This is a genomic window from Leptothrix toolikensis (SeqCode) (assembly GCF_057922285.1).
Window position 1 is genome coordinate 1 of the sequence record NZ_JBYSVC010000012.1, and the last position, 45,787, is coordinate 45,787.

46 protein-coding genes and 4 pseudogenes are annotated in these 45,787 nt (G+C 61.9%); 26 read left to right on the forward strand and 24 right to left on the reverse strand.

From position 1 onward, the window contains the following. A partial coding sequence (gene smc / locus AC3VI7_RS03360) for a chromosome segregation protein SMC (RefSeq protein ID WP_489671392.1) occupies positions 1 to 2,861 on the reverse strand: 2,861 nt, incomplete at its 3' end. A 110-nt stretch (positions 2,862 to 2,971) separates the two neighbouring features. Here smc and AC3VI7_RS03365 point away from each other — a divergent pair. The 7 genes and pseudogenes from AC3VI7_RS03365 to prmB (AC3VI7_RS03395) all read left to right on the forward strand — a co-directional run bounded on the left by AC3VI7_RS03365 (position 2,972) and on the right by prmB (AC3VI7_RS03395) (position 10,524). Further along, positions 2,972 to 3,952, forward strand: a complete 981-nt coding sequence (locus tag AC3VI7_RS03365) for a universal stress protein (protein ID WP_489668852.1) — start codon at positions 2,972 to 2,974, stop codon at positions 3,950 to 3,952. Positions 3,953 to 3,971: 19 nt separating this feature from the next. After that, on the forward strand, positions 3,972 to 5,198 hold the full coding sequence (dapC, locus tag AC3VI7_RS03370; RefSeq protein WP_489668853.1) for a succinyldiaminopimelate transaminase: 1,227 nt from the start codon (positions 3,972 to 3,974) through the stop codon (positions 5,196 to 5,198). 39 nt (positions 5,199 to 5,237) lie between these two features. Beyond that, complete coding sequence (gene dapD, locus AC3VI7_RS03375; RefSeq protein WP_489668854.1) at positions 5,238 to 6,065, forward strand: 2,3,4,5-tetrahydropyridine-2,6-dicarboxylate N-succinyltransferase; 828 nt, start codon at positions 5,238 to 5,240, stop codon at positions 6,063 to 6,065. A 168-nt stretch (positions 6,066 to 6,233) separates the two neighbouring features. Further along, a complete protein-coding gene (locus AC3VI7_RS03380; protein WP_489668889.1) occupies positions 6,234 to 7,418 on the forward strand; it encodes a PilT/PilU family type 4a pilus ATPase in 1,185 nt (394 codons plus the stop codon). A 23-nt stretch (positions 7,419 to 7,441) separates the two neighbouring features. Further along, positions 7,442 to 8,605 (forward strand): succinyl-diaminopimelate desuccinylase, encoded by a 1,164-nt coding sequence (gene dapE / locus AC3VI7_RS03385; protein ID WP_489668855.1) that lies wholly within the window; start codon positions 7,442 to 7,444, stop codon positions 8,603 to 8,605. 71 nt (positions 8,606 to 8,676) lie between these two features. Next, positions 8,677 to 9,504: pseudogene (gene prmB, locus AC3VI7_RS03390) on the forward strand (50S ribosomal protein L3 N(5)-glutamine methyltransferase); the annotation flags it as partial. 90 nt (positions 9,505 to 9,594) lie between these two features. Then, positions 9,595 to 10,524 (forward strand): 50S ribosomal protein L3 N(5)-glutamine methyltransferase, encoded by a 930-nt coding sequence (prmB, locus tag AC3VI7_RS03395; RefSeq protein ID WP_489668890.1) that lies wholly within the window; start codon positions 9,595 to 9,597, stop codon positions 10,522 to 10,524. On the opposite strand, the gene AC3VI7_RS03400 is transcribed toward prmB (AC3VI7_RS03395), so the two are convergent. From AC3VI7_RS03400 to AC3VI7_RS03425, 6 genes are read right to left on the reverse strand one after another with little or no spacing between them, the layout of a single operon-like run. After that, entirely contained in the window at positions 10,518 to 10,946 is a 429-nt protein-coding gene (locus AC3VI7_RS03400) for a response regulator (protein WP_489668856.1), read from the reverse strand. The genes prmB (AC3VI7_RS03395) and AC3VI7_RS03400 overlap by 7 nt on opposite strands. After that, positions 10,943 to 12,706, reverse strand: coding sequence for a cache domain-containing sensor histidine kinase (locus tag AC3VI7_RS03405; RefSeq protein ID WP_489668857.1), 1,764 nt, complete (start codon positions 12,704 to 12,706; stop codon positions 10,943 to 10,945). The genes AC3VI7_RS03400 and AC3VI7_RS03405 overlap by 4 nt, the downstream gene beginning before the upstream one ends. After that, positions 12,691 to 13,653 (reverse strand): tRNA dihydrouridine synthase, encoded by a 963-nt coding sequence (locus AC3VI7_RS03410; protein WP_489668858.1) that lies wholly within the window; start codon positions 13,651 to 13,653, stop codon positions 12,691 to 12,693. Before AC3VI7_RS03410 ends, AC3VI7_RS03405 begins: the two co-directional genes overlap by 16 nt. 24 nt (positions 13,654 to 13,677) lie before the next feature. Continuing rightward, complete coding sequence (gene asd, locus AC3VI7_RS03415; RefSeq protein ID WP_489668891.1) at positions 13,678 to 14,523, reverse strand: archaetidylserine decarboxylase; 846 nt, start codon at positions 14,521 to 14,523, stop codon at positions 13,678 to 13,680. Between the two features lie 23 nt (positions 14,524 to 14,546). Next, positions 14,547 to 15,017 carry an acyl-CoA thioesterase gene (locus tag AC3VI7_RS03420; RefSeq protein WP_489668859.1) on the reverse strand — a complete coding sequence of 157 codons (471 nt, stop codon included), beginning with the start codon at positions 15,015 to 15,017 and terminating at the stop codon, positions 14,547 to 14,549. Continuing rightward, on the reverse strand, positions 15,007 to 15,789 hold the full coding sequence (locus AC3VI7_RS03425; RefSeq protein WP_489668860.1) for an SDR family oxidoreductase: 783 nt from the start codon (positions 15,787 to 15,789) through the stop codon (positions 15,007 to 15,009). The genes AC3VI7_RS03420 and AC3VI7_RS03425 overlap by 11 nt, the downstream gene beginning before the upstream one ends. Positions 15,790 to 15,915: 126 nt before the next feature. On the opposite strand from AC3VI7_RS03425, the gene AC3VI7_RS03430 reads away from it, so the two are divergent. Beyond that, positions 15,916 to 17,616 (forward strand): electron transfer flavoprotein-ubiquinone oxidoreductase, encoded by a 1,701-nt coding sequence (locus tag AC3VI7_RS03430; protein ID WP_489668861.1) that lies wholly within the window; start codon positions 15,916 to 15,918, stop codon positions 17,614 to 17,616. 32 nt (positions 17,617 to 17,648) lie between these two features. Here AC3VI7_RS03430 and hepT read toward each other — a convergent pair whose 3' ends face one another. Genes hepT through ispD form a run of 3 tightly spaced genes read right to left on the reverse strand, consistent with a single transcriptional unit; the run spans position 17,649 to position 19,175 of the window. Continuing rightward, positions 17,649 to 18,059 (reverse strand): type VII toxin-antitoxin system HepT family RNase toxin, encoded by a 411-nt coding sequence (hepT, locus tag AC3VI7_RS03435; protein WP_369416550.1) that lies wholly within the window; start codon positions 18,057 to 18,059, stop codon positions 17,649 to 17,651. Continuing rightward, positions 18,049 to 18,444: a type VII toxin-antitoxin system MntA family adenylyltransferase antitoxin gene (gene mntA, locus AC3VI7_RS03440; protein WP_489668862.1), complete on the reverse strand. Its 396-nt coding sequence runs from the start codon at positions 18,442 to 18,444 to the stop codon at positions 18,049 to 18,051. Before mntA ends, hepT begins: the two co-directional genes overlap by 11 nt. Then, complete coding sequence (ispD, locus tag AC3VI7_RS03445; protein ID WP_489668863.1) at positions 18,441 to 19,175, reverse strand: 2-C-methyl-D-erythritol 4-phosphate cytidylyltransferase; 735 nt, start codon at positions 19,173 to 19,175, stop codon at positions 18,441 to 18,443. Before ispD ends, mntA begins: the two co-directional genes overlap by 4 nt. 31 nt (positions 19,176 to 19,206) lie before the next feature. On the opposite strand from ispD, the gene AC3VI7_RS03450 reads away from it, so the two are divergent. Continuing rightward, positions 19,207 to 19,839, forward strand: coding sequence for an FABP family protein (locus AC3VI7_RS03450; RefSeq protein WP_489668864.1), 633 nt, complete (start codon positions 19,207 to 19,209; stop codon positions 19,837 to 19,839). Positions 19,840 to 19,859: 20 nt separating this feature from the next. Here the strand turns inward: AC3VI7_RS03450 and AC3VI7_RS03455 are convergent, their stop codons facing one another. From AC3VI7_RS03455 to AC3VI7_RS03490, 8 genes are all read right to left on the reverse strand, one after another. Continuing rightward, entirely contained in the window at positions 19,860 to 20,378 is a 519-nt protein-coding gene (locus AC3VI7_RS03455) for a cytochrome c (RefSeq protein ID WP_489668865.1), read from the reverse strand. Further along, on the reverse strand, positions 20,375 to 21,079 hold the full coding sequence (locus tag AC3VI7_RS03460) for an ABC transporter ATP-binding protein (protein ID WP_369420807.1): 705 nt from the start codon (positions 21,077 to 21,079) through the stop codon (positions 20,375 to 20,377). Before AC3VI7_RS03460 ends, AC3VI7_RS03455 begins: the two co-directional genes overlap by 4 nt. Next, positions 21,072 to 22,295: an ABC transporter permease gene (locus tag AC3VI7_RS03465; protein WP_369420808.1), complete on the reverse strand. Its 1,224-nt coding sequence runs from the start codon at positions 22,293 to 22,295 to the stop codon at positions 21,072 to 21,074. Before AC3VI7_RS03465 ends, AC3VI7_RS03460 begins: the two co-directional genes overlap by 8 nt. Further along, positions 22,292 to 23,494, reverse strand: coding sequence for an efflux RND transporter periplasmic adaptor subunit (locus AC3VI7_RS03470; protein ID WP_489668866.1), 1,203 nt, complete (start codon positions 23,492 to 23,494; stop codon positions 22,292 to 22,294). Before AC3VI7_RS03470 ends, AC3VI7_RS03465 begins: the two co-directional genes overlap by 4 nt. Continuing rightward, on the reverse strand, positions 23,491 to 24,102 hold the full coding sequence (locus tag AC3VI7_RS03475) for a TetR/AcrR family transcriptional regulator (RefSeq protein WP_489668867.1): 612 nt from the start codon (positions 24,100 to 24,102) through the stop codon (positions 23,491 to 23,493). Before AC3VI7_RS03475 ends, AC3VI7_RS03470 begins: the two co-directional genes overlap by 4 nt. Before the next feature lie 78 nt (positions 24,103 to 24,180). Further along, positions 24,181 to 25,527: a carbohydrate porin gene (locus AC3VI7_RS03480; protein WP_489668868.1), complete on the reverse strand. Its 1,347-nt coding sequence runs from the start codon at positions 25,525 to 25,527 to the stop codon at positions 24,181 to 24,183. Between the two features lie 72 nt (positions 25,528 to 25,599). After that, positions 25,600 to 26,010: a VOC family protein gene (locus AC3VI7_RS03485; RefSeq protein WP_489668869.1), complete on the reverse strand. Its 411-nt coding sequence runs from the start codon at positions 26,008 to 26,010 to the stop codon at positions 25,600 to 25,602. 3 nt (positions 26,011 to 26,013) lie between these two features. Next, positions 26,014 to 27,348 (reverse strand): DNA recombination protein RmuC, encoded by a 1,335-nt coding sequence (locus AC3VI7_RS03490; RefSeq protein ID WP_489668892.1) that lies wholly within the window; start codon positions 27,346 to 27,348, stop codon positions 26,014 to 26,016. A gap of 231 nt (positions 27,349 to 27,579) precedes the next feature. On the opposite strand from AC3VI7_RS03490, the pseudogene AC3VI7_RS03495 reads away from it, so the two are divergent. From AC3VI7_RS03495 to AC3VI7_RS03505, 3 genes and pseudogenes are all read left to right on the forward strand, one after another. Further along, positions 27,580 to 28,089: pseudogene (locus AC3VI7_RS03495) on the forward strand (restriction endonuclease); the annotation flags it as partial. Positions 28,090 to 28,194: 105 nt separating this feature from the next. Further along, positions 28,195 to 28,638, forward strand: a complete 444-nt coding sequence (locus AC3VI7_RS03500; protein WP_489668893.1) for a YeeE/YedE family protein — start codon at positions 28,195 to 28,197, stop codon at positions 28,636 to 28,638. An 18-nt stretch (positions 28,639 to 28,656) separates the two neighbouring features. Beyond that, on the forward strand, positions 28,657 to 29,067 hold the full coding sequence (locus AC3VI7_RS03505; RefSeq protein ID WP_489668870.1) for a DUF6691 family protein: 411 nt from the start codon (positions 28,657 to 28,659) through the stop codon (positions 29,065 to 29,067). 126 nt (positions 29,068 to 29,193) lie between these two features. Here AC3VI7_RS03505 and AC3VI7_RS03510 read toward each other — a convergent pair. Next, positions 29,194 to 29,562 (reverse strand): annotated as a pseudogene (locus AC3VI7_RS03510) (cyclic nucleotide-binding domain-containing protein); the annotation flags it as partial. A 36-nt stretch (positions 29,563 to 29,598) separates the two neighbouring features. Beyond that, positions 29,599 to 30,801 (reverse strand): ammonium transporter, encoded by a 1,203-nt coding sequence (locus tag AC3VI7_RS03515; RefSeq protein WP_489668871.1) that lies wholly within the window; start codon positions 30,799 to 30,801, stop codon positions 29,599 to 29,601. A 348-nt stretch (positions 30,802 to 31,149) separates the two neighbouring features. Here AC3VI7_RS03515 and AC3VI7_RS03520 point away from each other — a divergent pair, with 348 nt between their 5' ends. After that, entirely contained in the window at positions 31,150 to 32,601 is a 1,452-nt protein-coding gene (locus AC3VI7_RS03520) for a DEAD/DEAH box helicase (RefSeq protein ID WP_489668872.1), read from the forward strand. On the opposite strand, the pseudogene AC3VI7_RS03525 reads toward AC3VI7_RS03520, so the two are convergent. Together AC3VI7_RS03525 and AC3VI7_RS03530 are read right to left on the reverse strand one after the other, a co-directional pair. After that, positions 32,540 to 33,540 (reverse strand): annotated as a pseudogene (locus tag AC3VI7_RS03525) (2-hydroxyacid dehydrogenase). The gene AC3VI7_RS03520 and the pseudogene AC3VI7_RS03525 overlap by 62 nt on opposite strands. Then, on the reverse strand, positions 33,530 to 34,240 hold the full coding sequence (locus AC3VI7_RS03530) for a nitroreductase (RefSeq protein WP_489668873.1): 711 nt from the start codon (positions 34,238 to 34,240) through the stop codon (positions 33,530 to 33,532). The pseudogene AC3VI7_RS03525 and the gene AC3VI7_RS03530 overlap by 11 nt, the downstream one beginning before the upstream one ends. 132 nt (positions 34,241 to 34,372) lie before the next feature. Here AC3VI7_RS03530 and AC3VI7_RS03535 point away from each other — a divergent pair, with 132 nt between their 5' ends. The 9 genes from AC3VI7_RS03535 to AC3VI7_RS03575 all read left to right on the forward strand — a co-directional run bounded on the left by AC3VI7_RS03535 (position 34,373) and on the right by AC3VI7_RS03575 (position 41,335). Further along, a complete protein-coding gene (locus AC3VI7_RS03535) occupies positions 34,373 to 34,945 on the forward strand; it encodes a phasin family protein (protein ID WP_489668874.1) in 573 nt (190 codons plus the stop codon). 248 nt (positions 34,946 to 35,193) lie between these two features. Next, positions 35,194 to 35,568 carry a DUF2946 family protein gene (locus AC3VI7_RS03540; protein WP_489668875.1) on the forward strand — a complete coding sequence of 125 codons (375 nt, stop codon included), beginning with the start codon at positions 35,194 to 35,196 and terminating at the stop codon, positions 35,566 to 35,568. 133 nt (positions 35,569 to 35,701) lie between these two features. Then, positions 35,702 to 36,004 (forward strand): hypothetical protein, encoded by a 303-nt coding sequence (locus AC3VI7_RS03545; protein ID WP_489668876.1) that lies wholly within the window; start codon positions 35,702 to 35,704, stop codon positions 36,002 to 36,004. A gap of 107 nt (positions 36,005 to 36,111) precedes the next feature. Beyond that, positions 36,112 to 37,149, forward strand: a complete 1,038-nt coding sequence (locus AC3VI7_RS03550) for an MbnP family copper-binding protein (protein WP_489668877.1) — start codon at positions 36,112 to 36,114, stop codon at positions 37,147 to 37,149. Between the two features lie 36 nt (positions 37,150 to 37,185). Next, positions 37,186 to 38,388 (forward strand): MbnH family di-heme enzyme, encoded by a 1,203-nt coding sequence (locus AC3VI7_RS03555; RefSeq protein ID WP_489668878.1) that lies wholly within the window; start codon positions 37,186 to 37,188, stop codon positions 38,386 to 38,388. Continuing rightward, positions 38,385 to 39,623 carry a hypothetical protein gene (locus AC3VI7_RS03560; RefSeq protein ID WP_489671393.1) on the forward strand — a complete coding sequence of 413 codons (1,239 nt, stop codon included), beginning with the start codon at positions 38,385 to 38,387 and terminating at the stop codon, positions 39,621 to 39,623. The genes AC3VI7_RS03555 and AC3VI7_RS03560 overlap by 4 nt, the downstream gene beginning before the upstream one ends. Before the next feature lie 37 nt (positions 39,624 to 39,660). Beyond that, positions 39,661 to 40,164, forward strand: a complete 504-nt coding sequence (locus tag AC3VI7_RS03565) for a copper chaperone PCu(A)C (RefSeq protein ID WP_489668880.1) — start codon at positions 39,661 to 39,663, stop codon at positions 40,162 to 40,164. Next, entirely contained in the window at positions 40,154 to 40,825 is a 672-nt protein-coding gene (locus AC3VI7_RS03570; RefSeq protein ID WP_489668881.1) for an SCO family protein, read from the forward strand. Before AC3VI7_RS03565 ends, AC3VI7_RS03570 begins: the two co-directional genes overlap by 11 nt. Before the next feature lie 12 nt (positions 40,826 to 40,837). After that, positions 40,838 to 41,335, forward strand: a complete 498-nt coding sequence (locus AC3VI7_RS03575) for a copper chaperone PCu(A)C (RefSeq protein ID WP_489668882.1) — start codon at positions 40,838 to 40,840, stop codon at positions 41,333 to 41,335. An 11-nt stretch (positions 41,336 to 41,346) separates the two neighbouring features. On the opposite strand, the gene AC3VI7_RS03580 is transcribed toward AC3VI7_RS03575, so the two are convergent. Continuing rightward, positions 41,347 to 42,027, reverse strand: a complete 681-nt coding sequence (locus AC3VI7_RS03580; protein ID WP_489668883.1) for a helix-turn-helix domain-containing protein — start codon at positions 42,025 to 42,027, stop codon at positions 41,347 to 41,349. A 10-nt stretch (positions 42,028 to 42,037) separates the two neighbouring features. Here AC3VI7_RS03580 and AC3VI7_RS03585 point away from each other — a divergent pair, with 10 nt between their 5' ends. Then, positions 42,038 to 42,880 carry a ChaN family lipoprotein gene (locus AC3VI7_RS03585; RefSeq protein WP_489668884.1) on the forward strand — a complete coding sequence of 281 codons (843 nt, stop codon included), beginning with the start codon at positions 42,038 to 42,040 and terminating at the stop codon, positions 42,878 to 42,880. 22 nt (positions 42,881 to 42,902) lie between these two features. Here the strand turns inward: AC3VI7_RS03585 and AC3VI7_RS03590 are convergent, their stop codons facing one another. Then, entirely contained in the window at positions 42,903 to 43,436 is a 534-nt protein-coding gene (locus tag AC3VI7_RS03590; protein ID WP_489668885.1) for a DUF1993 domain-containing protein, read from the reverse strand. 155 nt (positions 43,437 to 43,591) lie between these two features. On the opposite strand from AC3VI7_RS03590, the gene AC3VI7_RS03595 reads away from it, so the two are divergent. From AC3VI7_RS03595 to AC3VI7_RS03605, 3 genes are all read left to right on the forward strand, one after another. Next, positions 43,592 to 44,173, forward strand: coding sequence for a phasin family protein (locus tag AC3VI7_RS03595; protein ID WP_489668886.1), 582 nt, complete (start codon positions 43,592 to 43,594; stop codon positions 44,171 to 44,173). 73 nt (positions 44,174 to 44,246) lie between these two features. Then, positions 44,247 to 45,248 carry an MBL fold metallo-hydrolase gene (locus AC3VI7_RS03600; protein WP_489668887.1) on the forward strand — a complete coding sequence of 334 codons (1,002 nt, stop codon included), beginning with the start codon at positions 44,247 to 44,249 and terminating at the stop codon, positions 45,246 to 45,248. Positions 45,249 to 45,260: 12 nt separating this feature from the next. Then, a partial coding sequence (locus AC3VI7_RS03605) for a response regulator (RefSeq protein ID WP_489668888.1) occupies positions 45,261 to 45,787 on the forward strand: 527 nt, incomplete at its 3' end.

Genomic DNA, 45,787 nt, shown 5'->3' on the forward strand with positions numbered 1-45,787 from the left:
GCACCCGTTTCAACGCTCTGCGCCAGCCCGTTCAAGTCCACCTCGGCTTGGGTGAGCTGCTCTAGGAATTGGACGCAACTGAGCTGCGCGGCTTGGGCTTCGAGCTGTAGGGCCGAGATGCGGTCGCGCTGCGGCTGCAAGCTGTGCTCGCAGCGCAGACGCTCTTCGTCCAACTGCCGCAACTGCTGCGCCAAGGCTTCGTGCGCTTGGCGCAGCAACTCCAGCGCCTCTTGGGCATCGACGCGCAGCACCAGCGCTTCTTGAAGCTGCGCATCGGTACTGCTGTCGTCGAGCTGAGCCAGCTCAGAGGCTTGTTCGGTGCGCACTTGGGCGTGATGTTGCAGCTGCTGCTCCGCCATGGCGATCACGCGCTGCTGCTCGCGCAGGCGCTCGTTCAAGGAGCGCACCGTGAAATGCACCTCTTGGGCCGCGCGCTCGGTGCGCGCTAGGCCCGCTCGCACTTCGCTCAATTGGCGCTGGCGGTGCTGCAAGGCGGCGTCGAGCGTGCCTTCTTGGGCTTGCGCATCCATCAGCGCTTCGGCCAAGCCGTCAAGCTGTGCTTGGGCATCTCGGCGGCGTTGGCCCAGCAGCTCAAAACGCTGCGTCAAGGCCACCAATTCACCGTCAAGCTGATGACGACGACGGGTCGATTGCTCCAAGCGCTGTGACAGTCGCGTCACATCGATCTGCAAGGCGTGCGCCTGACTCTGCGCCGCGACCGCTTCGCGCCGTGCTTGGGCCAGCTGCTGGCTGGCTTGCTGCATGGCTTCTTCGGTACGGACCAGTCGATGGCGTGCCTCGTCGCTGATCAAGGTTTGAGCTTGGAGCTCCAGCTCAAGGTGATGGATATCTTGGGCACGTTGCAGCAAGCCGCTTTGCTCAGAGTCCGGCGCAAAAAAGCGCACCGTGCGCTGGCCCACGCAGTGCCCCGCTGGCGTCACGATTTGCTCGCCCGGACCCAATTGCCCGCGCCACGCCAAAGCTTGTTCCAGCGTTTTGGCCGTGAACCAGCCACTCAACCAGTCGTCCAGCAGCGCATCTATCGCCTCATCGCTGCTGCTGCGGACTTGATCGCGCAGCCGCTCCCAGCCCGGATGCAGCGCCGCCAACGGCGCGCTGGGACTCACGCCATTCAAGGCCGGGCCATGCAGGGCCAAGCGGGCGGGGGGAGCATCTTGATCAAGGTGAGCCAAAGGCTCCAGTGCGTCCACTTCAAGCGCATGCAGCCGGTCGTGCAGCACGGCTTCAAGCGCTTGTTCCCAACCCGCCACCACGTTCAAGCGTTGCCACAGCCCCGCCCGGTTCTGCCAACCCCGGCGCTGCAACCACGGCTGCAAACGGCCACTGCGCTGCACATTCTCCTGCAAAGCGCGCAAAGCGCTCAACTTGGCCCCAAGCTCGGCGTGCCGGCGGCTCTCTTGCAGGCTGAGTTGCTGTTGCTGCTGATGGGTTTGGGTGCTGGTATGGGTGGCCTCGGTCGCTTGCTCCACCCGCGCTTGGGCCTCGGCCAACAACGCTTCGGCCCCGGCCAAAGCGATCTGGCTTTCTTCCAAGCGCTCCAGCTCGGCGTCGTCGTGCTGCTGGCGCTCAGCTTGGACCCGGTCGTGCTGGAGTTGCAGATCCTGTTCCCGCTCCACCAAGCTGCGCTGCTCGGCGGCCAAGACTTGGCGTTGCTGCTGCAAGCTGTTGAGTTGAGCGCGCTGGGCATCACGCACCGCTTGCGCCGTCATCAGCCGCGCCTCTTGATCGGGCAAGTCAAGGTGCTGCTGCTCGATCTGTGCGTCGAGCACGGCCACCTCTTCCTCGGCCTGCGCCAGTTGGATCTGCAAAGCATCGAGATCCAGCCGTGCCGCTTGGGCTTTGTCCTGCCACTGCTGATCAAGGCGCGCCAACTCGGCCAAGCGCTGCGTGATGCGTTCATGGCTGGTTTGGGCAAAACGCACCCGCTCTTCTAGGCGGCTCACCTGCAACGAAACTTCGGCCAGATGGCGCTGGGCCTGCATCAAGGTATCGCTGGAGGCGTAATGGGCTTGGCGCGTCTCGTCCAACTGCGCCTCGGTGTGGCGCAAAGACGCCATGCGCTCCTCAAGGGCCGTGGCGGCATCGTTCAGGGCCTGACCAACCCGCTCGGCCTCTTTGGCCGCTTCGCGGTGTTTGAGGAACCAAAGCTGATGCAACTTGAGCGTGCCGCTGTCTTGCAAGGTCTTGAAACGTGTGGCGACCTCGGCTTGGCGCTCCAACTTCTCTAGCGAGAGCCCCAACTCACGCAAGATATCCTCGACCCGGGTCAGGTTGTCGCGGGTATCGCGCAGGCGCAGCTCGGTTTCGCGGCGACGCTCTTTGTACTTCGACACCCCAGCGGCTTCTTCCAAAAACAAGCGCAACTCTTCGGGGCGCGATTCGATGATGCGATTGATGGTGCCTTGGCCAATGATGGCGTACGCCCGAGGCCCCAAGCCCGTGCCCAAAAACACGTCATGCACATCGCGCCGACGCACCGCTTGGTTGTTGATGTAGTAGGTCGAGGTGCCGTCGCGGGTGAGCGTGCGCCGCACCGCGATCTCGGCAAAGGCATTCCACTGCCCGCCGGCGCGCGCCAAGGTGTTGTCGAACACCAACTCCACACTCGCCCGACTGGCCGGTTTGCGCTGGGCCGAACCATTGAAGATCACATCCTGCATCGACTCGCCGCGTAGCTCGGAGGCTTTGGATTCGCCCAAAACCCAACGCACCGCATCAATGATGTTGGACTTACCACAGCCATTGGGCCCCACCACCCCCACCCGTTGACCGGGTAGTTGGAACTGCGTTGGTTCGGCAAAAGACTTGAAACCCGATAGTTTTAGAGAGGTCAGTCGCATGCGTAAGTCATTGATATAAAAGAAAAAACCCGCCTTGACGCGGGCTTTTTAGGGGGTACACATGATACCATTGCACACATCTAAACGTGTGGCCTGCGCCCTACTTTGCCATGTATCGTCATCTGCTCGTTCCGCTGGACAGCACCGAGCTATCGGCCTTCAACACCGGCGAGGCCATTCGCTTGGCAGCGGCGTTGTACGCCAAGATCACGTTCCTGCATGCAGTGGCCACAGACACTCTGCATGCGCCCGAAAGCTCAGTCCACAACGCGGGCACCGCCATCCTGAGCAAAGCAAGCACCGCTGCCGCAGGGGTGGGCGTGCCATGTACGGTGGAACTGGTCGCCAGCGACCACCCCGCCGAAGCGATTTTGGCTGCTGCGCAGAAACACCACTGCGACTTGATCATGATGGCCTCGCATGGCCCAAGCGGCGTGCTCTCGGGCTCCAACACCGCCCAAGTGCTGCGCCAAGCCAAGATCGCGCTGCTGATCACCCGGGTCGAGGCCAATGATCCGCGTGCCGCCACCAGCAAGGTGCTGGCGATCATCCAAGACGAGCATCGGGCCATCAGCACCGTGCTCCGAGCCGCCCAAAAGCAAGTCAACTCCGGCGCAGCGAACCTGAATTTGGTCGCTTTGGCACGCATGGTGCATTACTTGCGCGACTTCCCGAGTCAATGGCATCACCGCCGTGAAGAAGAAGCCTTGCATCAGATCTTGCGACAACGCTCGCCTGAGCATCATGCTTTGCTGGATCGTCTTGAGCTGGAGCACAAACGTGAGCATGACTTGGTGCGCAGCGTGTCAGCAGCGGTTGATGCCTGCGTAAGCTCCGGCCGGATCGACGATTTGCTGCTGCACACGCTGCAACTCCACCTTGAGATTTTTTCGCGGGCCATGGCCGCTCATATCCAAGTCGAAGAAAACACCTTGCTGCCCATCGCTCGGGATGTCCTTACCCCCCAAGAGTGGCTCCACGCCGAACACTTGTTTGAGGGCTCTTTCGACACCACAGCACGCCTATCCGACCACAGTGATCCGGCTTTTCGGGGGCTCTTCGCTGAAATCAGCCGCGATATCAAGCTTTGAATCCGTATCATCCGCGCCCATGAATCCCTTGCTCTCGCGCTTGCAGCCCTACCCGTTCGAACGGTGGCGCACCCTCATCCAAGACATTCGACCCAATCCGGCGTTCTCTGCCATCAGTCTGGGCATTGGCGAGCCCAGGCACGCCACCCCAGCGCTGATCAAAGAGCGGCTCTGTGCCTCGCTGGACGGTTTGGCCAGCTACCCCGCCACAGCGGGCGACTTGAGCCTGCGCCGCGCCTGCACCGACTGGCTGCAACGCCGCTACAGCGTCAGCCTCGACCCGGCCACTCAAGTGCTGCCCGTCAACGGCTCGCGCGAAGCACTCTTCAGTCTGGCCCAAACGGTGATCGACCCCCGTCAGCACCAAGATGTGGACGGCCCGGTGGTGCTGTGCCCGAACCCGTTCTATCAAATCTACGAAGGTGCTGCCCTGTTGGCCGGAGCCACGCCGGTGTTTGCCAACAGCGACCCCAAGCGCAATTTCGCCGCCGATGGGTCGCAGATCGACGCGGCCACGTGGGCGCGCACCCAATTGCTCTTTGTGTGCTCACCCGGCAACCCCACTGGGGCAGTGATGCCCTTGGACGAATGGGCCCGGCTGTTTGAGTTAAGCGACCGCTACGGCTTTGTCATCGCCTCTGACGAGTGCTACTCAGAGATCTATTTCCGCGAAGGCCCGGACGCGGCTCCACTGGGTGGCCTAGAAGCCGCGCTCAAACTCGGGCGCACTGATTTCAAGCGTTTGGTGCTCTTGACCAGCTTATCCAAGCGTTCGAACGTACCAGGCCTGCGCTCGGGCTTCGTGGCGGGTGACGCCGAGATCATGAAAGCCTTCTTGCTCTATCGCACCTACCACGGCAGCGCCATGAGCCCAACCGTGCAGCAAGCCAGCATCGCCGCGTGGAACGATGAAGCCCACGTTGTCGAAAACCGGGCGCTGTATCGGCAGAAATTCGCTCAAGTCACGCCGATCTTGGCCGAAGTCATGTCGGTTGCGCTCCCGGATGCTGGCTTCTACCTCTGGGCCGAAGTGCCCAAGCACATCTGTGGCGGATCGGACACCGCTTTCGCCAGCGCCTTGCTGGCTCAATACAATGTGACCGTGCTCCCCGGCAGCTATTTGGCGCGTGAGGCCCATGGGCTCAACCCCGGTGCCGGACGGGTGCGCATGGCCTTGGTGGCCAGCGTCGATGAATGCTTGGAGGCGGCGCAACGCATCCGCACCTTTATCCATGCGCAAAACTGATTCTTAAAACACCTTTCTTTTTGACGAGACAACCCATCCATGTCCACCAACCAACTACAACAAGTCATCGACGCTGCGTGGGACGACCGCGCCAACCTCTCCATCGCTTCAGCCCCGGCCGAAGTGCGCGACGCCGTCAATCACGTCATCAGCGAACTCGATGCGGGTCGAATCCGGGTGGCTGAGCGCCAAAGCGTGGGTCAGTGGCAGGTGAACCAGTGGATCAAGAAGGCCGTGCTGCTGAGCTTTCGCCTCAACGACAACGTGGTCCAAGGTGGTGGTGATCTGAACTTCTTCGACAAAGTGCCCACCAAGTTCGCCGGCATGAGCGAAGCTGAACTGCGCGCCACCGGCGTGCGCGTGGTCCCCCCCGCCGTGGCGCGGCGCGGCAGCTTCATCGCCAAGGGTGCGATCCTGATGCCGAGCTACGTCAACATTGGTGCCTACGTCGATGAAGGCACGATGGTCGATACATGGGCCGCTGTGGGCAGCTGCGCGCAGATTGGCAAGAACGTGCATCTTTCCGGCGGTGTTGGCATCGGTGGCGTGTTGGAGCCGATGCAGGCCAACCCGACCATCATCGAAGACAACTGCTTCATCGGTGCGCGCTCCGAAGTGGTCGAAGGCGTGATCGTCGAAGAAAACTCGGTGTTGTCGATGGGCGTCTATATCGGCCAAAGCACCAAGATTTATGACCGCGCCACCGGCACAGTCACCTACGGTCGTATCCCCGCCGGCTCGGTGGTCGTCAGTGGCAACATGCCTTCCAGCGATGGCAAGTACAGCCTTTACTGCGCCGTGATCGTCAAAAAGGTCGATGCCCAAACCCGGGCCAAGACCAGCATCAACGATTTGCTGCGCGACTAAGTCCCAAGTCCCCAGTCTCCGCCACCACCTCTACCCATGAGCTCTTCTGACCCCTCTGGATTGCCGATGAACAAGGACAAACGCAGCCCCGCTGCCGGCAACACCGGCCATACCGGCAATCCAAGCCCGGGGGGACAGCCGCCCAATGCCAACCTCAACAAGGGCAGCATGGAGCGCGTGCTCAAGCTGATGGCTGAGCGCAAAGGCTCGGATGTGATCTTGTCGGCCAACGTGCCGATCTTGATCAAAGTCAACGGCCAGATGGTGCCGTTGACGCACGAGCGGCTGTCGCCATCCCAACCGCGCCAGCTTTTGGCTGAGTTGCTCACCCCGCAACAGCTCGAAGAGCTGGATGACACCCATGAGCTCAATGTCGGCCTGCCGATGCCAGGCTTGGGGTTGTTCCGACTCTCTGCCTTCAAGCAACGGGGCTCAATTGCGGCGGTCTTTCGCTGGATCCCCCCCGAAATTCCCCCGCTGGAGAGCCTGCGGCTGCCCGAGTCACTGGGCAATTTGGCCTTGGAAGCGCGTGGTCTGATTCTGCTGGTGGGGGCCACCGGCAACGGCAAGAGCACCACTTTGGCGGCGATGATCAACCATCGCAACCACAACACCACCAGCCACATCCTGACCATTGAGGATCCGATCGAGTTCATGTTCACCAACAGCAAGTCGGTGATCAATCAACGCGAAGTCGGACGCGACGTGGATTCGCTCCAAATCGGTCTGCGCAACGCCATGCGCCAAGCGCCGGACTGCATCATGATCGGCGAGATTCGGGACCGCGAAACCATGACCGCTGCGCTGTCCTATGCCTTGTCCGGTCACTTGGTGATGGCCACCTTGCATGGCAACAACAGCTACCACGCGCTGGGCCGTATCCTGAGCTTCTATACCCCCGAGTCGCGCCCGGCCATGCTGGCTGACTTGTCCGCCGGGCTCAAAGCGGTGGTTTCGCAGCGACTCATGCGCTCGTTTTTTGGCACCCGCATTCCCACCGTGGAAGTGCTGCTCAACACCAAACTGGTGTCAGAGTTGATCGAACAAGGCAATTTCCCCGGGGTCAAAGAGGCGATGGAACGCTCCATCGCTGAGGGCTCCCAAACGTTCGAGCAAGACATCGCCCGACTCATCACCCAAGGGGTGGTGAATCGCGAGGAAGGTCTGCACCACGCTGATTCACCCACCAATTTGCTCTGGCGCTTGCAAAACGACAACGCCCAGAGCAAACGTGCCCCGGTCAAAGAAGAGGAAGCCGAGATCGGCCCCTCCTTCACCGAAATCACCTTGGATGTGGTGGCCCCCGATCAACCCCCCCCCCTGCGTCGCCCGCCCACGTTCCCTCCGCGCTGAGACTGACCTTTTACCCTTTACCCGTGCCCATATCTGCCGATGCCACCCTGAGCTTGCTCGAAGAGCTCATCGCCCGCCCCTCCATCACCCCCAAGGATGCTGGCTGCTTGCCCCTGATTGCCGAGCGTCTGAACGCCTTGGGCTTCACATGCCACACCCTGTCGTGGGGTCCGGGTCCAGAAGAGGCCCAAGTCGATAACCTGTGGGCGGTGCGTGAGGGTGCGCAGCCTGGGCCCACCTTGGTCTTTGCGGGCCACACCGATGTCGTGCCCACCGGCCCCTTGGCCCAGTGGCTCAGTGACCCCTTCGTGCCCACCTACCGCGACGGTCAGCTCTTTGGCCGGGGCGCAGCGGATATGAAAAGCTCCCTCGCTGCGATGGTGGTGGCCACGGAACGCTTTGTGGCCGAGCACCCTGATCACAAGGGCCGATTGGCTTTTTTGCTCACCAGCGACGAAGAAGGCCCGTCCATCGACGGCACGGTCAAGGTCTGCGGCTGGCTGCAAGAACGGGGTGAGCGCCTCGACGCCTGCATCGTTGGCGAGCCGACCTCCGTCCACCAGCTCGGTGACATGATCAAAAACGGCCGCCGGGGCTCGCTCTCGGGCCGCTTAAGCGTCCAAGGTATCCAAGGCCACATCGCCTACCCGCATTTGGCCCGCAATCCCGTGCATCAAGCTGCCCCAGCCTTGGCTGAGCTGGCGGCCGAAGTTTGGGACGCCGGCAACGATCATTTCCCGCCCACGTCATGGCAGATCTCGAATCTGCATGCGGGCACCGGAGCGACCAATGTCATTCCGGGTGAGCTGGTGGTGGACTTCAATTTCCGCTTCTCGACCGAATCGAGTCCCGAGCAGCTCAAGGCGCGCGTCCACGCCCTTTTGGACCGGCATGGGCTGAGCTACACCCTGGACTGGACCTTGAGCGGCCGGCCCTTCTTGACCCGTCCGGGCGCATTGATCGGTGCTTTGCAGGGTGCCATTCGCAGCGTGACGGGGCTGGAGACTGAGCTGTCCACCACCGGCGGCACCTCGGATGGTCGTTTCATCGCGCAGATTTGCCCCGAAGTGGTGGAGTTTGGCCCGATCAACGCCACCATCCACAAAATCAACGAGTGCTGCGCCGTGGCAGATCTGGGCCCCTTGGCTTCGATCTACCGTACAACCCTGGAGAACTTGCTGACATGAGCCGTGACGCCAAGACGGCGCAACCCATCAAGACCGTCCCCGCATTGACCATTGCGGCACTCATCGACGACATGGCGGCGCACTTGGCGCGCGCCAACATCTGGATCGACCCAAGCAGCAGCGCTTTTGATGAAGCCTGCTTGCTGGTGCTGTGGACACTGGACATGCCCTATGAAACGCTCGACAACGTCGCCCAAGCCCCGGTCGATCCCGAGCAAGCCGTGCATGTCCACCGTTTGGTTTCTGAGCGCATCCACCGGCAAATACCGGCGGCCTACTTGATCCGCGAGTGCTGGTTTCAGGGTGTGCCGTTCTACATCGATGAGCGCACTTGCGTGCCGCGCTCACTGATCGGTGAGCTGATCGTCTCGGGCGCACTCGACACTTGGTTGCATGAACGCAGCCAGCGCGTGCTGGATCTGGGCACCGGCAATGGCAGTTTGGCCGTGCTGGCCGCCTTGATGTGGCACCACGTACAGATTGACGCGGCCGACATCTCGCACGACGCCTTGGAAGTGGCGCGCATGAATGTGCAGCGCCATGGTCAATCCGACCGCATCACCTTGATCAAAAGCGATGTCCTCGCCCATGTGCGTGGCCCCTACGATCTGATCCTGTGCAACCCGCCGCACTTCAGCAGCGCCGAGTACAGCGAACTGCCCAACGAGTTGCGCGTCGAGCCCCCCCAAGCCTTGCACGGCGGTGCAGACGGGATGGATTTCATCCGCGAACTGCTGCGCCATGGCCTCGAAGTGCTCTCAGCGCAAGGCGGCTTGGTCTTAGAAATTGGTCATGCCCGCTCGGCCTTTGAAGCGGCCTTCCCCAATCTCAAGGGCGTTTGGCTACACACCCACGCGGGCTTTGATCAGGTGGTCTTGGTCAGTCGTGACGCCTTGATGCGCTGGCGCAGCACAGCCGATCTCACCCAAATCGTGCCCCATGGAAAAGCACACCCCGAGGCGGAGGCAACTCCGACCGATGGGATGCCCATGTCGATGTCGATGCCATCGGCCACAACAGCCACAGCCGCTGCGGCCGCACCCATCACCGTGATGGCGCTGGTCGATGCCATGGCCTCACGTCTGCACAGTGCCGGGGTGTCGTTCGGGCACGGCACCACCAACGCTTTTGACGAAGCGGCTTGGCTGACGCTGTGGGCGCTCAACAAACCTGTCAACGAACTGGATCAAGTCGCGCAAATGGTGGTGGCCCCTGAGCAAGCCATCCATGTGCGCCAAGTCATCAGTGAGCGCATCAGCCGACGTATCCCGGCGGCCTACCTCACGCGTGAAGCCTGGTTGCAGGGTGTGGCGTTCTATGTGGATGAGCGCGTCATCATTCCGCGCTCTTTCATCGCTGAATTGATTGCCTACGGCAGCATCGACGCTTGGCTCACCGAGCAAACCCGCCACGTGCTCGATTTGTGTACGGGCAACGGCAGCTTGGCGGTGCTGGCCGCGATGGTTTGGCCCGAAGTGGTGGTCGATGCGGCGGATCTCTCCCGTGACGCCCTCGACGTGGCGCGCATCAACGTACAACGTCACGGCTTGTCGCAACGCATCACGCTGATCGAAAGCAATGGCTTGACGCAGGTACGCGGCCCCTATGACCTGATCCTGTGCAATCCGCCCTACGTCAACAGCAGCTCCATGGCACGGCTGCCGGCCGAATACTTGGCTGAGCCGCGCATGGCGCTTGAAGGCGGCAGTGATGGCATGGACTTCATCCGCAACTTGCTGCGTGATGTCTTGGGCGTGATGAGTGAGGAGGCCGTGCTGGTGCTAGAGATTGGCAACGAGCGCCCCCATTACGACCTCGCCTTTCCAGAGCTGGAAACGGTCTGGCTGGATACCACCTCCGGCACCGATCAAGTCGCCTTGATCAGTCACGAAGCTTTGGTCCTCTGGCTGCATCACTGAGGGTTCGTGCCACCCGGCAGCATCGGTGGCTCGGGCGGTGAAAACTCGTTGCTGAGCAAGCAGACATCGTTGAACGAGATCGGCTTGACCAGCAGCCCATTGAAGCCCATCGCCAGCATGCGCGCGCGCTCTTCGGGCATGCTGTGCGCGGTGTAGGCCACCACCGGCAGGCTCTTCAGGCCCATGTCTTCGCGGATCAAGCGGCACACCGCCTCGCCACCCAAGCCGGGCATACGCAGATCCAGCAGCACAAGATCAGGGGCTGGGTCGGTCGCATGCCGCAGCACTTTCAGCGCCTCTTCCCCGCTATCCACGACTTGGGTATCCCAGTGCAAGCGGTGCAAAAAAAGCGACACCAATCGGCTGTTGAGCAAGTTGTCATCCACCACCAGCGCACGTTTTGAAGTTGTCGTCGTCGTCATGCAGAACCCGTCGATGTTGTTGTCAAAGTGGGGTCAACCCCCACAGTGGCCGAGCGCATATCGGCAAGGTAGAGCGTCACCACCGTACCGCGACCCAGTTCTGATTCAAGGGTCAATGTCGAGTGAAGCAACCCAGCCAGCTCCTTGGCCAGCGGCAACCCAAGCCCCGCACCTTGATGGGGGTGGGTCGGTTCGTGAGGATCGCTGCTCATGGCATGAAAACGTGTAAAGACCTGCGACAGACGTTGCTGTGACATACCTATCCCGCTGTCTTGGACACGCAATACAACACAACGCTGGTCCTGGCGACGCATCGACAAGGTAATCATGCCGGTATGCGTGAATTTCAGCGCATTGTTGAGCACGTTGCTCAAGATTTGCAGTACCCGCGTGCGATCCGTGCGCAGCTGCCACAACACGCCAGCGCCATCAGGCGGTAAGTCCAGCCTCAAGACCACGCGCTGTGCAGCCGCTTGAAGCGTATGCGCGCTGTGGATATGCCGCACCAGCGCCAACACATCCACCTCCTCCATGCACAAAACCATCCGGCCCGACTCGATGCGCGCCAGATCAAGCAGCCCGTTCACCAGCCGTCCTAAGTGCTGGGCGCTATCGAAAATGATCTGCGAAAACTCCTGGGTTTCGGCCGCCGAGGTGCCGTCCCGAATCAACTCGGCATAGCCAAGAATGCCGTTGAGCGGTGTGCGTAACTCGTGCGACACATTGGCCAGGAGACGGGTCTTCATCTCGCTGGCCGCGTGGGCCTGCTGTTGACTCTGGCGCAGTTGCTCCCACATGGCTTGCTGGTGGCGGGTGCTGCGAACAAGACCCACCAAAAACGCCACCACCACCACCGAGACCAAACTCGCCACAGCGTAATAAACCCGGGCTCGCGCCCCGCTTTCGGCCCGAATATCGACCACCGACATGCCCGTCAAGACCACCAGTCGATAGGCATCGAGGCGCTGGAACGACCAGAGGCGCGCCACACCATCAATCGGACTGACGCCCTGCAACACCCCACTGAATGGGGCGCTCACCACCGCATCTCTGAACAGCGCCGACGACGTGATGTCTTGGCCACCCCCATGGTCATCGCGGGTCGCACGGGCCCGGATCACACCGTCATAGCCCAGCATCGCGATCACGCCGTTTTTACCCAGATCGACGCCTTGGTAAAACCGGGTGAAATAGTCGGGGGAGAGCGAAACGACCACCACCCCGCCAAAAGCACCCGTATGCGGCTGGGTGACACGGCGAGTCACTTGGATCGACCACTTGCCCGACACCCGGCCCAACACCGGCTTGCTGATGAACAAACGATCTTCGCTGCTGTCGGCGTGAACCTTGAAATGCTCCCGGTCGCGCAGATCAACATGCTGAAAGGGCTGCGAAGAATGTGCGACCAAGCCTTGGGCGTCGATAACGCTGAGCAGTTGATAGTCAGCATCGACCATTTCTTTGTCGCGTAGATAGCCTAAAAGATCGAGGCGGGGGCCTTTGTCCAGATATTCCGCCCGCACAAAACGCGCTGCCTGATCAGCGCCTTGGATGGTTTTTGCTGAGTGCTCAGCAAAGGCCCGATTCAAATTGGTGATATTGATTTCGGCCTGATGCAAGGCTTCTTGATCCTCGCGCTCGACTTGGTAGATCACCGCCCACCAAAGCGTGATCAAGATAAAAAGCGACAAAGTCACCGCCCGATGGGCCGCATACACCGGCGGCCACCAAGCTGTAAGACGAATCAGCCATAAGAACATAGCGCAGATCGCAGCCCAAAGAGCCGTGCTTCAATCATCACGGGATCGTTTTCAGTACGCAGCTCGGCGTGCAACGCCGCAGCCTCAGGATGCCGCCGGCCCATCATGTGCAACCACTGCTTGATGCGCCCCGCCCGGTGACGCGGCTCAAAAAGCCGCTCGGTCAGCCCCCAAAAGGCATACAGCAGCGGTTGCACCGCCAACCAACTCAACGGGGGTTGATCCTCCCATGGATTCGACCGGATCGCCCGCGCCAAGCCCGGATCAGCCACCATGCCGCGCCCCAACATCAAATCCATGCAGCCGGACTCCATCCGGCAGCGCTGGGCATCGGCCACCGACCAGATTTCACCGTTGGCGATCACCGGGATCGACACCGATGCACGCACCCGGCCAATCTCATCCCAATAGGCCGGAGGTTTGTAGCCTTGGATTTGAGTGCGGCCATGCACCACCAACTCACACGCCCCGCTGGCCTCGATGGCTTGGGCGCACGTCACCGCCAAATCGGTATCACGCATGCCCAAACGCATCTTGGCCGAGACCGGCATCTCGGCGGGCACAGCGCGGCGCACGGCTTCGACGATCTGGGCGATGCGCTCGGGCGTTTCCAACAACGCCGCCCCACCGCCGTGGCGATTGACCACCTTGGCTGGGCAGCCAAAGTTCAGATCAATGCCCGCAGGGCCCAAGCTGGCCAAGCGCCCAGCGTTTTCGGCCAAACACACGGCATCACAGCCCAGCAGTTGCACCCGCACCGGCACGCCAGCGGGCGTACAACCGCCGTGGAGCAACTCTGGCGCGATGCGGTAGAACACCCGCTCCGGCAGCAAGGTGTTGGTAACACGCACGAACTCCGACACGCAGCGATCAATGCCGCCAGCACGGGTCAGGATGTCACGCAGCGAAAAATCCAGCAGCCCCTCCATCGGGGCGAGCAACAACATGGCGGGCTGGGATGGGGCCAGGGCTTATTCGCCCATCGCTTCACCCAAGCGGATGGGCAGCGTCGCCACCCAAGCAGCGTTGAAACGCACCGGCTTGGGCGCTTTGGGGAACAGCATCACCACGGTGGAGCCGAGCAAGAAGCGCCCCATCTCTTGGCCTTGGGCCAAGCGAATGTCTTGATCGGCGTAGTCCCAACGGCGGATCTCGCCCGGGCGCGGCGGGTTGACTTGACCGTGCCAAACCGTGGCCATGCTGCCCACGATGGTGGCCCCCACCAGCACCAGCACGAAGGGTCCATCCACACCTTCAAAAACGCAAACCACGCGCTCGTTGCGCGCAAACAGCCCCGGCACCCCACGCGCAGTGGTCGGATTGACCGAAAACAGCTCGCCCGGCACATACACCATGCTCAGCAGTCGCCCAGCGCACGGCATGTGGATGCGGTGGTAGTCGCGGGGGCTCAAGTAGAGCGTGGCAAAGGCACCGTCTTGAAACTTGGCAGCCAAGGCTGCATCCCCGCCCACCAAGGCGGTGGTGCTGTAGCGATGGCCCTTGGCTTGGAAGATCTGATCTTGCTCAACCAATCCAAACTGACTGATCGCCCCGTCCACCGGGCAAATCAAGCGGGCCTCAGCCAGCGGCCGCGCACCCGGCTTGAGGGCGCGGGTGAAGAAGTCGTTGAAGGTGGCGTAGCTGGCGATGTCCGGGTTGGCAGCCTCGGCCATGTTCACGTGGTAACGCCGCACAAAGCGCCGAATGATCGCCGTGGTCAGCGCCCCGCGCTCCTTGCTTGCCACCCAGCCTGCAAACGACGTCAGGGCCTGCTTGGGCAGGAGGTATTGCGGCAAAACGGCAAGACGATCAGACATGGACGACATGGATACCACGCAGGTTAAGGGGGCAAAAGCGGGCCGGATTGTACGGGCGGCGTTGCAGCCCGCTTGAGCCGCTCGGGCAAAGGTTGCGATTTCTGCTGGGCGTAGTTCACCCAAACCGTCTTGGCACCCCCGGCCGCCGCGATCACACCGGGCTCATCGACACGCTCCAAGGTGGCGTAAATGTCCACGCTGCTGCGCCCCACTGCGCCCAAGTACTGCTTGGCCAAGATGTCGCCCGGAAAGGTGAGCTGGCGATAGAAGTTGCAAAAGGCATTGACGATCACCGGCCCGGTGCCTTCCGCCCCCAAGGGCTCCGCACCTTCGAGCGAACGCAGCCATTCGATGCGCAACGTTTCGAGATAGCGGAAATACACCGTGTTGTTGACGTGCCCGAAGGCATCCATATCGCCCCAGCGAATCGGTATGACCATCTCGAAACACGGCGTCAGATCGGGCGGCAGCTCAAAACGCAAATCAGAGGCCATGGCCGTCGTCCACCTGCAAGATCGTGCCGTTGATGAAGCTACTCTCGTTGGCACACAGCGTCAGCAGCGCCAAATCCAGATCGTGCGGTTGGCCCAAGCGCTTGCGCGGCAAGCTCTGCACCACTTTTTGGCCGGCTTCGGTGTCCCAAAAGGCGGCGTTCAGATCGGTCTCGACATAGCCCGGGCACAGGGCGTTGACGTTGATACCGAACTTGCCCCACTCCAGCGCCATGGCACGTGTCATGTGAATCACCGCCGCCTTGCCCATGGCATACACGCCGATCTGGCTCAAAGCCCGCAGGCCCGCCGTGGAGGCCACGTTGACGATGCGCCCGCCGGTGAAGGTGCCCGGTGCCGCACCCCGTGAGCGCGCCACCATGCGCCGGCCCACTTCTTGGGCGACAAAGAACGCACCGCGCACGTTGATGTCAAACAGTTCGTCGTAATCGTCCGGCGTCACATCAAGCAACTTCTGGCGCGTGCTCACGCCCGAGTTGTTGACCAAGATGTCGAGCGTGCCCACTTCGGTTTCGGCGTGCGCCACGCCGGCTTTGATGCTGGCGATGTCGGTCACATCCAGCGTCACGACGTGCGCGCTGCCGCCTTCGCCTTCGATGGCGGCGCGCAAATCCTTCAGCCGCTCAGGCCGCCGACCGGCCAAAACCACCGCAGCGCCAGCGCGGCTCAGCGCCCACGCGAACTGGGTGCCTAGGCCGCTCGAAGCGCCAGTCACAAGGGCCACGCGGCCGGCCAAATCAATGCTGTAACTCATGCTCTGTACCTCTCGGAATCTCTTGGAATGGCTGGTCTTGGACGATAGCATGCACCCCCTGCTTGACCCTAGGAAGCCCCTTGGAGGGCTCCTTTAGAATCGGCACCCTCCCCGACCCCGAAGTGCATGAGGAACAACAACATGACGGCTGCCGACCTGATCGCCCAATTTGGCCCGCGCGAATCGATGGACTACGACGTGGTGATCGTTGGCGGTGGGCCCGCAGGCCTGTCGTGTGCGATTCGCCTCAAGCAAAAAGCCGCCGAGAAAGGCCAAGAGGTCTCGGTCGTGGTGTTGGAGAAAGGCTCCGAGCCGGGGGCGCACATCCTCTCGGGCGCGATCATGGATCCACGGGCGTTGCAGGAACTCTTCCCCGACTGGCAAGAGCGCGGCTGCCCCATCGGCCAGCCGGTCACCGAAGATCGCTTCCTGTTCCTCACCGCAACCGACGCCCGCCAAACGCCGGATTTCTTCCTGCCCGACTGCTTTCACAACGACGGCAACACCATCCTCAGCATCGGTACCCTGACCCGCTGGTTGGCCGAGCAAGCTGAAGGTTTGGGCGTCGAGATTTTCCCCGGCTTTGCTGCCGCTGAAGTGCTCTACGACGCACAAGGGCGCGTCAAGGGCGTGGCCACCGGCAACATGGGCTTGGGCAAGAACGGCGAGCCGACCGACAACTTCCAGCTCGGCATGGAACTGCACGCCAAGTACACCGTCTTTGCCGAAGGCGCTCGTGGGCACTTGGGCAAGCAAGTCATCGCCCGCTTCAACCTTGACGCCGGCAAAGACCCGCAAAGCTACGGCATCGGTATCAAGGAAGTTTGGGACATCGACCCGAGCAAACATCACCCGGGCTTGGTGGTGCATAGCGCCGGCTGGCCGCTGGATGGCAACACCTATGGGGGCTCGTTCCTCTATCACGCCGAAGACAACAAGGTGGCGGTCGGCTTTGTGGTCGGGCTCGACTACAAAAACCCGTGGCTCTCGCCGTTTGAAGAGTTCCAGCGCTTCAAGACGCACCCCAAGATCCGCACTTGGTTTGAAGGCGGCCAACGCGTCGCCTACGGTGCGCGCGTCATCACGGCCGGCGGCATCCTGAGCTTGCCCAAAACCGTCTTCCCGGGCGGCGCGCTGATCGGCTGCGAAGCCGGCTACTTGAACGCCAGCCGCATCAAGGGCACCCACGCCGCCATCAAGACCGGCATGCTTTGCGCTGATGCCGCCGTCGAAGCGCTGGCCGCCGGCCGCTTTCAAGACGAGCTGGAGGCCTACCCGAAGGCGTTCGAGCAAAGCTGGCTCTACACCGAACTGCAAGCTTCGAAGAACTTCAAGCAGTGGTTCAAGAAGGGCCAAGCCGTGGGCGCGCTCATGACGGGGATTGAGCAGTGGCTCTTGCCCAAGATCGGCTTCAAAGCCCCGCCGTGGACCCTGCACCGCACGGCTGCCGATCACACCTACCTCTTGCCATCTGATCAGTGCCCAAAGATCGACTACCCCAAACCGGACGGTCAGCTGACCTTTGACCGCCTCTCTTCGGTGTTTCTCAGCAACACCAACCACGAAGAAAACCAGCCCGCACACCTGACCTTGAAGGACGCTGCGGTGCCAGTGGCGCTCAACTTGGCCCGTTTCGCCGGCCCCGAACAACGCTATTGCCCCGCCGGGGTCTATGAATTTGTCCAAGCCGCTGACGGCAGCGACCGCTTGCAGATCAACGCCCAAAACTGCGTGCACTGCAAAACCTGCGACATCAAAGACCCCAGCCAAAACATCGTCTGGGTCACCCCCGAAGGCGGCGGCGGGCCGAATTACGCCGGGATGTGAGGCGGGAGGGGGTAGACACCTCCTTGGCGTGATCAGCCCGCTTGCAGCAAGGTCTTGCTGTAGCGCAGGAACTCGTCCAAATGCACGGTGATGATCTTCACCGTGATGGGCAATTGCAGCGCTTGGTAGTCATGCACAGCGATGTTGCGAAACCCCACCATGCGCTTCAGGCTCTCGGCCAGATCCGGCTCGATCCGCCCGGACTGAGCAAGCAAGGTAAACACATCGCGCGCACTCTGGGGCACACCAAGGCGATCACGCCGTACAAGGTGCTGGCCCATGTCCAACGCGGCCTCGCAAGCCCGTTGGATGTTCAAAATCGCCGCGTCTTGGCGGGTGAAATCGGTGGCGAAACCCGCAGGGTCACGGTCGTACTCTTCATGGACACGGCGAACGCAGCGCTCAATGGTGGCGGCCTTGTTGAGCAAAACGTCATCGACCATGAATCACGCCCTCCTTGGCGATGTCATCCAACAAGCCCACCCTGGCCGTATCGAGCGCCGTTTTCTCGCTCAGGATGAAGGCTTCAAAGATCCCGGCCTGCACATCCTTGGCCCACCAACGCTGCCCCAGTGTGATGATTTGGTACTGCATGACCGTTGAAGCGGCGCGCAGATCCAGCAAATCGACCGGACAACCGGCCACGTCGGCAAGATCGCCAGCAAGCTCCCAAAGCCCCAGCGGCTCGGCATAGCCCGCCACCAACACGGCCAAATCCAAATCACTTTCAGGCCCGGCCGTGCCTTGCACCCGACTGCCAAAAGCGTAGAGCGCCCACAGATCCGGCACCCGCTCATGCACAAGCTGTTCGATGGCCGGGCGATTCATCGTCCCCCCAGCAACCGCTCGGCCAAAGCAAAGTCTTCGGGCCAAGTGACTTTGAAGTTGAAGGCGTCGCCGCGCACCAAGCGCGGGGCGTGGCCCAGGGCTTCGATGGCGCTTGACTCGTCGGTCACGGGGAATCCACCCGCTTGGGCGTGCAGCAGGGCTGGGCGCAACAGGCCGAGGCGGAACATTTGCGGCGTCTGCGCGGCCCATTTGCCGCTGCGGTCGATGGTTCGGGCCACGCGAGGCCCCGGGCTGGTGAGGTCGGCTGAGCCAACCTCTTCTTTGAGCGTGTCGGCCAGCGGCAGCGCCAGCAAGCCGCCCACTTCGTCGTCGGCACAGGCGTCGAGCAGTCGGTCCACCCAACCCGGCTGGATCAGACAGCGGGCAGCGTCATGCACCAGCACCCAGTCGTGCGGCTGCGCGCCGCGCTCCAGCAAGGCTTGCAAGCCCGCTGCGACGCTCTCGGCCCGGGTAGCACCACCGCAGCGCGCCACCCAGCCGCGCTCGCCCTCAAAGCCCGGCACCACCGCTTCGAAATGGCGGTCTTCGGGCGAAAGCACCACCAAGGTGGCGTCCAAGCGGCTGACTTGAGCCAAGGCGGCCAAGGTATGCGCCACCACGGGGCGACCCGCCACCGGGTGATATTGCTTGGGGCCGCCCACACCGGCACGGCTGCCCACGCCCGCACAAGGCACCAAGGCAAAACAACGAGGAAGGGTTCCGATTTGCATGGGGCGTGATTGTGCAGCTTAGGATGGCACCATGAATGACACCCAAGACATCTACACCGAGCCCTACCCGATCGACACCGACACCTTGGCCCACCTTGGCCCGCTGCGCGGCATGGCCGGCATCTGGCAAGGCACCCGAGGGCTTGATGTCAAACCGAAGGCCGAAGGCCCCAAAAAGCAGGCGTATGTGGAACGCATCGAGCTGCAACCGATTGATCCGCAGACCAACGGCCCGCAATTGCTCTACGGTCTGCGCTATCACACCCACATCACCAAGCCCGATCAGCGCAAGACCTATCACGAGCAAGTCGGCTACTGGTTGTGGGAGCCCGCCACCGGCAGCGTGATCCACACGCTCAGCATCCCGCGCGGCTTGGTGGCCCTCGCATCGGGCCAGACCACCGCCGACGCCACCACCTTCGAGCTGCTCGCCACCCAAGGTCTTGACACCTTCGGCATCTGCTCAAGCCCCTTCTTGCACCACGCCTTCAAAACCACCGAGTTCCGCATCACGGTGACCCTGCACCCCGAAGACGGCACATGGTCGTATGAACAAGACACCGTGATGCAGATCCAAGGCCGGGATGAACCCTTTCACCACACCGACCGCAACGTGCTGCACAAGATCGCCGAGCCCACACCGAATCCGCTGGCGCGGGGGTGACTCATGGATGGCTCAGTGGCTCACTGCCGGGCTGATGGGCCGTAGAAATGGGCCTTGAAGGCCGGCCGGAAGGCTTGGTGGCAACCCAAGCAGCCGGTCTGCAAGTCAGCAAAGGCCCGGATCACGGCCGCACCATCTTGGCGCTCAGCCGCCTCGATCATGCTGTGGGCGGCGTGGTGGGTGGTTTCGTCGTGCGCTTTGAACTTGCTGATATCGGTGCCGATAAAACTCAGGATGCGAATTTTTTCGAGCGCCGGAGGCTCTTGGTGTTCAGCCACCTTGGGGGCCGTGCGAGCCACGAGCGCCCAATCTTCTTGAGCGATGGCTCCTGCCAACGTCTGCATATGCTGCCCCAACGCTTGCATGATGCCGCGCAGCGCCAGCGGTGATGGCGACGGTGACGGCGAGAGCTGTTGGGGCTCAGGCTCTTTGGACCAAACTGCACAGCTGCTGCTGAGCAAAACACTCAGAACGCCGGCGCCCATCAGGGGTTGCCATGCCGCAAAGAAAGCTCGATGGGGGGTCTTGGAAATGGTCATGGATAGAGTCCTTGGCCTGTTTCTTCTTCGGTCCGACCATCACGGATGTGATAAATCCGCTTGAAGGTCGGGATGATTTTTTCGTCGTGGGTCACCACGATGATGGCGGTTTCGAATTGCTGCGCCATTTGATTCAAGAGACGGATCACGGCCAGTGCCCGTTCGCTGTCGAGTGGTGCGGTGGGCTCATCGGCCAAGATCACCGGCGGGCGGTTGATCAGGGCGCGAGCAATCGCCACCCGCTGCTGTTCGCCACCAGAGAGTTGCGAAGGCATGGCACGGGCGCGGTGGCCCACATCCAAAGCGTCCAACAAATCACGCGCCTGACGCCTGGCCTCGGCATTGGGCCGGCCAGCCAGCATGGGCAAGAGCGCCACGTTGTCCGTCACATCTAAAAAGGGGATCAAGTAGGGGGCCTGAAAAACGAACCCAATCTTGTCGCGGCGCAAAGCGCGCAGATCCGAGGTTTTCCAGCCTTGCTCATAGATCACCGCCCCGCCTAAGCTCATGCGTCCGGCCGTGGGTTCAATCACCGCTCCGAGACACTTGAGCAGCGTCGATTTCCCGGAACCGGAAGGACCGATCAAGCCCACCACTTCCCCCGGAGCCACAGCCATATCCACGCCCTTGAGCGCATCCACCGCCGTTTGGCCTTGACCATAACGCTTGGTCAGGCCCTCGATATGAATGCCGTTATCCACCGATAGCCTCCGCAGGATCGACCTTCAGGGCCGCGCGAATCGCCAACACACTGGCCAACACGCAAATCAAAAGCACCGCCGCCAAGCCCCGCAGCGCATCACCCGGCTCAAGCAGCACATATTTCGGAAAAGCCGGTGCCCAAAAGGTGGCAGCGGTCTTGCCCACCACAAAACCGATCAAACCCAGCGCAAGGGCTTGCTGCACGATCATGGCGGCAATGGTGCGATTCTTGGTGCCAATGAGCTTGAGCACAGCGATCTCGCGGATCTTGCCCATCGTCAAGGTGTAGATGATGAAAGCCACAATGGCGGCGCTGACGATGGCCAAAATCACCAAAAACATGCCGATCTGGCGCGCTGAGGTCGCAATCAACTTCGCCACCAAGATGTCTTCCATCTGCGCGCGGGTGTACACCGATAAGTGCAGCCAACGCCGAATCGGTGCGGCGACCGCCTCAGGATCAACCCCGGGCTGGATCTGGACCAACACCGCGTTCACAAAGGGGTTGCTGTTTTGAGACGCCAACACCGCATCAAACACCCCTGGCAAACCGGGCCGGTTCAAGGCCGGGTTTTGCTTGGTGCGCGCGCGCTGCTGCACGATGGCCTCGTTGTCTTTAAGGAACTGGGCTTCCTGCGCGTCCTTCAGGGGAATAAACACCATCGGGTCACCGCCCGACGAAACCATGCGGCGCGTCAAGCCAACCACGGTGTAGACCTGACGCCGAATGTGGATCGACTCGCCCAAGGCCAAACCGCTGGCCACGTCTGCCACCGCTTCGTAGTGGCTGCGGGTGATGTGCCGGCCAGCGACCAAGTAAGGTGGCTGGCCGGGATAACCGGGGCCATCCGGGCTGACACCCACCACCATCGCCCGCACATCCTTGGCGTGCGCTGCGGATACCGATGCGGTGGGGCGCACTTGCATCGTCAAGTACGTGACGTTGGCGGCACGAACCACACCGTCCATACCGCGCAGATGCTGCCAAGTGCTGTCATGCAAACTGGAAGCCTCTGCATACGGCCCTTGGGTATCTTGCTGCACCACCCAAAGATCGGCACCGCTGTTGTTCAACAACGCTTGGGCATCATCGACCATGCCCCGGTACACCCCGGCCATGGTCAACGTCACACCGATCAAGAGCCCGAGGCCAACGCCGGTAAAGAGGAACTTGCCCCAGCCATGCAAGATATCGCGTCCCGCAAGACTGATCATGGCAACACCCGCTCCACCACCTTGATGCGACTGCGGGCGTCCAAGGCCTTATGACTGTGGGTCACCACGTTTTCACCCCCCTGCAAACCCGCCAGCACCTGAACACGGCCTTCCAGATCGGTCGCTCCCATGCGAATCGGTACAAAGCGCAGGCCTGATGCCTCCTCCACCTGCCAAACACCCAACTGTCCCTCAACGCGCTGCACGCTGGCATTCGAAATCACAGGCCGCTTCGGTTGGACGGCCAAAGCCACGGTGATCTCAGCACTCTCACCCAAGGGGGGTAAAGGATCCGGCAGCTGATCGAAGATCACCTTGGCCAGCACTTCTTCGGTCACAGCATCGGCGTGGGGTTCGATACGGACGATGTGGCCGTTCATCGCCTCGCGCCCTTGGGAGCGCAGCACGATCTTGACCGCCAAGCCCGGTTGCAAACCCACAGCCCGCTGCTGATCAAAACGTGCATGCAACCAAACGCTGTGGGGATCCACCACCTCCACCACCGACTGACCCGCCACGACCGTGGTGCCTGGATCGACATCACGCCGGGTGACCAGACCGTCGATGGGTGACACCAAACGCAGATTAGCCCGCTGGCGCAGCAGTCCTTCCCGGTCGGCCTTGAGACGCAGGCCCTCTTGACGGATAGCCTCCAAATTCGCCCGCGCCGTTGATACCCCAGCTTGCGCCAGCACCCGTTCTTGCTGTTTGATCGCCATCGCCTCAGCGGTGATGGACTGGGCGCTCAACAGCGCCTCATAGCGCTGCACTTGAGCATCAGCAAAGACCTGCCGGGCACTCAGTTCTTGGAGCTGGGCCTGAGCGGCTTGCACACTGGCTTCGGTGCGTTTCATGGCCGCATCTTGGGCTTGGATCTTGTCGTCTAGATCGACCGAATCCAGCTCACCAAGCACCTGTCCCGCTTTGACATGATCCCCGGGCTGAACGTGCAACCGCAGGATGCGCCCTGCGGAGGTCGAACCGATGCGGTGGGTGGCAGATGCCTCGACCAGACCCAACCCAAACAACGCCGGCGTGAGCGCTTCAACCTCCACCCGCGCCACCTGCACTGGTACCGGAGCAAGCGGCCCCGCACGCAAAGCGACCCACGCAAAGAGTCCCAGCAACGGCAGCAAAACCGCGATCAGCGCCAAGGTGCGGCCCTGTGTTGTGAGCCACAACTTTATCCACGATGTCATCGAGAACCTTTCATGCCACGCACGTAGATGTCAAAAACGGCCGGTGCCTGCGTGCGCATGCGCCCGATATCACCCGAGAGCAGCGACTGCATCACCAAACCCTGCACCGTGCCAATAAAGAGCATCGCGGCGGCTTGGGTCACCACGTCGGGGGTGATGTCACCGTTGGCCTTGCCCTGCTCAATGCGCTGACAAATGCGCTCGGCATAACGTTGGATCAGGGTCTGAGCCATGCGTTTGGCCGGGGTCGATTCGGTGCGTTGCAATTCACCGAACATCATCCGTGGCACACCGGGGTGCTCGATCACGAAATCAACATGGCTCATGAACATGGCACGCATCGCCTCCAAGGGCGTTCCATCGAGGCCCTCCGCTGCACGGTCGATACGCGAGAGCAGCCGCTCCGCCACCCAGCCCATCACCGCCTCCCAGATCGCGTCTTTGCTGGGGAAATGACGAAACAGCGCGCCTTGGGTCAAGTGCATGTGCTTGGCAATGGCGGCAGTGGTGATGTCGCTCGGATTTTGCTGACCCGCCAAATCCACCACCGCTTCCACCGTCACGGCCCGACGCTCATCGGCCGGCAGATATTTCGGGTTGTCGCTCAAAAATCACCTCAAAAATAGTAATCAATTACTATCTTATGGGGGAAAGCATACCCTACGTTCACGCAGGGTCAGAGACTCTTAGCGCTCGGTATGAATCCGCAAGGCGTAGACCGTCATCGGGCCTCGGTCGGCGTTGTAGGCGGGGTTCTGGATGTGCTGCACGTCCAAGCTCAGCCAGAGGCGCTTCAAGGCTTCCCAGCTGTAGTAGCCCTCGAAGATCGTTTCGGGGCGGTAGCGCAACGCGCCATCACCGATGAAAAACGAGGTGCCACCGGCTTCCAAGAAGTGCCGGCGCGCATCGGACAAGGTGTTGGCCATCAAGGACACGCCCACGCTGTCTTGCTCACGGCCCCAAGCCGCACCCTTGATCAACAGCCCGGACGAGAAGGAGCCGTCTACCTCGGTGAAGGCATGGGTTTCGGTATGGCCATCGGCTTGCATCAGGCGCAGAAACAGGCCCGTGTGGGCGCTAAGCGCTTGCTCTAGGTTGAGGCCCACGCCGTATTTCCATTGGTCACCCGCGCGCACCTGAAACAGCGCTGTTGGGTCGGTGTAGTGGCCCGGGTGGGCCTGAAGCCACGCCAAAGCGTCGTCAAAGTTGGCCAACTGCGCCCGATTGCGCCAACCCAGTAGGCGCACCTTGCCGGGCTGACCGCCCAAGGTGTGCGCGTGCTCCACTTCCACCTGATCGCCAAAATGGCGTGCCAAGGCCAGATCGACCTCAAGCAGGTTGGGCGCCTTTGGCCCGGACATGCGCCCAAAGCGCAGCACCCAATCATCGTGATACCACTCGGCGGCAAAGCCCCAGCCGAAACCGCGCGCATCGGCTGCGTAGTCGTAGGCTGCGTAGGTCCAGTTGCCCCAATTCATGAACTGGGTGCGCGGGTCTTTGGCATAGGTGTTCGGATCAAACACGTCCAGCGTCGAGAAGTTACCCAGCGTCAGCACCCAGCGGTTTTTATCCACCGTGCCGGCCATCTGGTTCAAGGCTGACTCGACCGCTTCGGTGCCACCCCCTTGGTTCCAGGTTTGGCGCAAGAAAAGCCGCTGGCGATAGAACACCGGCGCTTCGCCTGCGGCCCGGGTGATCTCACCGTTGGTGAAGCCGCCCAAGCCCACCAAGTTGGTCGAAAACGGCACGCCCTCAGCCATCTCGGGGTTGAAATACAACTCGCCCCCCTGCCACGGCCGCCAGCCCAGAAACGCCGTGGCCGAGAGGGTGTACATGCGTTCATGTCCGGGAACAAGGCTGTTCGGGCCGGTATAGGCCGCGCCAAAGCTCGGATGCATCTGACCGTTGTAGGTGATCTGCCAGCGCGCGGTCTGGTTTTCAGTGTCGTGAGCGGCATCCTGCGCTTGGGCGCACCCCAAGGCAAGAAAACACCCCACGCCCAAGGCGCATCGCTTCCACAGATTCACATTCATCAGGGCATTTCTCGCCCACGCAGGGCGCACAAAAGCGCGGATTAGAGCGCCTCAAAGTTACAAAAGTGTGACTCAACGATCCTGCGGCGCGTGCAGCGCGATACGGTTGCCTTCGCTGTCACGCACCACCGCCCGAAAACCATGGACACCCATCGGACGGACGTCTTCCAGCACCTCGGCCCCAAGGCGGCGCACCTGCGCCAGGGCGTCGCGCAACCGGCCCTCGACGTTGAGGTAGAGCAGCACACCCACTGCATGAGGCACCACCTCCGCCGCGATGACTTCGCGCACCGGCATCAGGACACCGCTGTTGCCCCCCAGCCCAGCCAAGACCGCAAAGGTGCGGCCCTGATCGTTTTCTTTGGTGATCGCGCCACCCACCACCGCCCGGTAAAAGGCGATGGCGCGGTCCAAGTCGTTCACCGGAATCTCGAACCAGACGGCACGGTTGTAGCGGCTGTTGTAGTTGATGGCGTGGGGCATATTTCAGGCCGTAGGAGGTAGTAGAGCTTGGGATTCGGCTTCGGGAAGGGCCTCGACACCACGCAGCGTGCGGACCATGGCGCGGGTGCGAATTTCAGCCGATTCGATGTTGTTGCTGGCCTCTTGGAGCTTTTTGCGCGTCTTCTCCAAGATGTCGCCGAACTTGCCGAATTCGGTCTTGACCGCACCAAGCACGGTCCAGACTTCGGCGCTGCGTTTTTCTAGGGCCAAGGTGCGAAAGCCCATCTGCAAGCTGTTGAGCAAGGCCAACAAGGTGGTGGGGCCGGCCAGCATGATGCGGTGCTGGCGTTGCAGGTCTTCCACCAGACCCGGTCGGCGCAACAGTTCGGCGTAAAGCCCCTCCGTGGGCACAAAGAGCAGGCCGAAATCGGTGGTGTGTGGCGGTGAGATGTACTTGGCGGCGATGGTGCGGGCTTCGTCGCGAATGCGCTGCTCCAAAGCACGGGCGGATAACTCGGCCCCTTCGCGGTCGGCACGCTCTTGGGCGTCGATCAGGCGCTCGTAGTCTTCACGCGGAAACTTGGCGTCGATCGGCAACCACACGGGGCCATCCTGATCGCCGCCGCGTCCCGGCAAACGCAAGGCAAATTCGACCCGGTTCGCACTGCCGGGCACGGTGGCGACGTTGACGGCGTACTGATCTTGGGTAAAGACCTGCTCCAGCAACGCGCCCAATTGCACTTCGCCCAACACGCCTCGGGCCTTGACGTTGGTCAGCACCCGGCGCAAATCACCCACCCCTTGGGCCAAGCCCTGCATCTCGCCCAAGCCCCGGTGGACTTGTTCCAAGCGTTCGGCCACGTGCTTGAAGCTCTCACCGAGCCGCTGCTCCAAGGTGGCGTGGAGCTTTTCATCGACGGTGGCGCGCATCTGCTCCAAGCGGGTTTCGTTGTCGGCCTGCATGGCCCGCAGCCGTACTTCGACGCTTTGCTGCAACTGGCCTAAACGCTGCTCAACGCTGAGCTGCACCGCGCCCAAGCGCTGCTCCATCATCTGGCGCATCTCGCTCAGGCGTCGGTCGGTGGCTTCACCTTGGCCGCGCACATGCTCGGTCTGCAAGGTGCCAAAACGGGCCAAGGCTTCAGCCAACTCTTGTCGATTGCCCCGGGCGGCGAGCTGGATCTCGCTGCGCAGCTCGCGCTCCAAGCGATCCGCATCGGTCCGCCACGAGCCCACCAGCGCATCGGCCAGCCGGTCCAGCGCCGCCTCGTCGCCCGCGCGCGCGCCCAAGGCTTGGGTCGCCTTCAAGTTGAGGACACCGACCGCCAAGGCACCCAAAGCTGCCAAGACAGTCAGCAGCAAGACGACAAGAAGCATGGATTCGTTCATGGCCGGATTGTCGGGCGTGGGTGAAAATCTCAGACGATGTACAAGAAAAAATCCGGGGGGCTGGCCCTGTTGTTCACCACGCCCTTGCGACTCCTCTGGCAACTCCTGATCGGTTTGATCCGACTGATCGCCCAAGCCCCTTGGTGGCTCGGTCTGGGTTTGGCGGTGCTGAGTTATCTCAGCCTCCAACTGGCCCTGCAAGTGCTTTGGGGACCGAAACACACCCTCGCTCACCCACTGGCACAAGCGGGCCAGATCGTGCTTGCGAGTCTTGGCCTGTGTGGTGCCGCGCTTTCAGCATGGCGCAACAGACAGCGCAGCCGCTTGCATGGCCATGTCACATACAACATCGACCAAAGCGTGACCCGCAACGAGGCGGCCAGGGTGCTCGAAGCCATCACCTGGCGCGAGTTTGAGCAACTGGTGGGCGAAGCCTTTCGTCAACAAGGCTACAAAGTCATCGAAACCGGCGGTGGGGGTGCCGATGGCGGCGTCGATCTGCGCCTGAAGCGCGATGGCGAGACTTTTTTGGTGCAGTGCAAGCAATGGAAGGCCTTCAAAGTGGGCGTCCAAGTGGTGCGTGAACTCTACGGCGTGATGGCGGCCACCGGAGCCACCGGCGGCTGGGTCGTGACCTCGGGGCGCTTCACGCCCGCAGCGCATGACTTTGCCCAAGGTCGAAACATCCAGCTGATCGACGGTCCACAACTCATCGTGATGCTGAAGCGACACCACCCATAAACCCATGGGGGTATAAGCCTAGCGACAGGAAAGACGCCAAATTTTGTGGCTCAATGCGAGCCTTCGTCTTTGCTTGCACCTCAAAAAACCATGATCACGATTGCCTGGGACCACTTCACCCCTGTTCAAGCCCTGTTGGGCGGAGCGCTGATCGGCTTGGCCTCAGCCATCTTTCTTCTGGGCAATGGCCGCATCGCTGGCATTGCCGGCATCATCGCCAGCCCCCTGCGCGCCCTGATCGCTGGCCGAACCTTGATGCCCGAACTGCCTCGGCTGGTTTTTCTGCTCGGCCTGATGCTGGCCCCTTGGCTGTGGCGCATCGCCGCCCCCCTGCCTGCCGTGAACGTCGATGTCGGCCCCATCGCGGTGATCGCGGCTGGGTTGCTGGTCGGTGTGGGTGTGCGCATGGGCAACGGTTGCACCAGTGGTCACGGTGTTTGTGGCCTGTCGCGCTTTTCTGTGCGCTCGCTGGCCAATGTGGCAGCCTTTATGACGGCGGGCGTGATCAGCGTGTTCGTGCTGCGTCACTTGATCTGACCCCATCTAGGAATCACGATGAATCTTCTTTTTGCTTTACTGAGCGGCCTGATTTTTGGCCTTGGCCTGATTGCCGGCGGCATGACTGACCCCACCAAGATCAAGGATTTTCTCGATCTTTTTGGTACGTGGGATCCCAGCCTCGGCTTTGTGATGAGCGGCGCGATTGCCGTGGGCGTCTTTGCCTTTGCTGCCGCCAAACGCCGTGAGCGTTCATGGACGGGAGAGCATATCGAGCTGCCCACCAACCGCACCATCGACATCCGCCTGATTCTGGGCGGTGTGTTGTTCGGCGCAGGGTGGGGTCTGGGCGGTTTCTGTCCGGGACCGGCCTTGGTGGCGATGAGCTCGGGAGTCAGCTCGGCGCTGTACTTCATCGTCGCCATGCTGGCGGGCATGGTGATCCATGACCGTTGGCTGCAACGCTGAGCGCGTACCCGTCGTCGTACCCAACGTGGCGCGCAGCAGCAACTCATCCGTGATGAGCAAGCGCCGCGCCACTTCTCGGCCGATATTCATCTGAATCAAGGCGAACTGTTCGGCATCACGCTCGAAGAGTTCAAACAAATCCGCCAGCGACAGCTCGATGGCCACGCAATCGGTCTCGGCCTGGACCGACGCGCTGCGCGTCGAAAGACTGAGCAAGGCCATCTCGCCAAAGCAATCGCCTTGGCCCAACTCGACCAACACCATCTCGCGTTGATCCAGGCTTTTGCGCACCGTGACGCGGCCCTGCTCAAGCACGTACATGGTGTCGGCCGCGCTATCGCCTTGGTGAAAGAAACAGGCACCCCGACGACAAAAGCGCGTGGGCGCACGCGCCAACAAGAACGCCAAGGTATCGGCCCGGATGGCCCCAAAGATCGGCATGCTTTGCAACAGCTCGATCCGACGAATCGTCTTCACCGTATGTCCCCGCCCCATGAATCATGGCTGCATTGTCGGCGGGGAGACGCCGTTTTACCAACTCACTTCGCGGTCGGGTGTGGCACCAATCTTGTGGATCGAAAGATCAGCCCCTTCGTATTCCTCTTCTTGGCTGAGACGCAAGCCCATGAAGACCTTGATCGCGCCGTAAACCAGAAAGCCAGCGGCCAGTGCCCACACCACGATCATCAAGGTGCCCACGGTCTGCGCCCCCAGACTCACGCCGCCCAAGCCGCCCAGCGCCTTCTGACCGAACAGACCGGCAGCGATGCCGCCCCAAGTACCGCACAAACCGTGCAGCGGCCACACACCCAGCACGTCGTCGATCTTCCAGCGGTTTTGTGTCAGGGTGAACAGGCTGACAAAGATCGCACCCGCCACGCCGCCCACCACCAAGGCACCCGCTGGGTGCATCAGGTCCGAGCCCGCGCACACCGCCACCAAACCGGCCAAGGGGCCGTTGTAGGCAAAACCCGGGTCGTTTTTGCCCATAAGCACGGCCACCAACGTGCCGCCCACCATCGCCATCAGCGAGTTCACCGCCACCAGCCCCGAAATCTTGTCGATGGTTTGGGCGCTCATCACGTTGAAACCAAACCAGCCCACCGCCAAGATCCAGGCACCCAGCGCGAGGAACGGGATGTTCGAAGGCGGATGCGCGCTCATCGCACCGTCCTTGCGATAACGGTTGCTGCGCGCGCCCAGCAGCAGCACAGCGGCCAGGCCGATCCAGCCACCCAGGGCATGGACCACCACGCTGCCGGCAAAGTCATGGAATTCGGCCCCAAAGCTCGCCTTGAGCCACGCTTGAATCCCAAACGCTTGATTCCAAGCCGCGCCTTCCGAGAGCGGATAGATCACGCCCACGATCACCGCCGTGGCCAGCAGTTGCGGGCCAAAGCGTGCCCGCTCGGCAATGCCGCCCGAAATGATGGCGGGAATGGCAGCGGCAAAAGTCAGCAGGAAGAAAAACTTCACCAGCTCATAGCCGTTCTTGGCGGCCAGCTCTTGCGCGCCTGTCATGAAGCTCACACCGTAGGCCACCGAGTAGCCGACAAAGAAGTAAGCGATGGTCGAAACCGAGAAGTCCACCAAGATCTTGACCAGCGCATTGACTTGGTTTTTCTTGCGCACCGTACCCAGTTCCAAAAAGGCGAACCCGGCGTGCATCGCCAGCACCATGATCGCCCCCAGCAGGATGAACAGCGCATCCGAGCCTTGTTTCAACGTTTCCATCCACATCCTCTGAAAGTAAAGAGCAACGCACCAATAAGTCGCAAAAACAAGCAATTCATGTGCCAACTTGGTGCGCCTTCACGCCTGCTTTAGGGTTTACCGATGAAGCACCAAAAAAGAGCGTATTAGTACGAGCGCCAGCAAAAAACTGCACCTATTTTGTGCGCAATAGCTCTATTTGCTTGGTGATGGTGCATCCGCCATCGGCCGGCGCAACAACACGCTTCGCCGTTAGAATGGCGCGCTCTACATCCTGTTGATCCCTCCACTGGTTCCCCCATCGACCGATCCTTGACCTCAAGATCGGCATCAGCGGAATCGAACTGGCCCGAAACACGGGCTTCATCCATGACATTTGACGATCTGGGCTTGGCCCAGCCGATTCTTCGTGCCGTACACGAAGAGGGCTACACCATTCCGACACCGATTCAGCAACAAGCCATTCCGGCGGTGCTGGCAGGCGGTGATCTCCTCGCCGGGGCGCAAACCGGCACCGGCAAGACAGCCGGCTTCACGCTGCCGCTGCTGCACAAACTCGATGCAGGCGAACCCGTCAAGGGCAAGAACGGCCGCCCAGCGATCCGCGCCCTCATCCTGACCCCGACGCGCGAACTCGCCGCCCAAGTCGAAGAAAGCGTGCGCACCTACGGCAAGTACCTCAAGCTCACCAGCATGGCGATGTTTGGCGGCGTGAGCATGGGCCCGCAAGTCGAGCGTCTGCGCCGGGGCGTGGACATCTTGGTGGCCACACCGGGCCGCCTGCTCGACCACCACGGCCAAGGCACGCTCGACCTGAGCCAAGTGCAGTTTTTTGTCTTGGATGAAGCCGACCGCATGCTCGACATGGGCTTCGTCCATGACATCAAGCGCGTGCTGGCCATGCTGCCCAAACAAAAGCAAAGCTTGCTTTTCAGCGCCACCTTCAGCGATGAAATCAAAACGCTGGCGGACAGGCTGCTGAACAAACCGCAGGTGATTGAAGTCGCGCGGCGCAATACCACCGCCGAAACCATCGCTCAGCGCGTCATCCACGTCGGCCGCGAACGCAAGAAAGACTTGCTGGCCCACCTGATCAAGACCCAGCAGTGGCACCAAGTGCTGGTGTTCACACGCATGAAGCACGGCGCGAATCGTCTGGTCGAGTTCTTGGAAAAGAGCGGCATCAGCGCCATGGCCATCCACGGCAACAAGAGCCAAGGGGCCCGCACCAAGGCCTTGGCCGAGTTCAAGACCGGCGACTTGCAAGTCTTGGTGGCCACCGACATCGCTGCGCGTGGCATCGACATCGACCAGTTGCCGCACGTCATCAACTTCGAGCTGCCCAACGTGCCCGAAGACTACGTACACCGCATTGGCCGCACCGGCCGTGCGGGTGCGCAGGGCGAAGCGCTCTCGATGGTGTGCTTGGACGAGATGGGCTTTTTGGCCGACATCGAAAAGCTCATCAAGCGCACCATTCCGGCTGAAACCGTGGCGGGGTTTGAGATCCCCAGCGGCGAGCGCGCCGAGCCGATCCAAATCGGCCGCCGCACGCTCAACGGTGCCCCCGGTGGTGGTGGTGGTGCCCGAAACGGCGGCGGTGGCGGTGGCCACAACACAGGTGCCAGCCACGGCGCGCGTCGCCCGCAAAGCCATCCTCAGGGCCAAGCCCCGAAGAAGCCGGCCGGCCCGAGCACCAGCACGGCGCATCCGCGTGGTCCGGTAGCGGCCACACCGCGTCCCGGCCCGCGCAAAGACGTCAGCCCAGGACCTGGGGGTTCACGGCCGTCAAGGGGTCCGATCCGCCAGCCAGGGCGATAAGGTTATCGGCGGCCAGGCGCGCCATGGCGCGTCGGGTCGTGCGCGTGGCGCTACCGATGTGGGGCGTGAGCACCGCGTTGGGCCGATCAAGCAGGGCCTGTGGCACAGCAGGTTCGTGCTCGAACACATCCAGCGCCGCTGCGGCCAAGCGCCCTGCCCCCAAAGCCTCCGCCAGTGCCAGCTCATCGACCAAGCCGCCCGGCCCACGTTGGTGAGCGTCGCACTCGGCTTCATCAGCCCAAGGGCCCGCGCATCGACGATGTGATGCACGTTGGCGCTATAGGGCAGCACGATCACGAGGTGATCGGCTTCTTGCATCAGCGCGTCGAAACTCACCCAACGCGCCCCCAGCGGCTCAGCCACCTCGGCCGGTAAAGGGTTGCGGTTGTGATAGATCACCGGCATGCCAAAACCCAAAGCCCCACGCCGCGCCACGGCTTGGCCGATCCGGCCCATGCCCAAAATGCCCAAGGTCGCGCCATGCACCTCCATGCCGGTAAAGAAGTCGCACGACCAGCGCGTCCACGCGCCCTGACGCAAAAAGCGCTCTGACTCGCCAACGCGCCGGGCTGCGGCCATCATGAGCGCAAAGCCCAGATCGGCGGTGGTTTCGGTCAGGACATCGGGCGCGTTGGTCACCACCACGCCCCGGGCCGTACAAGCCGCAATGTCGATGTTGTTCACGCCCACACCCAAAGAACACACCGCGCGCAACGCGGGGCAAGCATCGAGCAAAGCCGCGTCGATGCGCTCGCCCACCGTGACCAAAGCGCCCCAATGACCTTGCAGGCGCTCAATCAACTCAAGCTGCGACCAATCCGCGTCGTCCAGATTCAAGCTCAGCTCGACGTGCGGCCGCAGCACCTCGATCACGGCGGGGTCGATGGCGCGGGTCACCAGCACTCGGCGGCGGGTGGCGGCACGGGGATCACGCAGCATGCTCATCGTCGTCTCCATGAAATCGGACAAAGTCGCTCAAAGCCGCTCGTTCAGTCACGAGCTGGTTTTCAGGAGCGGCCGGGTCGGCATAGCCCAAGGCCATGCCGCAAACCACCTGCTCGTTGGCGGGCAGATGGAGATGTTCAGTGATCAAACGGTGATACGGCGTAAAGGCGGCTTGCGCGCAGGTATCCAAGCCCCGAGCCCGCGCCGCAATCATCACGCTTTGCAAGAACATGCCGTAGTCCAACCAACTGCCCTGCTGCATCACCCGGTCGATGGTGAAGATCAAACCGACCGGCGCGCCGAAGAAATCAAAGTTGCGCCCATGCTGGGCATGCATGCGAGCTTTGTCACCTTTGGCAATCGCCAGCAAACCATACAAATCAAAGCCCACCTTGCGCCGCCGGTCGATGTAGGGCGAGACCCACTCACTGGGGTAATAGGCGTATTCCTCGGCATGCTCGGCCGCTTGGGCCGGATCGTTGAAGGCAGCCAAGATACGCGCGCTCAACGTTTGTCGGCTCGCACCCGTCAAGACATGCACCCGCCAAGGTTGGGTGTTGGTGCCCGAAGGGGCCCGTGCAGCCACCGCCAAGATCGCTTCGAGCTGCTCCTGGGCCACGGGGGTGGAGAGAAAAGCGCGGATGGAGCGGCGCGAGTGCAACGCAGCATCGACGGCCGCCGTCGCATCGGCCATAGAATTTGCTGCATCGCAACAAAAAGAACTTGCATTCAACGTCGTTCTCCGTATACTTGCCTCAAATGCTGCACCGCAGCAAAGCTTGTTTCTCGACCGACCATCTACTCTTCTCTTTCTCAGGAGCTCACCATGATCACTGCTGACCAATTCGCATCCACCGGCAAGGCCAACGTCGAAACCCTGCTGGAAGTGAGCCAAAAGGCCTTCGAAAGCGTTGAAAAGCTGGTCGAGCTGAACCTGCAAACCGTGCGTGCCTCGCTGGACGACTCGGCCGAAGCCACCAAAGCCATGCTGTCGATCAAGGACGCCCAAGAACTGCTGGCCCTGCACACCAGCTTGGCTCAGCCGGCTGCCGACAAGGCCGCCACGTACGGCCGCCAAGTCTATGACATCACTTCCGGCTTCCAAGCTGAGGTGAGCAAGTTGTTCGAAACGCAAATCGCCCAAAGCCAAGGCCAGTTCGCGTCCCTGCTGGACAGCGCGCTGCAAAACGCCCCGGCCGGCAGCGAAAACGCCACCGCGATGTTCAAGTCGGCCATGTCGGCCGCCAACAACGCCATCGAAACCATCCAGAAATCGGCCAAGCAAGCCGCTGGCGTGGTGGAAGCCAACATCCAAGCAGCCACCCAAACAGCGACCAATGCCGCCAAGGCAGCCACCGCTGCTGCCCCGAAGGCTGCCAAGGCCCCCAAGGCCGCCTGAATTCAAACACCCCGCTATTTCGGAAAAGCTTTTGAGCCGGGGGGCTTGAAACGCGCATGAACTCCCTTATCTAGGGTCATGCGCAGTGACACTCCTCTCTGCGTGAAGGTTGTCTCCTTGGTACCTTGTGCGATTCATTCGATCAGGTACTTTTAAACCCGACAGGTTTCTGTCGGGTTTTCTTTTTGTTGCGGCTCTGCAACACACCTGAAGCGCAATCTAAGCTTTTCGCTTCAAAATAGCGCCCCATGCACCGCACCCTGTCACAACGCCTCATCAGCTGGATCGGCATCGCCTTGATCCTGCTGAACGCGCTCGTGCCGGGGTTGTCACATGCCATGCATGGCGGCTCGGTCAAGGCCGTGGGCTTGGAAGCCTTGGCCGATCTGTGCGTCACAGCCAGCGCCAGCCCAGACGGCGATAGCGGCTCCACCGCCGCCATGGAGGACTGCGTCTTTTGCGCGCATGCCCCGATGTCCGTGGCCCTGCCCACCGATATCCGCACCACGGTTCCCTCTGCTCGGGCCTTGCAACTTCAAGCGCCCACCCACGAGCAAGTCATTGCGCGTGACCGCGCGCTCTACCCGCCTGCCCAGCCAAGGGCACCCCCAGCCAGCTGCTGAATCTGCAAACCGCGTTGGTGCGGTGCATGGCCCTTGAGGGTCTGCACGGTGCCGGTTTTGTGATTCATGCGTGCCGGGGCTGCTTTGATACGTCGATGACATCGACAGCCCCCGCCGCTTGCAGGGGCCGTTCATGGCACACGCCTTCTCCCATGGTGTCGCGCTGGGTCAAATCCAGCGCCCCAATCTCCGTTACATCCGCCCGGATCCACCTACTACCCTTCGCCCGGCCCAAACCGCTTGGGCCTTGGGTGCAGACCCCGCCATGGCGTTGGCCAACGCCGCGCAATGGGGCATGTTGGCGATCACCACCTTTCACCGCTTGGGTCTTTGCACCAGCGTGATCGACGCACTGAGCCTCGACTTGGACAGTCGTCACAACCCATACCCGCTTGGACGGCACCCTCAGTGCCTGCGTGCGCGGCCTTGGCGGTGACCACCTTGGTATCTCACCCGCCAGCGGGGCCACGTTCGCCGCGTGGTGGGCTGATCAAACCTTGCTGAATCACTGATTTCCTCCCTGATTTTTAACGGAGTTTCCCCATGACAACCTTGACCAAGACCTCCTTCGCCCTGGCTGCTATCGCAGCGGCAGCCCTCACCGCTTGCGGCGGGGGGAGCACCACCACGCCCACAACAGGCGGCTCAACCCAGCGCGTCTCGATCAACTTTGCCGCCGCTGTCGGTCAAACGCCGCTGGCTAGCGGCGTTTGCTCGGGCATTCGAGTCGATGGCGTGGCTTATCGCAAAGATGCCACCGGTGCCAATGTGCCCGTGAACACACTGCTCAACGACTTGCGCTTTTACGTCGGCAACATCTCGCTGCTCAAGGCCGATGGCACTTCCGTGCAAGTCACGCTTGATAGCAACAACTGGCAGGGCAGCGATGCCACGGCCAGCGTGGCGCTGATCGACTTTGAAGACGGCTCTTGCCTGAACAACACCGGCGGGACACCGGGCACCAACACCGTCATCACCGGCACGGTGCCCACGGGCACCTACACCGGGGTGCATTTCGAATTGGGCGTGCCTGAAACGCTCAACCACAGCAACCCGACGACCACCGCGATCGCACCGATCTCCACCAGCGTGCCTGGCATGGCTTGGGCTTGGCAATCGGGCCGTAAGCATATGAAGATCGAACTCAGCCCAGAAAATGCCACCGTTCCGGGCACCTTCGCCCTCGGCGTGCAAACCGTTGATGCCACGGGTGCCCAAGCCACCACCACCGTGGGCGGTATCACCACCAATGCACCCAATACCAGTACCTTTGTGTATCACTTGGGCGCGACCAACTGCGTGGCGGATGCTGCGGCCACCGCCACGGGTGGATTTAACTGTGGCACCACCTCGAACCAGCAGCACTTCCACTTGGCAGCCTTCAATGCCGCCACTCAGAAAGTCACCCTGGACTTGAAGGCTTTGTTCGCCAATCAACCCGTGACCACCAACACCAACGGCACAGCCGCAGGGTGCATGTCGGCGGTGACCGACCCGGAATGCGCGGCGATGTATGCCATGTTTGTCGATGCCACCGACGAAGTGCTGCACCCCCTGGGTACCGTGTTTACCGCTCGCTAAACTGCGCGCTTTCCCTGTCTGAATGAGGTGTTGTTGATGCGTCAAACCTACCGCCGAAGCGTCACGGCCCTAGCCTTGATGGCTGGCATATTGTCGGGTTGCGGCGGCGGAACCCAAGTCACCGACACCTCACCATCGGGCTGGACCCGTGCCTTGCCAGCGGGGTTTCCGACCCCGCTGGTGCCGGCCGACAACCCCATTTCGGAAGCCAAGATCGAACTGGGTCGGCATTTGTTCTATGACATGCGGCTCTCCGGCAACGGCAACCAAGCCTGCGGCTCGTGCCATCACCAAGCCAAGGCCTTCACCAACGGGGCCATGACGGCCGTCGGTTCGACCGGCGACGTGATGCCGCGCAACGTGCCCAGCCTTGGCAACACGGCCTACAACGCCACCTACACGTGGGCTAATTTCTCAATCACCACGCTGGAGCGGCATCACTTGGTGCCACTGTTCAACGAAAACCCCACCGAGTTGGGCGTGAATGACGCCAACCAGAGCGTGGTGCTGGCTCGTTTTTCGGCTGATCCGATCTACCAAGATTTGTTTGCCAAGGCATTCCCCGCCATCCGGCTGCCCGCAGATCTCTACGCTTGGGCCACCGTCACCCAAGCTCTCGCCTCTTTTACGCGCTCGCTGATTTCGGGCAACAGCAAGTACGACCAGTTCATGCAAGGCACCACCTTGCTCACAGCCTCCGAGCTGCGCGGCATGAACTTGTTCAACACCGAAACGGCCGAGTGCTTTCACTGCCACGGCAGCTTCAACTTCAACGACTCGATCCAGCATGAAGGCATGCGCTACATCGACCGACCGTTTCACAACACGGGCCTCTACAACGTCGATGGTCTGGGCAGCTACCCGGCGGGCAATCAAGGCATTTTTGAGTTGTCGCAAGCGCCCACCGACAAGGGTCGCTTCCGTGCGCCAAGTTTGCGCAACGTCGAAGTCACCGCGCCCTACATGCACGACGGCAGCAAAGCGACGCTCGAAGCGGTGATCGACCACTACGCCGCTGGTGGCAGCGTGCTTTTGCCGCCCGACCCGAACGCGGGCGATGGTCGCGCCAACCCGTACAAGAACGACCTGATCGGCATGATCAGCCTCACACCTCAAGACAAAGCCGATCTGGTCGCCTTTCTCAAAACCCTCACCGACAACGAATTCCTGACCAATCCCTGCCAAGGCAACCCCTTCTATCCCGACCCAAACCGGCCCTGCCTGAAGGTCGCACCATGAGCCGCCTCATGAGCCTCATGAAACGGGGCCATCTCATCGTCGCCCTTGGTCTCAGCCTGTGCGCCAGCGCCTTCAGTCACGATGTCTCGCAAGACCCCATCCCGCCCAGCGCCGGCTGGCGCATCGGTATGGCCGGCTCACTGGCTGCCGTGCAGGCTTCGCAAGACGCTTGGCCCACACCGCGTTGGCCTGGAGTGCTGGGCTCGGGCCAACTCCCGAGTGATCGGCGCGGCACGCACCTAGAGCACGCCACCCTCGACGCTGCTACTCGCCTGAATGACGCCTGGGGGGCCTACGTCGCTTGGGGCCGTCACGGCAACGATCCCATCCACGTAGAAGCGGCCAAGCTGAGTTGGCGTCAAGACATCAGTGGTGATCGCCTCAACGTGATGCTCGGCCGCGACCGCGTGCCCATGGGTGCGGTCCTGACCCGCGCTGGCCACTTCGACCGCTTTGCCCAAGTGCCATGGGTCAAGAGCGTCATCTTGAACGACGACTGGATCGACAACGGGCTGAATCTGAACTGGCAACGGGGCATGGCTGAAGGCTTGCAAAGCGTGGACGTGGGGCTGTGGGGCGGACGCACCTTTCCCGGTGGCCCAGCTGGCGCGCGCGCCCCGGCCCTGCACGCCCAAGGCAGCTGGGGCGAATGGCTACTCGACGGCTTTGGCGCTTGGCTGCAACCCCAAGGCCGAGGCACCCTCGCAGCAGCCAGTCGCGCGGGCCACACCCACACGGTGCCGAGTTGCTTGAGCGGCAACCTCATCAATGTGGTCTGCTTTGACGGCACCACCCGGATCCTCGGCACCAGTTTGGCGTGGACGCCGCACGAGTTGGGCCTGAGCGTACAGGCGGCCGCTTTGTGGCAACACGAAAGTGGAGCGCTCTACACCCGTTTTGGCGACAGCCACTACACCGGCAACACCCTGGGCGGCTGGCTGGATGCGCAATGGACGCTACGCCCCACGTGGTCGGTGGCAGCACGACTGGAGCATCTCGCCGCCCGTCATGACTTAAGCGGCCCTGGCTCCAGCAGCGTCGCGGCCGACGCCGCCTTGAACCCCAACACCCCGTTGCAACGCCAAAGCGCAGCGCTGCTCTTTGACGCCCTGCCCCAAGTGCAACTGAGCGTCGAAGCCGGCACCGAGCAAGGCTCCCTGCCCGTGAATCGTTGGATCGGGTTGCGTGCCGTGCTGCATGTGCCTGAGCTGCTGCGCAGTCACTGGATACCGTAGAGTTCGCCCACCTTTTCATTCCGACGGAGACCCTTCCATGCGCTCAACCCTTTTTAGACCCCTGCACGCGCTGGCCTCAGCAGCCGTGGGCGCATGTTTGCTGGCCGCTGCGGTGGTGGCCCACGCTCATGACTTCAAGGCCGGAGACATCACCATTGATCACCCCTATGCCCCACCCACGGTGGCGGAGCAAAAGACGGGAGCGGTGTATTTCCGCCATCTCAGCAATGGCGGCGACAAGCTGGATCGTCTACTCGGGGCCAGCACGCCGGTCGCGCGGGTGGTGGAGATCCACAGCATGACGATGGAGGGTGATGTGATGCACATGCGGGCCATCGCCGCGCTGGAGGTGCCTGCTGGCAAGTCGCTTGAGATCAAGCAAGGCGGGCCGGTGCATCTGATGCTGCTTGACTTGAAGCAGCCCTTGAAAGACGGTGCCCGCTTCCCGATCGTGCTGCGCTTTGAGCGTGGCGGCGAGAAAGAAGTGATGGTCTGGGTGCAAACACCCCGAAGCCAAGGTGGAGCGATGCATGTCCATTGAACAAAAACCGCTGAAGCACCTAGAACACCCAGAACACTTGGATGCCCGCACCCGCCGGGCCTTGATCTTGACTGGCAGTCTGGGTTTGGCGGCGGCGAGTCTGGGTTTGGTTTTGGGGGGCTGCGACCAGAAAAAACCGCTGCTGAGTTTTCATGGCATGGACATCAGCGGGGCCAGCTACGGCCAAGCGTTCAGCCTGCAAGACCCTGACGGTAAGACGCGCACGTTGGCTGAATTCAAGGGCAAGGTGGTGCTGTTGTTCTTCGGTTTCACGCAGTGCCCGGATGTCTGCCCCACCGCCCTGACCCGCGCGGCGCTGGTCAAACAGATCCTTGGCCGCGAGGCTGACAAATTGCAGGTGATCTTCGTCACCCTTGACCCCGAACGCGACAGCGCTGCGCTGCTGAAAAACTACACCGCCGCTTTTGACCCCGTTTTTCTCGGCTTGCGCAGCACGCTGGCTGAGCTGCCCGCCTTGGCCCAAGCCTTCAAGATCACCTACAAAAAAGTGCCTACGGGGTCGTCCTACACGATGGATCACACCGCCTTGAGCTATGTCTATGACTTGAAGGGCCACATTCGCCTAGCCATCAGGCATGATCAACCGGCCGATCAGCTGGCCCGCGATGTGCGTGAATTGCTGAAAGAAACAACCTCTTGAATTGGAGTTTTGATGAAATCTCGCCTGATCACCCTGGCTGCACTGAGCGCGGCCCTGTGCAGCAGCCTGAGTGCTTTTGCCGATGTCAGCATCAAGGATGCGTGGGTGCGCGCCACGGTGGCTGAACAAAAAGCCACCGGGGCTTTTATGCAACTGACGGCCAACAGCGACGCCCGATTGATCAGCGCCAGCTCACCCGTGGCTGGTGTGGTTGAAATCCATGAGATGTCCATGCAAGACAACGTCATGAAGATGCGCGCCCTGCCCAACGGTTTGGATCTGCCAGCGGGCAAGACCGTCGAGCTCAAGCCGGGCAGCTATCACGTCATGCTGATCGACCTGCACCAAGGCATCAAGGCCGGGGATACCGTGCCCTTAACCTTGGTGGTTGAAGGTAAAGACAAGAAGCGCGAAACCATCGAGATCAAGGCCACCGTGCGTAACCTCGCTGGCGGCCACGCGCCCAACGGTCCGATGGATGGTGCTTCGGGCATGAAGCACCACCACTGATCATCCATCCATCAATCGCTGATCCGGCTGCGCGTGAGCCCTTCGGGCAAGGGCGCGCCGGTGATGAGTCGCATCGACACCTTCAACTCGCGCTCACTCAGGCTCTCGACCAGCCCGGATCGGCGGAAGTGGCCCAACACGCGCGAGACAGTTTCAGGAGCCGTGTTGATGATCCGGGCCATGTCCGCCAACACGGGCAGTTCGCATTGACAGGCCTCCGCCTGATTGGGCCGCCCCGTACACAGCAACGTCAGCAAATGGCGCACCCGCTCGCCCGCTGAGCCCTGCAAAAGCCGGGCGGTGTCGGCCAGGCGCTGTTGCTGCGTCACTTGAGCGCGGGCCAACACATCGCCCCAGCCGGCCAGATCACAGCCCTGCAAATCGGCCACGATACAAGGCACCAAGGCACGCGCCCGACCCCGCTGCGTCAACCCCAGCAAGGCCTCCACCGCCAGCAAATCACCGGGCAGCGCCAAGCAAGCCACATCCCCGTGGCCGCTGTTGCCGGACTCGACCAACACAAAGCCCTCCAACAAGACCATGGGCGCGCAGCGATCACCGACCTCATAGATCAGCGCAGCGCGCGCACGGTATTTGTGCGGACCCAGCATGCAACGCCCTTCCATGGGTGGGCGACGCTCAATGGCGGCACTCGCATCGTGATCGGCTATCCAAGGGGGATTCAATGTCATCATTGGTCGCATGACCGAACTGCTCAACGTCAAGATCAACGGCGCGCATCCTAACCGGGAACGTCCCTGCCCCCCGTGCGGTTTTCAACCCGTGGGGAGTGTCGCCATGCGGCTCACCGTGGGGGTTGCCTTGGGGATCACCTTAGGAGGTTGTGTCGGGCATGCCGGAGGCTCGCCCACCCAAGAAGCGCCGCAATTTCTGCTCTTTGGTGAGCAGCACGATCAAACCGATCACCAAGCGCAGGTGGCACGCAACATCGCCCATCAAGCCCAGCAGCATCAGCTCACGGCGGTGGTGCTAGAGATGGCTGAGCGCGGCCACAGTACAGCGGGCTTGCCGGCCGAAGCGCCTGAAATCGACGTCCAGCAGCGCCTGCACTGGCAAGAGGCGGGTTGGCCGTGGTCTAGCTATGGCCCGGTGGTGATGGCGGCGGTACGCGCCGGTATTCCAGTGGTGGGCGGCAATTTGCCCAAGGCAGAACAAAAACTCGCGGCGACCGAAAGCCGACTTGATCATCTCGTCAGCCCCGAGGTGCATAGCCGTTTGGCGCAAGCCGTAAGCACCAGCCATTGCCAAAGCCTGCCCGCAGAGGCCGTGACACGGATGGTGCGTATCCAGATTGCGCGCGACGACACCATGGCCCAAACCTTGATGGCCGAAGCGCAGCAAGGTCAGGTCGTTTTGCTGGCAGGAGAGCAGCACGTGGCCCGCGACCGGGGCGTGCCCTTGCACTTGATGCGGCGCGGTGTGGCCCCGCAAACCGTCTACAGCGTGGGCTTCAATGAGGGTGATGGCTTGCTTGACGAACGCCGCCCAGCACACATCACCCCACGCGAAGACCCCTGCAAATAAGTGCAGTGCAGTGCAGCCCAGCTCAGTCTTGGCTAGGCGTGAGGATGCCCGAGAGGTAGTCTGATTTGCCGATGGGCACGCCGTTGTGGCGCAGCAAAGCGTAGGCCGTGACGATGTGGAAGTAGAAATTGGGCAGCACCCACTGGTTCAAATAAGCCAGCGCTTCCATGGTCTTGGGCGTGCGCTCGCGGCCCACGGGAAAGGTGATGTCACGCCCCGCGCTGGCATCGATGGCCGCAGCAGACACACCGGCCAAAAAGGCTTGGGTCGAGGCAATGCGGGTCTGCAATTCGGCCAAGGTGGCTTCGTGGTCTTCGTGACGCGGGGCCTCCACCCCGGCCAAACGGGCCGCACCGTACTTGGCGGTATCACAAGCAATACGAACCTGCGAGGCCAACGGCAGCATGTCGGGGGCCAAGCGGCTTTGCAGCAACACATCGGGGTTGAACTTACGCGCAGCCGCATCTGTGGCAGCCTTTTCCAAACACAAGCTCAGGGTGGTGAGCATGCCTTGCAAGGCCGGCAGACTTTGGGAAGACAGGGACAAGACGGTCATGACAACTCCAAAAACATCAGGGGACAAGGAGCCCGGATTGTGCGTCACCCCACAAAATGCTGCACCGCAACAAATTTCTTGCGCAGCCGATGCAACACCGCCTATACTTCGCTCCATTGCTGCAATGCAGCATCCTTTTTAACAGGAGCACCACCATGATGACCCCCGAACAATTCGCCGCCGCCCAACAAGCCAACCTGACCGCCATGGTCGAAATGAGCCAACGTGCTTTCGCCAACGTTGAAAAGCTGGCCAACCTGAACCTCGAAGCTGCTCGCTCGGTGCTGGAAGAGTCCGCTGCTCACACCAAGGCCCTGCTGTCGGCCAAGGACCCGCAAGAAGTTGTGGCCCTGCAATCGAGCCTGATGCAACCCGCCGCCGACAAGGCCACCGCCTACGGCCGTCAAGTGCAAGACATCGTCACGACCGCACAAGCTGAAGTGACCAAGCTGGTTGAAGCCCAAGTCGCTGAAGCCCAAACCAAGCTGCAATCGCTGGTCGAAACCGCTGCCAAGAACGCCCCGGCCGGTGGCGAAGGTGCTGTGGCCATGCTCCAACAAGCCATGGCTGCTTCGACCGCTGCCTTTGAAAACGCCCAAAAGGCGGGCAAGCAAGCGCTCAGCACCGCTGAAGCCAACTTCCAAACCCTGAGCACCAACGCCACCAAGGCGGTTCAAAGCGCCGCTCAAACCGTCGCTCAAGGCACCAAGACCGCGACGCGCTTCAAGAAGAGCTGAAGCCTTTGCGGCTGAAGTAACAAGCCCCGTCGGGTTCACCGGCGGGGCTTTTTTGTGGGCATGATGCGGTGCCATGCGTACCTCCACCCCCCCACCCGCCTTCTTGCACCCGCTCTCTCACGGCATCTACGCCATCGATACCGGCTTTGAGCGGCCCAGCTTTGATGCGGCCTACCTGATGGTGCAAGACGGCCGTGCGGCCTTTATCGACACCGGGCACAACGCAGCCGTGCCGCGCCTGCTGGCGGCGCTGGCCCATGTGGGGCTGGGCGTCGAAGCGGTCGATTGGGTCATCCCGACCCATGTGCATTTGGATCATGCCGGAGGCGTGGGCCTGCTGATGCAGCATCTGCCGCAAGCGCAAGTGCTGATTCACCCCCGAGGGGTGCGCCATCTCATCGACCCCAGCGCCTTGGTGGCCGGGGCCGAAGGGGTGTACGGTGCGCAAGCGGTGCAGCAAACCTATGGCACGGTGCTGCCCGTACCGGCCGAGCGGGTGCTGGCCAGCCATGACGGTATGGACGTGATCTTGGGGGCCAACCGGGCGCTGTTGCTCATCGATACCCCTGGCCATGCGCGCCATCACCATTGCATCTGGGACGCACGCTCACGCGGCTGGTTCAGCGGCGACACCTTGGGCATCAGCTACCGAGAATTTGATCGTCCCCCCGAGGGCGGTTCAGCTTCACACAGCGCTTGGATCTTCCCCAGCGCCACGCCGGTGCATTTCGATCCCCCAGCCCTCAAGGCCTCGATCGAACGCATGATGGGGTTTGAGCCGCACTGGTTCTATCTGACCCACTTCGGCCGGGTCGGTGGTGATCTGAAGCGCACCAGCGGGCTCGCCATGCACTTGTTGGCGCTGACCGATGCTTATGCCGCGTTGGCCGATACCCTGCCCGAACCCGACTTGGCCCAAGGCATGGCCCGAGTGCTGCTCGATAGCGCCCGCCGCCACGGCGTCTTACTCGATGAGGCCACGATGCGCACCTTGCTGGCCAGCGACATTGCGCTCAATGCGCAAGGGCTGGCGATCTGGCAGCACCGATGTGGGTCAGCCCATCCGCATGGGTGACAATCGGGTGCCATGACCACCTCTCCCTCGTTTGTCACCGAGGTGCCCCGTCCCACCATCTTGCTGGTGGACGACACCCCCGAGAATCTCGCCGTCTTGGGCGAGCTGCTTGCACCGCTGTACCGCGTCAAGGTGGCCAACTCCGGTACACGCGCCTTGGAGTTAGCCGCCGCTGAGCCGCAGCCCGACTTGATCTTGCTCGACGTGATGATGCCGGACATGGACGGCTACACGGTGCTGGGCCGATTGCGCGCCCAAGCCGCCACCGCCGACATCCCCGTCATCTTCGTGACCGCCATGAACGCCACCGAAGACGAGCAACGGGGCTTTGATCTGGGCGCAGTGGACTACATCACCAAGCCGATTCGCCCGCCCATCGTGCAAGCACGGGTCAAGGCCCAACTGGACTTGAAAGAAGCGCGCGACTGGCTGCACAACAAAAACGCCTTGCTCGAAGCCGAGGTGGCGGCGCGCATGGATGAAAACCGGCGCATCCAAGACGTCAGCATCCACGCCTTGGCTCGGCTTGCCGAAACGCG

Excerpts from the sequence above, each read along its gene's own strand:
- AC3VI7_RS03365 (WP_489668852.1), top strand. The coding sequence starts at position 2,972 with ATGTATCGTCATCTGCTCGTTCCGCTGGACAGCACCGAGCTATCGGCC.
- dapC (WP_489668853.1), top strand. The coding sequence starts at position 3,972 with ATGAATCCCTTGCTCTCGCGCTTGCAGCCCTACCCGTTCGAACGGTGG.
- dapD (WP_489668854.1), top strand. The coding sequence starts at position 5,238 with ATGTCCACCAACCAACTACAACAAGTCATCGACGCTGCGTGGGACGAC.
- AC3VI7_RS03380 (WP_489668889.1), top strand. The coding sequence starts at position 6,234 with ATGGAGCGCGTGCTCAAGCTGATGGCTGAGCGCAAAGGCTCGGATGTG.
- prmB (WP_489668890.1), top strand. The coding sequence starts at position 9,595 with ATGTCGATGTCGATGCCATCGGCCACAACAGCCACAGCCGCTGCGGCC.
- AC3VI7_RS03400 (WP_489668856.1), bottom strand. The coding sequence starts at position 10,946 with ATGACGACGACGACAACTTCAAAACGTGCGCTGGTGGTGGATGACAAC.
- AC3VI7_RS03405 (WP_489668857.1), bottom strand. The coding sequence starts at position 12,706 with ATGTTCTTATGGCTGATTCGTCTTACAGCTTGGTGGCCGCCGGTGTAT.
- AC3VI7_RS03410 (WP_489668858.1), bottom strand. The coding sequence starts at position 13,653 with ATGTTGTTGCTCGCCCCGATGGAGGGGCTGCTGGATTTTTCGCTGCGT.
- asd (WP_489668891.1), bottom strand. The coding sequence starts at position 14,523 with ATGTCTGATCGTCTTGCCGTTTTGCCGCAATACCTCCTGCCCAAGCAG.
- AC3VI7_RS03420 (WP_489668859.1), bottom strand. The coding sequence starts at position 15,017 with ATGGCCTCTGATTTGCGTTTTGAGCTGCCGCCCGATCTGACGCCGTGT.
- AC3VI7_RS03425 (WP_489668860.1), bottom strand. The coding sequence starts at position 15,789 with ATGAGTTACAGCATTGATTTGGCCGGCCGCGTGGCCCTTGTGACTGGC.
- AC3VI7_RS03430 (WP_489668861.1), top strand. The coding sequence starts at position 15,916 with ATGAGGAACAACAACATGACGGCTGCCGACCTGATCGCCCAATTTGGC.
- hepT (WP_369416550.1), bottom strand. The coding sequence starts at position 18,059 with ATGGTCGATGACGTTTTGCTCAACAAGGCCGCCACCATTGAGCGCTGC.
- mntA (WP_489668862.1), bottom strand. The coding sequence starts at position 18,444 with ATGAATCGCCCGGCCATCGAACAGCTTGTGCATGAGCGGGTGCCGGAT.
- ispD (WP_489668863.1), bottom strand. The coding sequence starts at position 19,175 with ATGCAAATCGGAACCCTTCCTCGTTGTTTTGCCTTGGTGCCTTGTGCG.
- AC3VI7_RS03450 (WP_489668864.1), top strand. The coding sequence starts at position 19,207 with ATGAATGACACCCAAGACATCTACACCGAGCCCTACCCGATCGACACC.
- AC3VI7_RS03455 (WP_489668865.1), bottom strand. The coding sequence starts at position 20,378 with ATGACCATTTCCAAGACCCCCCATCGAGCTTTCTTTGCGGCATGGCAA.
- AC3VI7_RS03465 (WP_369420808.1), bottom strand. The coding sequence starts at position 22,295 with ATGATCAGTCTTGCGGGACGCGATATCTTGCATGGCTGGGGCAAGTTC.
- AC3VI7_RS03470 (WP_489668866.1), bottom strand. The coding sequence starts at position 23,494 with ATGACATCGTGGATAAAGTTGTGGCTCACAACACAGGGCCGCACCTTG.
- AC3VI7_RS03480 (WP_489668868.1), bottom strand. The coding sequence starts at position 25,527 with ATGAATGTGAATCTGTGGAAGCGATGCGCCTTGGGCGTGGGGTGTTTT.
- AC3VI7_RS03485 (WP_489668869.1), bottom strand. The coding sequence starts at position 26,010 with ATGCCCCACGCCATCAACTACAACAGCCGCTACAACCGTGCCGTCTGG.
- AC3VI7_RS03490 (WP_489668892.1), bottom strand. The coding sequence starts at position 27,348 with ATGCTTCTTGTCGTCTTGCTGCTGACTGTCTTGGCAGCTTTGGGTGCC.
- AC3VI7_RS03505 (WP_489668870.1), top strand. The coding sequence starts at position 28,657 with ATGAATCTTCTTTTTGCTTTACTGAGCGGCCTGATTTTTGGCCTTGGC.
- AC3VI7_RS03515 (WP_489668871.1), bottom strand. The coding sequence starts at position 30,801 with ATGGAAACGTTGAAACAAGGCTCGGATGCGCTGTTCATCCTGCTGGGG.
- AC3VI7_RS03520 (WP_489668872.1), top strand. The coding sequence starts at position 31,150 with ATGACATTTGACGATCTGGGCTTGGCCCAGCCGATTCTTCGTGCCGTA.
- AC3VI7_RS03530 (WP_489668873.1), bottom strand. The coding sequence starts at position 34,240 with ATGGCCGATGCGACGGCGGCCGTCGATGCTGCGTTGCACTCGCGCCGC.
- AC3VI7_RS03535 (WP_489668874.1), top strand. The coding sequence starts at position 34,373 with ATGATCACTGCTGACCAATTCGCATCCACCGGCAAGGCCAACGTCGAA.
- AC3VI7_RS03540 (WP_489668875.1), top strand. The coding sequence starts at position 35,194 with ATGCACCGCACCCTGTCACAACGCCTCATCAGCTGGATCGGCATCGCC.
- AC3VI7_RS03545 (WP_489668876.1), top strand. The coding sequence starts at position 35,702 with ATGGCACACGCCTTCTCCCATGGTGTCGCGCTGGGTCAAATCCAGCGC.
- AC3VI7_RS03550 (WP_489668877.1), top strand. The coding sequence starts at position 36,112 with ATGACAACCTTGACCAAGACCTCCTTCGCCCTGGCTGCTATCGCAGCG.
- AC3VI7_RS03555 (WP_489668878.1), top strand. The coding sequence starts at position 37,186 with ATGCGTCAAACCTACCGCCGAAGCGTCACGGCCCTAGCCTTGATGGCT.
- AC3VI7_RS03560 (WP_489671393.1), top strand. The coding sequence starts at position 38,385 with ATGAGCCGCCTCATGAGCCTCATGAAACGGGGCCATCTCATCGTCGCC.
- AC3VI7_RS03565 (WP_489668880.1), top strand. The coding sequence starts at position 39,661 with ATGCGCTCAACCCTTTTTAGACCCCTGCACGCGCTGGCCTCAGCAGCC.
- AC3VI7_RS03570 (WP_489668881.1), top strand. The coding sequence starts at position 40,154 with ATGTCCATTGAACAAAAACCGCTGAAGCACCTAGAACACCCAGAACAC.
- AC3VI7_RS03575 (WP_489668882.1), top strand. The coding sequence starts at position 40,838 with ATGAAATCTCGCCTGATCACCCTGGCTGCACTGAGCGCGGCCCTGTGC.
- AC3VI7_RS03580 (WP_489668883.1), bottom strand. The coding sequence starts at position 42,027 with ATGACATTGAATCCCCCTTGGATAGCCGATCACGATGCGAGTGCCGCC.
- AC3VI7_RS03585 (WP_489668884.1), top strand. The coding sequence starts at position 42,038 with ATGACCGAACTGCTCAACGTCAAGATCAACGGCGCGCATCCTAACCGG.
- AC3VI7_RS03590 (WP_489668885.1), bottom strand. The coding sequence starts at position 43,436 with ATGACCGTCTTGTCCCTGTCTTCCCAAAGTCTGCCGGCCTTGCAAGGC.
- AC3VI7_RS03595 (WP_489668886.1), top strand. The coding sequence starts at position 43,592 with ATGATGACCCCCGAACAATTCGCCGCCGCCCAACAAGCCAACCTGACC.
- AC3VI7_RS03600 (WP_489668887.1), top strand. The coding sequence starts at position 44,247 with ATGCGTACCTCCACCCCCCCACCCGCCTTCTTGCACCCGCTCTCTCAC.